We start from the raw sequence: 53,164 nt of genomic DNA, 5'->3' as shown, positions 1-53,164 counted from the left end.
CTGCCGCACCCCGAACCGGGTAATTTGCGCGCGCCGACCCTGGTTACTGTCGCTGTTGCAGCGCTGGCCGTGCTGATAGGTCTATGGACCGGGCAGGAACTGTTGGAACAGGTGCAGGCACCCGATCATGCCGATGTTATCGGCCATCGCGGCGCCGCTGCGCTAAGGCCGGAAAATACCATGGCAGCGGTGCTCAAAGCGATCGAGGATGGCGCAGATTGGGTTGAAATCGATGTTCAGGAAACAGCGGATGGAGTAGTCATCATCGCCCATGACAGCGATTTCATGAAATTGGCGGGCGTTCCGCTCAAGGTCTGGGACGCCACGATGGAGGACGTGGCAGAAATCGACATCGGCAGTTGGTTTGATCCCCAATATGCTTCGGAACGCGCGCCGACCTTGCATGACGTGCTGAGCGCGGCCAAGGGCAAGTCCAAGGTCATTATCGAATTGAAGTACTATGGCCACGACGTCGATCTGGAAAACCGGGTAGCAGCCATCGTCGAAGAGCTGGAGATGCAGGACGAGATCGCGACCATGTCGCTGAAATACCCCGCCGTCCAGAAGATGAAAGCCATTCGTCCCGACTGGCGCGCAGGCGTTCTGGCGGCGACGGCTGTGGGCGATCTGTCGGGGCTCGAGGGTGAATTCGTGGCCGTAAACGCAGCGACCGTGTCGCCCGGGCTGATCCGTCAGATCCACGATGCGGGCAAGGACATTTATGTCTGGACAGTAAATGACCCGCTGCAAATGTCAGCGATGGCTTCGATGGGGGTCGATGGCCTGATCACCGACCGTCCGGCAATGGCGAACGAGGTGCTGCGTGTGCGGGCCGAGATGGGCCCGGGTGAGCGCTTGTTGCTCTGGCTGGCGACCACGTTCGGATTGTCGATCGATACCGACGAGATGCGCGATGCCAGTCCGTAAGCTGGCCGCGATCCTTTTGTGCCTGGCTTCGCCGCTTGCAGCACAAGATCTGATGCGCGGGGTCGAGATGCCCGCCCATCGCGCGCTGATGGTGGTCCGCGACGCCGGTGACCTGTCAGAATTCGAAACCGACGGATGTTCGGGCGGGTTGTCATCAAGCTGGCGGCTGGTGGCGGACGCCTTCCCGAAATTCAGCGCGCTTTATGAGGCGCACCCGCCCTGGGAATATTGCTGCGTCACCCATGATCGCGCCTATCATAACGCGGGCGGTGCCGAAAATGCCGAAGACAGTTTCGAGGCGCGTCTAAGCGCAGATGACACGCTGCGCTCCTGCGTGAAGAACCACGGCGAAGACCACGCCAATGAATATGCGGCCAGATACGACATGACTTCGGACCAGATTCGCTCGGTTCATTCGATAACGGGTGAGGCAATGTACATGGCGGTCCGCTTTGGCGGAGGGCCATGCAGCGGCTTGCCGTGGCGGTGGGGCTTCGGTTACCCGGGATGTACGATCTTTACGTCGCCTGCGCGCGAATGACATCGTGACAGGCCGGGAAAATTCCAGTATCCACGCCTGAAACACGCGAATTGGGAATCTAGTTACATGGCTGAACACAAGCACGGCGAAATGGACATCACCGTACAAACCAAAACCTTTGATGGCTTCATCAAGTTTACCACATGGTGCGTTGTGGCCATCGCGTTCCTGTGCCTGTTCCTGGCGGTTTTTGCGTCGTAATTCACCCCGGGGGCGATCCGTGTTCAGGATTTTGATTGCGTGCCTGTTGGCAGCAACCGTGGCAGGATGTGTCGGATCGCAGCGGCCGCAGGCAGATCAGGCCGAGATTGTGGCCCGATCCTTTCGGGATCCCGGCCCCTCGACCCTGACGCTTTACACGATGATCAGCACCCGCACCGGGTCCGGGGCGCATACGTCTCTGATGATCGGCGGCAGCGAACGCGTGATTTTTGACCCGGCGGGATCGTTCCGGGCCGACGTCGTTCCGATCAGGGATGACGTTCTATACGGCATTACGCCTGCAGTTGAACGCGCCTATCGCAGCGCCCACGCGCGCGAGACGCATTATGCCCGCATTCAAACCATCGAAGTCAGCCCGCAGCAGGCCGAGATCGCGCTGCAACTGGCCAAGCAGTCGGGGCCTGTGGCCGGGGCCTATTGTGCCAACTCAACTGCGCGGCTGCTGCAACAGGTTCCGGGATTCGAGCAGATCGATGTGACCTTCTTTCCGGTGAAACTGTCCGAGCAATTCGGGCAAATTCCGGGGGTCGTCACCTCGGAATATCGCGAGAATGACGATGCCGACTTGCAAAAGGGGCTGGCGCAGAACAACGCGCGCCTCAATCAGTTGGATGCGACCTCAACCAACTAGGTAGAGCAGACCGTAAAGCGAGGCTGCGCCGCTGAAAATCGCGTAGAGCACGTTTTTGGTCAGAAGCCCGACTGCGAGTGTGACAGAGGCGGCTGCCATGCGCGGCAGATCCGGCTGTCCGTCAGTGGCGGTGGGCCAGACGACCAAAGGCGCGATCAGGGCAGGGATAATCGCGACTGCGGTATAGCGGAGATGGCGCAGCAGCCACGGCGGCATCGGACGGTCGCCCACCAGACCGATGAAGGTGAACCGCAACGCGTAGCTGCCCAGGGCCAGACCGACGATGATGATCCATATGGTGATTGGGTCCGTTTGTGTCATGTCTTTCTGCGCTCCAGCATCAGTTCGGCCTGGGCACCGGCGATCATGCCGACCGAACCTGCGATCAGAAGGCCAAGGTTGAACGGCACCGCAACGGTCAACAATGCGACGACGATGGCGACAAGCGCAGCGACCACATGGGCCAATGTCCGCATCATCGGGCCGATCATCGCCAGAAATGCAATCGGCAGCGCAAAATCCAGCGCCCAGCTGTTCGGAATCTGTGAACCCAGGACGGCCCCAAGAAAGGTGGTAAGCATCCACAGAGGCGTGACCGGAGTTGCCGACCCGAAGAAGTAAACCATCCGTTGGGGTACAGTCATCTGCGGCTCTTTCTCGAACCGCACGATGCCGCTGGCGTAGGTGTTATCGACAATCAGAAAGGCCGCACAGGCCCGTTGCCACAACGGCGCGGCTCCCAAATACGGCGTCAGTGAAGCCGAATACATCGCGACACGCAGATTTACCGCCAGAGCCGAGATCAGAATAATCAGGGTCGGCGTGTTTTCCTGCATCAATTGCAAGGCGGTAAACTGTGCCGCCCCAGCAAAGACGGTGGCCGAGAAAGCCATGGTTTGGACGATGTCCAGCCCGGCCTCGGCAGCAAAAACTCCGAACAACAGGCCGAACGGACCGGCGACGAAAATAAACGGGGTACCGTCCCGAACGCCTTTCCAGAAGTATGACTTGGATGTGGAGCTTGCCATGGCTAAATCCTATGGTGATCGCAGCAGCAGTAGCGGTCTTGGGAAAGGGTTGCAATTGGCCACGGAAATCGACTTGTCAGACTATCTCATCGCCCCGGAACCCGGGGCCGCGCGCCTGACGCGCGCGGTTGAAGGCGTGGATCAGAACGGCGAGGTCAGCCGGATCTCGGTGGTCGAGGAAAGACCGCTGACAATTTTCCTGAATGCGCAGGAAATCGTGACCGCAATGACCATCGGCGACTATCCCGAGTATCTGGCGTTGGGCTTCCTGCGCAATCAGGGCATGTTGCGCCCCGACGACACCATTACGCGCGTCGACTACGACGATGATCTTGAAACCGTTGTCGTTCGCACCGAGCGTGAAACGTCTTATGAGGACAAGCTGAAGAAAAAGACCCGCACCAGCGGCTGCGCTGTCGGCACCGTGTTCGGAGACATGATGGAGGGGCTTGAGGATGTGCGCCTGCCGCAGACCCCTGTCCGCACGTCGTGGCTGTACGAACTGGCGTCCAAGATCAACCGCACACCCTCGCTGTATCTTGAGGCAGGGGCCATTCATGGCACGGTCCTGTGCCGCGAGAACCGCCCGCTGGCCTATATGGAGGATGTCGGTCGCCACAATGCCGTCGACAAGATTGCGGGCTGGATGTTGTCCGAGGGCGAAGAGGCCGCTGACAAGATCCTGTACACTACGGGCCGCTTGACCTCTGAGATGGTGATCAAGACGGCGATGATGGGTATCCCGGTTCTGGCCTCGCGATCAGGGTTCACAGCCTGGGGGGTCGAGATCGCGCGCGAAGTTGGATTGACCCTGATCGGACGCATGCGCGGGCAACGGTTCGTCTGTCTTGCAGGCGAAGATCGCCTAATGCGCGATGTCGACCCGTCCAGTGTGCCGCAGGAAGACAAAAAGCACCGCCGCAAGAGCGCCGGATCCTGACAGATCTTTTCCGCGGGCTGCGCAAGTCGCGAAAAACTCTGCAAAATCCGTGTGATATGTCGTAAGGTGGCATATGGAACTCGTGAACCTCATCGCACCTGTTTTTACGGTCATCCTCACCGGCTATGTATTTTCATGGACAAACCTTCTGGGCAAAGACACCTCGGAGGCGCTGGTCCAGTTCGCCGTCTATGTGCTGATTCCGGCGATCATGTTCTATCTGATCGGGCAGGAAGAATTTGCGAACCTGCTGAATATTGGCTTCTACCTCGCCTATGGCGGCACGCTGCTGCTTTTGTTTGCAGCTTTGTTTGTCGGGCTCAGGGTTATTCTGAACATGCAGGTCGGGTCCGCCACGGTTGCGGCGTTTGCGGCGGTCGCCTCGAACACCGCGCTGGTGGCGCTGCCGATCCTGCATGCGATTTTCGGGTCCAGCGGTGCGTTGCCTGCTGTTCTGGCAAACCTCGTGGTTGCGATTTTGTTTCTGATCCTGACGTCGATCCTGGAAAGCAGCGCGGGGCATAGCGCTGACAAGAAGACTCCGATCCTGAAAATCATTCTGAACGTCCTGAAGAACCCGATCATCGCCGCGACCCTGTTGGGGGTGGCCTATTCCTTTACCGGGATCGGGTTTGCAAGCGCCGTGTCGGACTATCTGGAACTGCTCAGCCAGGCGCTTGCAGCTGTGGCGCTGTTTGCCATTGGATTTACCACAAGTGTGCGAACGATCGTGCAGACGGGGCCGCTGATTCTGTTCCTGTCCGTGACCAAGCTGATCGTTGCACCTGGCCTCGTTCTGTTGGCTGCGCACCTGATCGGGCTGGACCCGTTGTGGACGATCGCTGCGGTGGTCTCCTCTGCGGTGCCGACGGCGAAGAACATCTTTTTGCTCGCCAAACATTATGATCAAGAGCCCAAGCTTGCCGCACATACGGTTTCGGCGACCTCATTCCTGTCGATCGCGACGCTGATCGTGTGGCTGTTCGTCCTGCATCATATCTACCCAACCGCGTTTCAATTGAATTGATCCTTGGCGTAAATGCTGGGAATGTGCCGCGTGCATTTCGAACACGAGAGGACGGGGATGAATCGCCCAATTGGTGTCATTCTGGCCGGGGGTCTGGCCACTCGCATGGGTGGTGGCGACAAAGGCCGGTTGCAGCTTGGAGGGCAAAGCCTGTTGTCCCATGTGATTGATCGCCTGACCCCGCAGGTTGCGGGGCTGGTGCTGAACGCCAATGGGGACCCGAGCCGGTTCTCGGATCTTGGCCTGCCCATCGTTGCGGATTCGGTCGATGGGTTTGCCGGTCCGCTTGCAGGCGTTCTGGCGGGTCTGGACTGGGCGGCGGAACAGGGCGCAGAGGCCATCGTGACAGCCGCAGCCGACACGCCGTTTTTCCCGCGCGATCTGGTGGACCGTCTGATGCAGGCCGCCGAGGGGCAAGCGCACCCTCTGGTACTGGCCACCACCCCGCGATCCGGGGATGAAGCGTTAAAGTCCGGCGGCGGCAAACGGGTCAATCGGCATCCGACATTTGGCCTCTGGCCCGTGGCGTTGCGCGACGATCTGCGCGAGGCGCTGGGTGACGGCTTGCGCAAGGTTGTGCTGTGGACCGACAGACATCACGGGCGCGAGGCATTGTTTTCTGCCGAGCCGTTTGATCCCTTTTTCAACGTCAACACACCCGAAGATCTTGCAAAGGCGCAGGACATGCTGGAGCAGCAATGAGACTCTATGGTGTCACCGGATGGAAAAACGCCGGAAAAACCGGGTTGATGGAGCGTTTGGTCACCGAGATCACCGGGCGCGGTTATTCTGTTTCGACGATCAAACACGCGCATCACGCAGTTGACGTGGATCAGCCGGGCACGGACAGCTACCGGCATCGAACCGCCGGTGCGTCCGAGGTTTTGCTGGCATCGGCCCACCGCGTCGCGCTGATGCAGGAGTTGCGCGGCGCGTCGGAGCCGTCCCTGAGCAGCCTTCTGGCCCGCTTGTCCAAAGTCGATCTGGTGTTGATCGAAGGCTACAAGCGCGAACCGCATCCAAAGATCGAAGCGTACCGGGCAGTGGCGGGAAATCCACTGATGGCCGAGGAAAATGACTCGATCCGCGCCGTCGCCACTGACACGCCCCTTTCACTGGACCGGCCTGTGTTTGATCTGGACGATACATCCGCTATTGCAAACTTCATTCTGCAACAGGTCGGGCTGGACCCGGCGCGAAGCTGAAGGATTGTGGAATTGAGGACATCTGAGCCCAAACCGGATATTGCGCCTCCGCCGCTGCGGAACGACTGTTTTGCCTTGCCCGCAGGTGTGAACTGGACGCCGGTGGACAGCGCGCTGGGCCTGTTGCGTGAGCGGTTGCGTCCTGTTGTGTCGAACAGCTCGGTCGGACTTGCGCAGGCATCGGGTCGGATTCTGGCACAGGACGTGCAAGCGCTGCGGTCCAACCCGCCGCTCGCCAATAGTGCGGTGGATGGTTACGGCTTTGCAGGCGCGATACCCGAGGGAGAGCATGTGATGCCACTGGCCGACGGCCGCGCGGCGGCGGGTGTCCCCTTTGACGGTATTCTGCCCGCTGGTCACGCCTTGCGGGTGCTGACCGGGGCCGCGATCCCCGAGGGCGTGGACACGGTCATTCTGGAAGAGGACGTGACAGCCCGCGAAAGGCACATTGCGTTTCGCGGCCCGCTGAAACGTGGGGCCAACACACGACGGGCGGGCGAAGATGCGGCTGCGGGGGAGCTTGCTTTGCCCGCTGGCCGTCATCTTACCCCGGCGGATCTGGCGCTTTTGTCAGCGGTCGGCGTGTCCGAGGTTCCGGTATATAACCGCTTGCGGGTCGCGGTTCTTTCGACCGGAGATGAACTGGTCGAGCCCGGTCAACCTGCAGGGCCGGGTCAGATTTTTGACGCGAACCGGCCCATGCTGCTGTCCCTGATCGACCGGATGGGATTTGACGCGGTCGACATGGGTCGCGTCGCCGATGACCCTGATGATTTGCATGCACGACTGACTCAGGCAGCGGACCAGGCGGATGTGATTCTAACCAGCGGCGGTGCTTCGGCAGGGGATGAGGATCACGTCTCGGCCCTGTTGCGCAAGGAGGGGGCGATGCAGGAATGGCGGATTGCGCTCAAGCCTGGAAGGCCTTTGGCTTTGGGCATATGGCAGGGCACACCGGTTTTTGGCCTGCCGGGCAACCCGGTCGCGGCGATGGTCTGCACCTTGATCTTTGCCCGCCCGGCGCTTGGCCTGATGGCGGGGGCGGGTTGGCAATTGCCGCAAGGGTTCGATTTGCCAGCCGCTTTTGAGAAACGCAAGAAACCCGGTCGCCGCGAGTACCTGCGTGCCCGCGTGCGGGATGGGCGGGTCGAGGTTTTTCGCTCGGAGGGGTCAGGCCGGATCAGTGGCCTGAGCTGGGCCGAAGGGCTGGTCGAGATCGGCGATGCCGAGTGCCATATTCAACCCGGTGACCCGGTTCGGTTCATCCCCTATGGCAGTTTTGGCATCTAGCTAGTCGAACGTCCCGGCCACGCGGCCCACCAGCATAAAGGCACGGGCAGTGCGTGTTTCGCCCAATGCGGTCAGGTCCGCATCGCTGGCATCTGGTTCAAAATCCGCGATCATGTGGTCGAAGCGGCGTAAAAAATGATGCGCGGCGTCGCGGAAAATCGGATCCTGCTTCATCCGTGCCGCTGTCAGCGCCAGTGAAGAGCGATCCCGAATACCGCCAAGCGTCGCCACCGACCGACCACGCGCGCCCTGGGCAAATTGACGCCAGACTTCGGGCCGGGCCATGTCGGGGCGCAGGTCGTCCATATAGATCCCTTCTTGACTGAGAAGGGTCAGGACATCCTGCGACGCCTGCACCAGTTTCGATGCCTTCCGATCTTTCAGCGCCAGTCGCAAAGCCTCAAACCCTTGCTTGTCGCTTTGCGTTTCGGGGAAATTCAGCGCGCGGATGAAGATATCCGTCGTCAACGGCGGTGCAATGTCTTCGGCCTGCGTGCCGAGGGCCAAACTGGTCTGATCCTCGGGTTCGGAACTGCCACGTGTGGGCTCGTTTCGGGCCGACGAAAAGGTTGCGGCGGCAGGTGCCGCCTGTTTGGGGGTTTGGGCGATTTCGTCCAGCTTTTTGGCTGACGCAGGTTCATAAGTGCTGGCGGCGCGCTGTTGCTGTGTTACATAGGCGTGCCGGATGGCGTCGATCGCAGTCTGCAAACGCTCGCTTTCTTCGCGCATGACCCGGCTGGCCCGCATCGCGGTGGCCGCAACCCAGATCATAGCGACCGGAAGAAAAACGGCCAGCAGCGTGACGATGAACCCGCCGCCCTGTTCTGCGCCCGGCAGCACCAAAAACACCACCGAAACCACCAACCAGATGACGCTGAGCGCAAGCGCTGCGATCTCGATCCCGGTCACGGATGGCCGCGCTGGACGGTCATAGACGCCCAGCGATGTTGGCCGTTCGCTCTCTTGCTCTGAATTCTGCCCCGACATGGCACCGGCTCCGGTCAGGCGTATTGGATACTCAGAATTTCATAGGACCGCACGCCACCGGGGGTGCGCACTTCGACACTGTCGCCCTCGTCCTTGCCGATCAGTGCGCGCGCGATGGGGGATTTGATGTTCAACAGACCGTTTTCGATATTGGCTTCGTATTCGCCAACAATCTGCCAGGTCTTCTCCTCGTCGGTATCTTCGTCCACCAGCGTGACCTTGGCACCGAATTTGACCGCCCCGGCCAGTTTGGCGGGGTCGATCACATCGGCCAGCGACAGGATGCCCTCAAGCTCTTTGATGCGGCCTTCGATGAATCCCTGCTTTTCGCGCGCCGAGTGGTATTCGGCATTTTCCTTCAGGTCGCCCAATTCCCGAGCCGAGGCAATAGCCTCGATGATCGCCGGACGTTCGACGGATTTCAGGTTTTTCAGCTCCGCTTCAAGCGCGGCATTGCCCGCGGGCGTCATGGGGATTTTTTCCATTTTGTCTTGGTCCACGCATAAATTGTTACGCCCCGTCGCATGAAAACAGCGCCGGGGCGAGTGATGGGTCGCTGAATACCTGACCCAAATGCCGCGTGAAATGCAAGAGGGGTCAGCGGTTCCGGCGTTTTATTCGCGAACTCGCGCCGTCAGGATGTGGCAGGGCGTGTTTGTTTGCCCGCCCCAACAGATCGCCCCGGCGCCAGCGATGCGCTTCGGATCCTAGCCATAACAGCTCAATCATACTGCACGACCTCGAATTCGATGCCATTTTCGTCGCGGAAATAGAACCGTCGTCCTGGCTCGTAATCAGCGTGGTTATGCGGTTCGAACCCGGCCTTTTTGACCTTTGCTTCTGTTGCGTTCAGATCTTCGACCAACACCCCCACATGATTCAGCCCGCCGACGACATCGTAGCTGCTGTTGTTCAGGGGTTTTGGGTCCTCAGGCGCATAGAGTGCCAGATAGGTATGCTGGCTGCCCACATGCACCGTGTAGCCACCAGCGATGGCCGGACCTTCCCAGCGGGTTTTCCAGTCAAAGACTTTCTCCATCCACGCGGCCGAGGCCTTTGGGTCGCGGACAGTGAAATTGGTGTGTTCAAGCGTCGCCATCATGGGATCTCCTTTGCGAATTCAGGCTTGTCACGACTCACTGTAATTTCTAAACCTAACTTTAGGTCAAGAGATTTTTTGAGGATAAAATGACAGCGTCCGAAGGGTTGGCAATTGGTGCTTTGGCACGGCGTACCGGGTTGGCGGTTTCGGCCATCCGGTATTATGAGGCTCAGGGGCTGATCGCCCCCTGGCGCAATGCGGGCGGGCAGCGCCGCTATCAGCGGGCTGATATTCGGCGCCTGAGTTTCGTGATGATCGCGCAGCAGTTCGGTTTGACCCTGCCCGAGATTCGCGAGGTTCTGTCGGGCCTGCCCGGAAATCGCACGCCAACGCCGCAGGATTGGAAAAAGATCAGCCGGTCCCTGCGCGCGCGCCTGGATCAGCGAATCGATACTTTGGTGCGGCTGCGCGACAATCTGGACGGCTGCATCGGTTGCGGATGCCTGAGCCTGCCGAAATGCGCGCTTTACAACCCCGACGACCGCGCAAAATCACATGGTAGCGGTCCCAGGTACCTGATGGGGGACGCTCCGGACGCATAACTGCCGCATTGCAGCAATGTTACGCCGTGTTTTGATTGACCAATGACTTTCTGAGCATGTAATCAGCCGTGAAACAATATTGCGCAGACCACGCAGTGAAAGCGCCAATTCGGAAAGTTAGCTAAGGAGCCCGCGATGGCCGAGATTGAACGCGAAGCGATGGAATACGATGTGGTGATCGTAGGCGCAGGTCCTGCGGGCCTGTCGGCGGCCATCCGTCTGAAACAGCTGGATGCCGATCTGAACGTTGTCGTTCTTGAAAAGGGCTCGGAAGTGGGTGCGCATATCCTGTCGGGCGCTGTTCTGGATCCGTGCGGTCTGGACGCTCTGATCCCCGACTGGAAGGAAAAAGGCGCTCCGCTGAATGTGCCGGTGCAAGAAGACAACTTTTATATGCTGGGTGAGGCAGGCAAGATCCGCATTCCCAACGCGCCGATGCCGCCGCTGATGAACAACCACGGCAACTACATCGTGTCGATGGGCAATGTCTGTCGCTGGATGGCGGAACAGGCCGAAGAACTGGGTGTCGAGATATTCCCCGGCATGGCTTGTTCCGAGCTGGTCTACGGCGACAATGGCGAGGTTAAAGGCGTGGTTGCCGGTGTCTTTGGGCTTGAGCCCGATGGATCCTATGGTCCGGGTACCGAGCCGGGCATGGAACTGCACGGCAAGTACGTCTTCCTGTCGGAAGGTGTCCGCGGTTCGCTGTCCAAGGAAGTCATCGCCAAGTATGACCTGCAAGCTGGCAAAGAGGTGCAGAAATACGGCGTTGGCATGAAAGAGATCTGGGAGGTCGACCCGGCGAAGCACAAGGAAGGCACCGTTACGCACACTATGGGCTGGCCGCTAGGCAGCAACGCAGGCGGTGGATCTTTCATCTATCACCTTGAAAACAATCAGGTCTATGTCGGCTTTGTGGTGCACCTGAACTACAAGAACCCGCATCTGTACCCCTATATGGAGTTCCAGCGCTTCAAGCACCACCCGATGGTTGCCGAACTGCTGAAGGGCGGCAAGCGCGTGGCATATGGTGCGCGTGCAATCACCGAGGGCGGCTATCAGTCGATGCCGAAACTGGTGGCTCCGGGTGTGGCGCTGCTGGGCTGCTCGGCCGGTATGGTCAACGTGCCGCGCATCAAGGGCAACCACAATGCAATGCTGTCGGGCAAGGCGGCCGCCGAGGCCGCTTATGATGCCATCAAGGCCGAGCGTTCAGGCGACGAGCTGACCGCGTATGAAACCGACGTGCGCGACGGTGCGATTGGTGCTGACCTGAAAAAGGTCCGTAACGTCAAGCCGATGTGGTCGAAATGGGGACTTGTGCCTTCGCTGGCGCTGGGCGGTCTGGACATGTGGACTAACACGCTGGGCTTTTCGTTTTTCGGCACACTGGGCCACGGCAAGAACGATGCGGAGTCGACCGAAGACGCCAGCAAGCACAAGCCGATCGACTATCCGAAACCTGATGGCACGTTGTCTTTCGACCGCCTGACCAACGTCTCGTTTGCGATGACCAATCACGAGGAAAGCCAGCCCTGCCACCTGCATCTGACTGATCCGGATATCCCGGTAAAGGTCAATCTGCCCAAGTTCGACGAACCGGCGCAGCGCTATTGCCCGGCGGGTGTTTACGAAATGGTGCAGGACGACGACGGGCCGCGATTCGTCATCAATTTCCAGAACTGCGTCCATTGCAAAACCTGCGATATCAAGGATCCCAGCCAGAATATCACCTGGACCACGCCGCAAGGTGGGGACGGGCCAAACTACCCCAACATGTAAGCAAAAAACCGGGCAATGGCGGCGTCGTGAAGGCTCTGCCATTGCCTCTTTGGGGGCAAAGCCCTAGCTTGTTGCCAGACAACGACAACAAGGCAGTTTTTTGGTGTTTTCCCAGGTTCGTCGCGCGGTGATTGCCGCGTTTCTCAGCTCATCGGTTGCTTGGCCGGTTTTTGCGGATACGGGTTCGGGCTCTTATCTGGCGGGACGTCAGGCGATCTATCAAAGCGACTACGTCGCTGCCGAGCGGTACTACAGCCGGGCGCTGAACTTTGATCCGAAAAACGCAAAGCTGTTGGAAAGCGTGCTGCTGGCGCGCATCGCGCTGGGCGATATCGAAGGCGCATTGCCGGTCGCCGAAGCCACCGATGCAGGCGACGGTCCAAATCAGGCCGGGCGCATGGTGATCTACGCCAACCTGATCGCACAGGACAAGCTGGACGAGCTGCTGGCGCGCGACCCGGAAACGCAAGGTGTTGGTCCGCTGGTCGACGGGCTGGTGATCGCCTGGACCCATATCGGTCAGGGTGCCGTGACCCAGGCGATGGAGCAGTTTGACACCGTCGCGATGCAGGAAGGGCTGCGCGAGTTTGCGCTATACCACAAGGCAATGGCGCTGGCGTCCATTGGCGATTTCGAAGGTGCCGAAGAGGTCCTGGTCGCCGACAATGGCGCGGTCTCACGTATCTCGCGCCGGGCGGCGCTGGCCCGGGCCGAGATCCTGTCTCAACTGGATCGCAACGATGACGCGTTGCAGTTTCTCGAAGATGTGTTTGCTGCCGGGAACGATCCCTTTATCGAGAACTACACCGCACGTCTGGCGGCGGGCGAAACGCTGCCGTTTACCCATGTGCGCACCGCGCGCGATGGCATGGCCGAGGTGTTCTTCTCGGTCGGATCGGCGTTGAATTCGGATGCGGCGGATGACTATGTGCTGCTGTACACGCGCATTGCCAACTTTTTGCGCGCTGACCACATCGATGCAATCCTGCTGACGGCGGAGCTTCTGGAAGAGTTGCGGCAATACGACCTTGCGGTCGACGCCTATCGCGCCGTGCCGCCGGACAGTTTCGACTATCACGCGGCGGAACTGGGCCGGGCCGAAGTGCTGCGCCAATCCGGCAAGACCGACGCGGCCATCGAAGTGTTGCAGAACCTGGCGGTGCAACAGCCTGATTTGCCAGGCGTGCATGTCGCTCTGGCAGACCTGCTGCGCCAGCAAGAGGACTACGCGGCTGCCGTCGCCTCTTACGACACCGCCATCAACTTGACCGAGGCTGGAGCCGGAGCCAACTGGTTCTTGCATTACGCCCGCGGCATATCGCATGAGCGGCTCAAGAACTGGCAAAAGGCCGAGGCGGACTTCCGCAAGGCATTGGAATTGAACCCCGATCAGCCGCAGGTGCTGAACTATCTGGGTTATTCGCTGGTGGAACGGCGCGAAAAGCTGGACGAGGCACTGGACATGATCGAGCGCGCTGTCGCGGCGCGCCCCGACAGCGGCTATATCGTCGACAGCCTGGGCTGGGTCCTCTTCCGTCTTGGCCGTTACGACGAAGCGGTCGATCACATGGAACGTGCGGTCGAGCTGATGCCGGTCGATCCAGTGGTCAATGACCACCTAGGGGATGTGTACTGGGCCGTGGGCCGCGCGCGTGAGGCGCAGTTTCAGTGGAAGCGCGCGCTGTCCTTTGTCGATCCCGAAGATACCGACGGTGAGGCCGACCCCGACCGTATCCGCCGCAAGATCGAGGTCGGTCTGGACGTGGTGTTGGACGAGGAAGGCGCTGACCCTTTGAAGGTCGCCAATGACGGCTAAGGCTTTTGCGCCCGCCAAAATCAACCTGACCCTGCATGTGACCGGCCAGCGCGCAGATGGCTATCACCTTCTGGATTCGCTGGTCGTCTTTGCAGATATCGGGGACGATCTGACGCTGTCGCCGGGGCCCGAACTGTCGATGACGATCAGTGGCGAACATGCCGAAGGTGTGCCCGCCGATCAACGCAATCTGGCCTGGAAAGCGGCAGAGGCTGTGGGCTGGACCGGGCATATCGATCTGCACAAAGTGCTGCCTCATGGTGGTGGCGTCGGAGGTGGTTCGTCAGACGCTGCCGCCGTGCTTTCGGCGCTGTCAGGGCAGGGGATCGATGTTCCGACCAATGTGCCCTTGTCCCTGGGGGCGGATGTTCCAGTGTGCCTGACGGGTCAGGCCACTCGAATGCAGGGCATTGGCGAGAACTTATCGCCCCTATCCTTGCCGCAGCTTCCGGCTGTTCTGGTCAACCCTGGTATTTCCGTGCCCACCGGGGCGGTGTTCAAGGCGCTCGCATTGCGGGACAATCCCCCGATGCCCGAGGTGATCCCCGATCTTTCGACGCCCGAGGGCTGCGCCGACTGGTTGCGCGGGCAGCGGAACGATCTGGAAATCCCGGCAATGGATGTGGCCCCGGCGATCGAGGGGGTTCTGGACGCGCTTGAAGCATCCCGGCACACCCTGTTGGCCCGCATGTCTGGCTCGGGCTCGACCTGTTTTGCGCTCTATCCCACGATGAAGGACGCACATTTCGCGGCCTACGAAATCGGCGCGGCCCATCCCGATTGGTGGTGCCGTGCAACGAAGCTTAATTAAGGCGGGACACCACATAATCGGCCAGATCGCGCAGCAGGGTGCGAAGCTCATGATCCGGCAGTCCGGTCAATGCCGCCTTGGCCTTGGATGCCCAGCCACGCGCGTCCGCGCGCGTCGCCTCTAAGGTTCCGTACTTGTTCATCAGGGTCAGAGCATGATCCAGATCGCCTTCTTCCTGGCGGCCCTTGCTGATCGTACGCTCCCAGAAGGCATATTCCTCGGGGGTGGCTTGCGCCACGGCTTTAATCACCGGAAGCGTCAGTTTTCGTTCGCGGAAATCGTCGCCGACATTCTTGCCGGTTGCCTTGCTGTCCCCCTGATAATCCAGCAGATCATCCGCAATCTGAAACGCGATGCCCAGCGCATCACCATATTCGAACAGCGCCCGGACCTGCGGTTCCGACGCTCCGGCGATGACGCCACCAACCTCGGTTGCGGCGGAAAACAGCGCCGCGGTCTTGCCGCGTACGACCTGAAGGTAGACGCTTTCATCCGTACCCAGATCGGTCGCTGCGGTCATTTGCAGCACCTCACCTTCAGCAATCGTCGCCGAGGCATTGGCGAGAATATCCAGAACCCGCAGCGATCCGGTTTCAACCATCAACTGAAAGCTGCGCGAGAACAGGTAATCACCAACCAGAACGCTGGATTTGTTGTCCCACAGCAGGTTCGCCGTAGGCCGCCCGCGCCGCTGGGCGCTTTCATCAACCACGTCATCATGCAACAGCGTGGCGGTATGGATAAACTCCACCGTCGCAGCCAGCCGCACGTGGTGGTCGCCGGAATAGCCAAATAGACGCGCCGCTGCCAGCGTCAACATGGGACGCAGGCGCTTGCCGCCAGCCTCGACCAGATGCGCGGTGACCTCGGGAATACGCGGCGCGTGCTCAGAGGCCATACGCGTCTGGATCAGCGTGTTTACCGCCGCCATTTCGGGGGCAAGAATTTCGGCCAGCCGCTCGTGAGGCTTTGAAATTGCGCTGACTGTCATCACACTCCTGATACAAGGCTCGACTTCCGGCTCACCTTGCCCTTACATCCATCCCCATGAAAGAACTTCTGCGCAGCACCGATCCGACGATCCTGGCCTTTGCATCCGCCCTTCTTAAGGGCGAGGATATAGACTGCTTTCAGATGGACGTAAATATGAGCATCCTCGAAGGCGGTATCGGAATCTTCCCTCGGCGCCTGATGGTACGTGCCGATGACCTGATCCGCGCGGAACGGGTCATGCGCGACAATGAGATCCCGTTGGGGCGATGACGCGTTTTGCCGACAGCGAATTGACCTGCAATGATTTTCTGGGTGGCCGGGTGCGTCTATGGCAACCCCGGTCTGGCTATCGCGCTGGCGTGGATCCGGTTCTGCTGGCCGCGTCGGTCCAGGCCCACGCTGATCAAACAGTGCTGGAATTGGGATGCGGCGCGGGGGCTGCGATCCTGTGCCTGATGGCGCGCGTGCCGGGGTTGCAGGCAACGGGCGTGGAATTGCAGGCAGAATATGCGGATCTGGCGCGCCGAAATGCCGCCGAAAACCGCGCAGCACTGACCGTTGTCGAGGCGGATTTGACCGCGTTGCCGCCCGAATTGAAACAGCAACAGTTCGACCATGTTCTGGCCAACCCGCCTTACTATCGGCCCGGGGCGCACAGCCCCGCAGCAGATTCGGGGCGACGGATCGCCTTGGGTGAGGAAACCGGCCTGAAGGACTGGGTGGATGTGGCTGCCAGACGGTTGGCGCCGCGCGGTTATGTACACATGATCCAAAAGGCCGACCGCTTGCCCGATTTGTTGGCGGCCTGTTCAGTGCGGTTGGGCTCGATCGAGGTTTTGCCGCTTGCACCGCGAGCCCATCGCGCCGCCGAACTGGTGATCGTTCGGGCGCGCAAAGGCGGGCGCGCGGCGTTTCGCCTGTTGGCACCGGTCATCTTGCACGATGGCGCGCGGCATGAGCGCGACGGGGAAAGCTATACTCCCGTGGTCTCGACCGTGTTGCGCCAGGCTGCGCCGTTGGCCGGGTTTTCCGAAGTTTAGGCAAAGACTGGCCCAATTTGTCGGATTTGTAACAGATTCTGTGCGTCAGAGGCGTGACAGGCTGGAAACGATGTGATCAACTTCTTACGTAATACATGCAACCAGAAAAGGAGGATCGCCATGAGCGTGAGCGCACATCTGACGGAACTGAAGAAGAAGCATGAAAATCTCGGTCTCCAAGTGGAAGAAGCCCAACGCTCGCCAGGCATCGACGATCTCCATATCGCCCAGCTGAAAAAACAGAAGCTGAAGCTCAAGGAAGAAATTGAGCGCCTTTCAAACTAGGACTTCAGACTGGCGCGTGCGGCAATCGCCGCACCGCCGGTCACCAACAGGGCCGCGATCGCAAGACCCCAGGTCGGGGCGGCGAACCCGGCCAGTACCAACGCCAGTGTAGACAGCAATGGGGCCGCATAGGATGCCGTGCCCAAAATCTGAATGTCGCCGCGTTTCACCCCGATATCCCAGACATAGAAGGCCAATCCGACGGGCCCAAGCCCCAGGGCCAGCACCGACGCCCAGCCAAGCGCGCTGCTGGGCAAAACGGTTTCCTCGACCGCAAAGTGTAACCCCCATGATGCGATGGCCGTAACCACGCAAAACACAGCGACCGAGCTGGTCGGTACATCCCCCAAGCGTCGCGACAGAACCGAATAACCTGACCACGTCAACGCACATAGCAGGGCTAGCCCGTAGCCAGGCAAGTGCTGGGCCTGGAATCCTGCGCTGCCGCCGCCGCCGATGATCACGGCGGCCCCGGCAAAGCCCAGGCATGCACCCAAAAGATGCCCAACGCGCAGAGTCTCACCCGGCAACAGGCCCGAAAACAGCACGATCAACAAAGGCCAGAGATAAGCGATCAGCCCGGCTTCGGCCGCTGGGGCCATGCGCAGAGCAGAGAAATACAACGCGTGGTAACCAAACAAACCAATCGCGCCGAACAGATAGGTTACCCATGAAACCTGACGAAGCTGCGTGAGCCCGCCAGTTGCGACAACCCAAATCAACCCCAACGAACCTCCGATCGAAAAACAGATCGCGTTCAGCAACAAGGGCGGTGTCGGCACGGACCCGACCGTGAACAGGGCCAGCAGCGACCACAGCAAGACCGCGACGAATCCAACGGCAGTTGCGCCCATCCTTGTCATTGGGAATCAATCCTCATTGGTGAGAGTAGCCCTGAATTCATCCGAGATTTGCGGGGCGGTTTCAATCGCGGTCCGCAATCGCGCCTCGAATTCCCCGGTTTGAGGCAGGGTTTTGGTATTGGCTGGATGCCGCAAAAAAAGGCCGATCCCAAGGGACCGGCCTTTCCACTATTTTAGTTGCTCTGGCTCAGACGAAGAACTGCGCACCGTTGGCCGAGATGGTCGAGCCATTGATGAACTGCGAATCGTCCGAAGCAAGGAACGCCACGCAGCGCGCGATTTCTTCCGGTTCACCCAGACGACCGGCCGGAATCTGGCCGATGATGGATTCGCGCACCTTTTCCGGCACTGCCATGACCATCTCGGTTGCGATATAGCCGGGGCAGATTGCATTGGCGGTGATACCCGCGCGCGCGCCTTCCTGCGCCAGCGACTTGACGATACCCAGATCGCCCGCCTTGGTCGCGGCATAGTTCACCTGAGCGAACTGGCCCTTCTGTCCGTTGATCGAGCTGATGACGATGACGCGGCCAAACTTGCGCTCGCGCATGCCGGGCCAGACAGGATGAACGGTGTTGAAAACACCGGTCAGGTTGGTGTCGATCACCTGATGCCATTGTTCCGGCGTCATCTTGTGGAAGGGTGCGTCGCGGGTAATGCCTGCGTTTGCAACCACGATATCAATCGGGCCAACTTCGGCCTCAACCTTTTCAATGCCCGCCTTGGATTCGTCATAGTCGCCGACGTTCCACTTGTAAGTGGCGATGCCGGTTTCTTCGGTGAACTTAGCCGCCGCTTCATCATTTCCCGCATACGTGGCCGCAACATTGTAACCTTCGGCCTTGAGCGCCTTGGAAATTGCTGCGCCGATGCCGCGAGAGCCGCCGGTGACGAGTGCTGTACGTGCCATTTAGGAATCCTCCAAATTTAGTCGGCTTGGTAATGCTGTTACTCTGAGAGAAAGCGATGCGCAATATTGTTTCGTGGTCAAATTTGCATTTCCAGTCATCAATATCGTCGCATCACAGTATTAGGGTCGAATTGTAACAAAAAAGGGCGCCAGTCGGGCGCCCTTTTCTATTGAATTATCAAAGCACTTAGTCGCGCTCCACGCAAAGGGCAACGCCCATGCCGCCGCCGATGCACAAGGTCGCCAGACCTTTCTTTGCGTCGCGGCGTTTCATTTCGAACAGCAGCGTGTTCAGAACCCGGCAGCCCGAGGCACCGATCGGGTGACCGATGGCGATCGCACCGCCGTTGACGTTCACGATCGACGGATCCCAGCCCATGTCCTTGTTCACTGCGCAGGCCTGTGCCGCGAAGGCTTCGTTGGCTTCGACCAGATCCAGATCGTCAACCGACCAGCCCGCTTTTTCCAGCGCCTTGCGCGAAGCATAGATCGGGCCAACGCCCATGATCGACGGGTCCAGACCAGCGGTTGCGTAAGATGCAATTCGGGCCAGAGGCTCGATCCCGCGCTTTTCGGCGTTTTCTGCCGACATCAGCAGCGTTGCCGCCGCGCCGTCATTCAGGCCCGAGGCGTTGGCCGCCGTGACCGAGCCATCCTTGGTGAAGGCGGGGCGCAGCTTGGCCATGGCCTCCATGGTCGCGCCGTGACGGATGTATTCGTCGCTGTCCATCACGATGTCGCCCTTGCGGGTCTTGATGGTGAACGGCGTGATCTCATCCGCGAATTTGCCGGCTTTTTGCGCGGCCTCGGCCTTGTTTTGCGACGCGACGGCGAATTCGTCCTGCATGTCGCGGCTGATCTGCCACTTTTCCGCGACGTTTTCCGCAGTCTGGCCCATGTGGTAGCCATTGAAAGCGTCCCACAGGCCGTCACGGATCATTGTGTCGATGTATTTCAAGTCGCCCATTTTCTGACCGGCGCGCAATGCGGCGGCATGGGGCGAAAGGGTCATGTTTTCCTGACCACCGGCGGCAACAATTTCGGCATCGCCCAACTGGATGTGCTGTGCGCCCAGCGCAACGGCGCGCAGGCCCGAGCCGCAGACCTGGTTGATGCCCCAGGCTGCGCTTTCCTGCGGCAGACCGGCATTGATATGCGCCTGGCGCGCGGGGTTCTGACCCTGGGCGGCAGTCAGGACCTGACCCATGATGGTTTCGCTTACCTCGGCCTTTTCGACCCCGGCGCGGTCCACAACCGCTTCGAGAACGGCGGTGCCCAGATCATGTGCGGGGGTGTTCGCAAAAGAACCGCCAAAACTGCCGACACCCGTGCGTGCAGCGGATGCGATTACTACGTTGGTCATATAGTCAATCCTTTACCGTCATGGTCCAGCCGAAGACCCAGCGGCGTGCATGAGAGAACATCCCTGATGCAACATAAGCGCCCCGTGATCCCCGCTTGTGTGCGTTCTGGAATACCCCAACGCTGCACGTGCAGCAATGGACAGCTTGTCTCACAGCCCCAAGTGGCAAAGTGTCGCGTTGGCAAACAGTGTGCTAACTGGCGGTTTTGGCGTTGTTTTCCTGGACCCAAGGCCGTGTGACCGAAGGCGCGCCGAACAGGTAACCCTGCAGACAGTCAACGCCGTTGGCGACAAGAAATTCGGCATCTTCTTTTGTTTCGACCGATTCGGCGGTGACAAGAATTTCGAATTCTCGTGCAACCGCGATCAGGGCGCGGACCAGTGCCTGATTGTCAGGGTTCTCGCTGACTCCGCGTACAAACTGCCCATCGATCTTGGCGACATCGAAAAGAAACTCGCGGAAGTGGCGAAAACTGAAATTGCTGGCCCCGAAATCATCCAGCGCAAAGGCGATGCCGCGCGCCTGCTGCCGGTCCATGAAATCGGTGACGAGTTCCGGGACCTGCATGGCCGAACTTTCCGAGATTTCCAGAATCAGCCGTTCGCCCAACGTCTGGTCCTTTCTAAGAAACCGGTCCAGCACGCGCGACCACCGGGCATATCCGATAGAGCGGGCGGACATGTTGATCGACAGCCGGATATCGGGATTGTGCCGCAAGGTTCGCAGGCCTTTTTCCAATGCGACGCAGTCCAGATCCCGCCCGATCGGAGAGTTCTCGACCTGCGGCATGAATTCGCGCGCGGGGATCACCCGCCCGGTTTCGTCCAGAACGCGAATGAAAGCTTCGTAGAAGGCGACGTTGTGCGGCGCGCGCGCCTGCATCACAGGCTGAAACGCCAGCTTGCATTGTTTGTGTTTGACCGCGTCGGTCGCCATAAGCACCGCCGAGCGATCCCGGGCCGTGACCGCCGCGTTCAAAGGGCTGTCTGATCCTTCGGGCAGATCTTGGATGTTCTTGTCCCGCATGGACGCACCGTCTGTTGAGCCTATTTTGCCTCAGTGTCAGCTCAAACAGGTGAATCTGCGGTTAAAAATTGCGAAAAAAGCGCGGCAACGCCGTTCGGGGTCAGCGTGTCGATTGCCACGCGCGCCCAAGCGCCGATGCGGCTCCGAACAGCGCGCCCACCAGGCCGAGCACCATAAGACCAAAACCGAGGGCCAGAAGGGCCGCAGGGGCCTCGGGGTTCAGCGCAGTCAGCATGGCGAGGATCAGACCAGATAGGCCGGTTGCGGTCGAAAATGTCGTTAAGCGTGTCATCTCAATGCGATACTCAGAAATAGGAACATTCGCCCGATATGGCGCATCGGGCAGGAATTTCAACACTTGTCCGAAAATTGGGGCGTTATTTAGACCCGTTTCGCCCGTGAAGAAGGCGCAGTGGCGTCAAATTGCTCAAATCCGGGCGTTCCGCGATCTCGTGGATTTCGGGCGAGGTGCTTGGCCTTGATCTGGGCCGAATTATCGCGGCTGCCGTCATGGCTATACCCCGGCGGCGCAAAGCAATAGGCCAGCCGCTGCCGCAGGCGGAGGCCCGGTTGCGTAGCATCACGCCAGATGCCGACCCACTCGTGAAAGGCGACGCGCAGCGGGTTGAAGGTGCCGATATTGTGCACCAGACCATAATCGACGCGGTCATCTTCCTGTTCGGGCACGAAGGTACCGAACAGTTTGTCCCAGATGATGAACACACCCGCATAATTGCAATCCAGATAGCGCGCGTTGCGCCCATGATGGGCACGGTGATGGCTGGGTGTGTTCATCACTGCCTCGAACCAGCGAGGCATCTTGCCGATGGCCTCGGTGTGAATCCAGAATTGATAGATCAGGTTCAAGCCACCGACAAACAGCACCATCGCCGGATGAAAGCCCAGCAGGATCAGAGGCGCGCGCACCACCATCATGAAGGTGAACGTATAGGTCCAGGTCTGCCGCAACGCTGTTGTCAGGTTGTAGTGCTGCGAGCTGTGGTGGTTCACATGGCTGGCCCAGACCCAACGAATGCGATGGCCAAAGCGGTGCACCCAGTAGTAGCGCAGGTCGTCCAACACAAAGCACAGGATTATGACCGGGATCGATGTGCCGAGGTTCAACGGCGTGATCTGCCACAGCCACATGAAGAATGCCCAAGCGATGAAGCCCAGCAGAAAACCTGACGCGATATTCCCGGCCCCCATGATCAGCGAGGTCACGGCGTCGCGGGTCTCATACCGACCGCCTTTGCCCTTGAGTGCGATCCACAGGAACTCGGCCAGAATCGCGGCAATGAAGAAGGGGACGGCCCATTGCACGGCGTCGGGGAAACTTACGGCGTCGGTCATGCGGGCTCCAATAGGTGGCGCCAATGACGGCGCTCGGTCTCATCAAGGCGGATAATGGCGCGGGGTGTTCCGAACTCGTGAAACTGAACCTCGAATCCGTCGGGATGTTCGATCCAGTCGAAATCCAGCAGGTGGCGGGCTACAGTGTCTGCCCCCAAGGCCCACAAAAGCCCGGCACCGGTGTTGGTGCGGACCAGAGCTGTATGACCGTCATGCGAGATGGTCAGGTCGATCACATCATCATCTGGGAAATGCCGCACCCATTCGGTCCGGGCGTCTTCGGGCGTCAGAACGCGAATCCGCGACCGACCGGTCAGATGCAATAGCACCGTGACGCCGGCTATGCCGCCGACCACCAGAACCAAGAGTATCTCAAGCGGCATCGCGACCTCCCCATGCGCAGAGTGCAAAGCGGGCGGGAGGCTGTCAAAGGTGGCGTGGCGTCAGGTGCTTTCGATCCGTTCGACAATCTCGTGTTGCACCACCCGTTGTACGAACGGGCCAAGGCCCGCGGGTCCCGAGGCGCGATCCTTAAGATGGATGCAGATATCCGGCCGACGGGCAGCTATGATACCCACCATCTCGCCCCGGACCGAGTCATCAAGACCAGCACCCATTATGGCGCAGGCGATGCGCGGTTCGGCGTCCAGTTGACGCCGGACCTCGTCGGGATCATGCGCTCCCAGCCATTGAATCGGCATATGGTCAAGCTGTTGCGCGACGTCGCCGATCACGTTGGGCAGTTTTCCAATCAGCAAAACAACCGGTTTCATAGCCGTCTTCCCTTCTGATGTCGCAAAGAAAAAACCGGCCCAATCGGGGCCGGTCTCAGCATAGCACATTTTTGTCCTGACCGCCTGGAGCGTCAGCTGTTGGCGTCGACCAGGGTCGACACAATCGCCTTGGCACTGTCCGAGTTCCATTCGGCGTCACCGATCAGACGAGCGATTTCGTTGCCATCAGGGTCGATGATGACAGTGATCGGCAGGCCGATGACACCCATTTCCCGCGCAACCGCCTGTTTAGGGTCCTGATGCCGCGGCAGGTTGGTGATGCCGTTTTCGTCAAAGAACTTCTTGATCCCGGCGGGTGAATTGCGTCCGGTGGCCAATGTCAGTACCTCGAACTTGTCGCCGCCGAATTCTTCCTGCAATTCGGAAATCTGCGGCATTTCCTTGCGGCACGGCGCACACCATGTGGCCCAGAAGTTCAGCAGGACGTATTTTCCCTTATAGTCCGCCAACGTTGCGGTGCCGCCATCATCCTCCAGTTCGAAGGCTACCGGTTCGACGGGCTTGGGCTCTTTGTGCAGGATCAACCGTTTCAGGCTGCCGTCACGCAGCGGTCCAAGTGTTTCCGCGTCGGTGGCCAAAGCCGCGTTTGCACCCAGCGCAAGGGCCATATAAAGGGGGATCAGACGAAATAGGCGCATATCAACTCCGGGTTTTTGCAACATGACCGATCAATCCTCGAACCAGATGTGGGGCGGCCGCTTTGCCGCCGGTCCAGACGCGATCATGGAGGCGATCAACGCCTCGATCGGGTTCGATCAGCGGATGGCAGCCCAGGACATTGCAGGCTCGCGCGCCCATGCCGCCATGCTGGCTGCCACAGGCGTTATTACTGATAGTGATGCGCAGGCTATTCGGGAAGGGCTGCTCACCGTTTTGTCAGAAATCCAGAACGGCGCGTTTCAGTTCTCGACCGCGCTGGAAGATATTCACATGAATGTCGAAGCGCGCCTGAAAGAGGTCATTGGTGAGCCTGCAGGTCGTCTGCACACGGGCCGCAGCCGAAATGATCAGGTTGCGACCGATTTCAAACTCTGGGTTCGTGATCAGCTGGACGCGGCTGAGAACGGCTTGCTGGCGCTGATCCGCGCGCTTTTGGCGCAGGCCGAGGCGGGTGCCGATTGGGTCATGCCGGGCTTTACTCATTTGCAGACTGCGCAGCCGGTGACATGGGGCCACCACATGATGGCTTATGTCGAGATGTTTGGCCGCGATCTGTCCCGCGTGCGCGACGCGCGTGCCCGGATGAACGAATCCCCCTTGGGCGCTGCTGCGCTGGCGGGTACCTCTTTCCCCATCGACCGTCAGATGACAGCCGAGGCGCTGGGCTTTTACCGCCCCGCCGCGAACTCTCTGGATGCGGTTAGCGACCGCGACTTCGCGCTTGAATTCCTGTCCACCGCATCGATCTGCGCCGTGCACCTGTCGCGCTTTGCCGAGGAACTGGTGATCTGGTCCTCGGCCCAGTTCCGCTTTGTCACGCTGTCAGATCGTTTCTCGACAGGCTCGTCGATCATGCCGCAGAAGAAGAACCCCGACGCGGCCGAGCTGATCCGGGCCAAGGTCGGGCGCATTTATGGGGCCAACACGGCCCTGATGATGGTGATGAAGGGCCTGCCGCTGGCCTATTCCAAGGACATGCAGGAAGACAAGGAACAGGTCTTTGACGCCGCCGACAACTGGATGCTGGCGCTGGCGGCGATGGAGGGCATGGTTAAGGACATGACCGCCAACCGCGACAGCCTCGCCGCAGCAGCAGGTTCGGGGTTCTCGACCGCGACCGATCTGGCCGACTGGCTGGTGCGGGTGCTGGGTCTGCCGTTCCGCGATGCGCATCACGTCACCGGATCGCTGGTTGCGATGGCTGAAAGCAAAGGCTGCGACCTGCCTGATCTGACGCTTGAGGATATGCAAACGGTCCATGCAGATATCACCGACGACGTCTTTTCTGTCCTAACCGTGCAAAATTCGGTAAACTCGCGCCAGTCCTATGGCGGTACTGCACCAGATCAGGTGCGGGCCCAAGTCAAGCGATGGAAGGCGCTGGTGTAATGCAGATACAACGCGTGCTGCTGTTGATTGCGGCTGCAGCGGCTCTGGCCGGTTGCGGCGCAGACGGCGAACCCATTCAACCGACGATGAGCGCCAATGTTGGGATTGGCACAAGCGGCTCTTACGGTGGTGTTGGCCTTGGGCTGAGCCGTGGCGGGCTGGGCGTCTATTTGGGTTTGTGAACGCAGAATGAAGTTCATCGGCGCAGCCTTGGTGCTTGCTCTGCTCGCAGCCTGTGAACCGGCCGGCAATCCCCGCCCGGAACCCGAGGCCAGATCCAGCGGCTCAGGCGTTTCGATCTCAGGCTATGGCCGGGTTGGCGTGTCTACTGGCGGGTGAGGCGCGGAATCATTTGATCCGTATGCCTCTTTTGGTCTAAGCGCGCTGCTATGGATCACTTTCTCTACCGCGACGGCGCGCTTTACGCCGAAGATGTCCCAATCTCCGAAATCGCCGCTGCGGTCGGAACCCCGTTCTATGTCTATTCGACGGCCACTCTGCTGCGGCATTTTCAGCTTTTTGATGACGCTTTGGAAGGTACCGATCATCTCGTCTGCTATGCGATGAAAGCGGCCAGCAATCAGGCAATCCTGAAGACGCTGGCGCAGGCCGGTGCAGGGATGGATGTTGTCTCGGGCGGGGAATATTTGCGTGCCAAGGCTGCGGGTGTTCCGGGCGACAAGATCGTGTTTTCGGGCGTCGGCAAGACAGCGGACGAAATCCGTGCCGCGCTGACCGGCGGCATCCGTCAGTTCAACGTCGAATCCGAACCAGAGATGGAAGTGATCAATGCGGTGGCTTTGGAATTGGGAAAGGTCGCGCCGATCACCGTGCGGGTGAACCCGGATGTGGACGCAAAGACACATGCCAAGATTGCCACCGGCAAATCCGAAAACAAGTTTGGTATCCCGATTTCGCGCGCCTCAGAAGTCTATGCGCTTGCCGCCCGCCTGCCGGGGTTGGAAGTGATCGGGATCGACGTTCATATCGGTTCGCAACTGACCGAGTTGGAGCCGTTTGAACTGGCCTACTCCAAGGTCGCTGAACTGACCGAGCAACTGCGTGCCGAAGGGCACAATATTCGCCGTCTGGATCTGGGCGGTGGCTTGGGCATCCCCTATACCCGCGCGAACGATGCGCCGCCGCTGCCGGTGGAATATGGTGCCCTGATCAAGAAGACCCTGGGCCATCTGGATTGCGAGATCGAAATCGAACCAGGCCGCCTGATCGCGGGCAATGCGGGTCTGATGGTCAGCAAGGTGATCTATGTGAAATCAGGCGAAGGCCGCGATTTCCTGATTCTGGACGGGGCGATGAACGACCTGATCCGCCCTGCAATGTACGAGGCACACCACGACATTGTTGCCGTCAAGGAACCCGAACCGGGTGTCGAACAACAGCCCTATGACATCGTCGGTCCAGTTTGCGAGTCGGGCGACACCTTTGCCAAGCAACGCAATATGCCCCCGTTGGCACCGGGCGATCTGGTGGCGTTTCGCAGTGCCGGTGCTTATGGCGCGGTGATGTCCAGCGAATACAACACCCGACCGCTGATCCCAGAGGTGCTGGTGCATGGGGATCAATTTGCAGTTATTCGTGAACGGCCAAGCTTTGACGAAATCATAAACCGCGATACCATACCCTCGTGGCTCTGACGCGATAGGCGCGCGGGCCCGACCCGGAGGCTTGCCTTGACCGACAAACCGAACCTGCCCATTCCGCGACTTTCCGTGTGGCTTACCCATGCGGGAATGTTGGCCGAACAGGTTTTGCGCGCGTTCTGGCCCTTCTTTTCGATTATGATGGTAGTTCTGGCGGCGCTGATGCTGGGACTGCAAGACGCGGTTGGTGTCGAAACCGTCTGGGTTACGGGCGCGCTTGCTGTGTCGTCAGCGCTGGGCGCTTTGGTTTTTGGTGTGCGTCGATTCCGTCTGCCCAGCCGGGCCGAGGCCCTTGTACGGCTGGATGAAACCCTTCCCGGGCGCCCGATTCAGGCCCTGATGGACGATCAGGCCATTGGCGCGATGGACGCGGATTCGGTGGCCCTGTGGCGGACGCATCAGGCGCGTATGGCAACCCGGGCAGCGCAGGCCGGGCCGGTCCGGCCTGATCTGCGGCTGGCGTCTCGCGACCCATATGCGTTGCGCTATGCGGCGATGCTGGCGCTGGTGGTTGCGACGCTCTTCGGGTCATTCTGGCGGATCGGGTCGGTCGCAGACATGACGCCCGGTGCTGCAGTTGCCGGTCAGGGGCCCACTTGGGAAGGCTGGGTCGAGCCGCCGCGCTATACCGGCCTGCCGACATTGTATCTTGCAGATCAGCAAGACCCGTCGCTGTCTGTGCCGCAGGGCAGCCGTATTACCTTGCGATTCTATGGCGAGGTTGGGGCGCATACGTTGACCGAGACAGCTTCGACCACCGGCGCCGAGGCGGCTGCCGAGCCCGAGCAGGAATTCATCGCCGAGCGCTCAGGCCAGATGCGCATCGAAGGCCCGGCAGGGCGCGACTGGGTCTTGAGCGTCGTGGAAGACGAAGCCCCCCAGATCGCCGTGGCGGGTATGGCCGAGGCCGAGGCGGGCGGGCAAATGAAGCTGCCGTTTGCGGCCAACGACGACTATGGCGTCGTGTCAGGTTCCGCAGAGATCACGCTGGATCTGGATGCGGTCGAAAGGCGTTTTGGGCTGAAAGTCGACCCCGAACCGCGTGAGGTGATTGAGGTTCAGTTGCCGATGCCCATCACGGGAGACCGGTCAGATTTCACCGAAGACCTGATCGAAGATTTCTCGCAGCACCCCTGGGCGCACCTGCCGGTCACGATCACGCTGCAGGTGGTGGACGATGCCGATCAGACCGCGTCGTCGGAGCCTTACAAGACGGCTTTGCCCGCGCGACGTTTCTTTGATCCGCTGGCAGCGGCAGTCATCGAACAGCGCCGCGACCTGCTGTGGTCCAAGACAAATGCCGCTCGGGTGGCGCAATTGCTGCGGGCAGTCTCGCACCGGCCCGAAGGCCTGTTCCGCTCGGATACGGCCTATCTGCGCCTACGCGTGCTGTTGCGCCGCTTGGAAACATTTACGCGATACGATCTGAAGCCAAAGCAGCAGGAAGAAATTGCGCAAGCGCTTTGGGATCTCGCGGTGCTGATCGAGGATGGCACCCTGGCCGACGCTCTGGAACGGATGCGCCGGGCGCAGGAACGTCTGACCGAGGCGATGCAGAACGGGGCCAGCGACGAAGAGATCGCCGAACTGATGCAGGAACTGCGCGAAGCCACGCAGGACTATATGCGCCAATTGCAGCGTCTGGCGCAGGAAAACGGTGAAATGCAGGACGGTCAGCAAGGCCCGAACGGCGAAACCATGCAGATGACGCAGGACGATCTGCAACGGATGATGGACCGTATTCAGGAACTGATGGAACAGGGCCGCATGGCCGAGGCGCAGCAGGCGTTGGAAGAGTTCCAGCAGATGATGGAAAACATGCGCGTCACGCAAGGACAGGGTCAGGGTGGCCAGTCCGAAGGACAGCAGGCCATGGAAGGATTGGCCGAAACGCTGCGTGAACAGCAGGGCCTCAGCGATCAGGCATTCCGCGACCTGCAGGAACAGTTCAACCCCGGCGCGCAAGCTGGTGAGAGTCAGGGCAACGAGGGGCAGTCCGGCGGTCAGGGCCGCGGGCAGAGCCACGAAGGCCAAGGTGGTCAAGGCCAGGGTCAGGATCAGGCTGGCGAAGGACAGCAGGGCCAGGGATCGCTGGCAGACCGACAACAGGCCCTGCGTGACGAACTCAACCGTCAGCAACAAGGCCTGCCGGGTGCCGGAACGCCCGAAGGCGATGCTGCGCGCGAGGCGCTGGGGCGCGCGGGCCGCGCCATGGACGAAGCCGAGGACGCCTTGCGCGGTGACGATCTGGCCGAAGCAATCGACCGCCAGTCCGAGGCGATGGAGGCCCTGCGCGAAGGCATGCGGTCTCTGGGCGAGGCCTTGGCGCAGAACCAACAGAACCAACCGGGACAGGGCACGCAGGACGGCGACATGCAGGCCAACAGCCGTGACCCGCTGGGCCGCAATCCGGGGTCTGCCGGGTCGATCTCAACCGAAGAGGACCTTCTGCAAGGCGAAGATGTCTATCGCCGTGCGCGCGAGTTGCTGGACGAAATTCGCCGCCGGACCGGAGAATCCGACCGGCCGCAAATTGAACTGGACTACCTCAAACGGTTGTTGGAGCGGTTCTGACGCGTAACGCCACCTTAGTTCTCGGCCGCGCCCCCGGTCTGGGCTTCAAGCCACAGGCGCGCCTGATCGACAAATGAGACATACGATTTCAGCACCGGGTCGGCCTGCGGAACGGTTTCGCTGATCTGGGTGGCGTTGCTGTAGACCAGCAGCAAAATGACCCCGATGATCACGATCAACGCAAACCCGCGCAGGAAGCCGCCCGATTTGCGCGGGGCTGCTGTTGCTTCGTCGCCCTTTGCGCTGTCGTCGCTTTTCAGACCAGTGTTGATGGTCTCGACATCGGGCAATTCATCCTTTTGTCCGGCATCGGCGGCGGTCGCGCTTGCCGCTGGCCGCTTGGGTTTGACCTTTGCCTCAGCGGGCTGATCCAGCGCCAGATCCGGTTGGCTTTCCAGGCTGGTTGTGCCTTCCTTAGCGCGCAATTCAGCCTCGCGCGCGGCCTCTTCCTTGAGGATGCTGGCAACGGCCGGGTCAACATTGCCCGAGCCGGCTGGGGCTTTTTCGGCCTCCGGCGCGGGTTCTGGCGCAGCGGGTGGTGCCTCGGCGGGTTTTTCCTCATCCTTGGCTTGCGGCGGTTTCGGTTCCGCCTGATCGTCCTTGGCTTCGGGGTGTTTGGGCTGAAACCAGGTCTGTTCGCAATTGGAACATTGGACATCCCGTCCGCTTTCGGGGATTACGTCGTCCGGCACTTCGTACTGAGCGCTGCAATTCGGACATGTGAGTCGCATACTGCCTCCTGGCCTGACTGCCGGCCTGATAGTTTTCTTGCGATGATATTCCGTTAAGCCCCAACAGCAAAGCGTGTTTTCGGCCTCACGGGCCAAGTGTCGCCAATTGGTCCCTTTGCGGGCATTGAAACTGAGGCCGCGCTCGGGCAAGAGAGGCTGTATAACAAAGGGGACAGGCGTGATCGAGCTGGAAAGTGTCAGCTACAGCTATGGCGGCGGCGAACTGCTGAGCGATGTGTCGCTGCAATTGCAGTCGGGATCGTTCCATTTTCTGACTGGCCCATCAGGGGCAGGCAAAACCACCTTTCTGAAACTCTGCTATGGCGCGTTGCTGCCGACCTCAGGACGGCTGAGCGCCTTTGGCGAGGATGTCGCAGGCTTGGATCGGGACCAGATGGCGGTTCTGCGCCGCCGGATCGGTATGGTCCATCAGGATTGCCGCTTTCTGGATCACATGACGCTGGCGGAAAACGTGGCTTTGCCGCTGATGGTGTCTGGCCGCGCTGCCGAAGCGGAACAGGACAATCTGACCGAGCTGTTGAATTGGGTTGGTCTGGGCGCGCGGCTTGGGGCGCATCCACCCGAACTGTCGGGCGGCGAACGGCAACGGGCGGCATTGGCGCGGGCGGTGATCTTGTCACCGGATATCGTTTTGGCAGATGAACCCACCGGCAATGTCGATTGGGAGATGTCACAGCGTCTGCTGCGCCTGCTGATCGAACTGAACCGAATGGGCAAGACCGTGCTGATCGCAACGCATGATCTGAGCTTGATCCGCGCCGCCAAAAGCCAGGTCCAGGCGCGGGTGCTGCGCATTTCACAACGCAAGCTGCAATTGGCAGGAGCAGATCTATGAGCGGCGACGATTTCCGCAATCTGCTGCGCCGCGACCGTCGCGCGGATCGCGTTGTGCCGCCCACTGGGTTCACCGCGCAACTGACACTATTTGTATCCGGGGCCATGGCGTTTCTGGCCGTCTTTGCGCTGGCGCTGTCGCTGGCGTCGGGCCGATTGGCAGAGCGTTGGGCTTCGGAACTTGCTGGGGCAGCAACGTTGCGCATCAACGCACCAGCGGATCAACTTGCAGCGCAGACCGAGGCGGCGCTGAACGTATTGAAACAAACGCCGGGCGTGGCCTCGGCCCGGGCTTTGACGACCGAGGAGCAGGCGGCCCTGCTGGCCCCCTGGTTCGGGCTGGACCTGCCGCTGGACACGCTGCCGATCCCGCAACTGATCGAGATTACCGAGGGTGATCCCGGTCTGGACGCGGCAGGGCTGCGCCTGCGGCTGGGGGCCGAGGTGCCCGGTGCGGTGCTGGACGATCATTCGCGCTGGCGTGAGCCGCTGGTTGCGGCAGCCAATTCGTTGCGGCGGCTGGGCGTGATCTCGATCCTGTTGATCGGCGGGGCCACGGCGGCAATGATAACCCTCGCGGCCAACGCCTCTCTTGCTGCCAATGCGCAGATCATCGAGGTATTGCGTCAGGTTGGGGCCAAGGACCGTTTTATCGCCGGAGCCTTTGTCCGACGTTTTACCTTTCGCGCCTTGTTCGGTGCGGCGGTTGGAACCCTGCTCGGCATGAGCGGCGTATTGCTGTTGCCCGAAGCGTCGGCAGAGGGCGGTTTTCTGACCGGTCTGGGCTTTCAGGGCGTCGGATGGCTGCTACCGGCTCTGATCCCCGTTTTGGGGGCATGTGTTGCGTTTGTCGCCACATGGTCTGCCGCGCGGCGTAAGTTGAAGGAGCTTTCGTGATGTCCAAAGCGATCCAATGGGTGCGGTCCTTGATCTTCATGATCACGATCTATGCCTGGATGCTGATTCTTGGCGTCGTCTTTGCGCCTTATGCGCTGTTTTCGAAACGCGGAGCCCTGCAAGCGTGCAAGACCTATGCCCGTACAACCAAATGGTTGGCTGGCTGGATGGTCGGCATCAGGTGCGAAGTGCGTGGATCGGTGCCGACGGGCGAGGTCGTGGTCGGCGCCAAACACCAATCCTTTCTCGACATCATAATGATTTTCGACGCCGTCCCGCACGGCAAGTTCATCATGAAGCGCGAGCTGCTGTGGACTCCGGTTATCGGAATGTACGCCCGGCGTTTGGGTTGCATTCCTGTTAATCGCGGAAGAAAGGGAGCGGCTGTGGCCAAGATGGTCAAAGACGTGGCAAAGGAGTTCAGCGAACCCGGTCAGTTGGTGATCTATCCGCAAGGCACGCGCGTCGCTCCTGGGGTACAAAAACCCTACAAGGTCGGTACGGCCGTTCTGTATGAGGGTCTGGGTTTTCCCTGTGTGCCGGTGGCCACAAATGCGGGTGTGTTCTGGCCACGGACCGGGATTTTGCGCAAACCCGGTCTGGCGATCGTCGACTTTCTCGACCCAATTGAACCGGGTGTGGCGCGAAACGCGTTTTTGGGGCGACTGGAAGACGTGATCGAGACGCGCTCAAATGAATTGATGCGAGAAGTGGGGTTTGATCCGGATGCGGTTCATTGACGACATCGAGGCGCTTGAGGCGCTCTATGGAACTCCTGGCGCGCCGTCGATCCGAAAGGTCGCGCATCAGCTGACGCCGCTCTATCGGAAATGGATCATGGCCTCGCGCCTCTGTGTCCTCAGCACCGTTGGACCCGAAGGTGTCGATGGCAGCCCGCGCGGCGATGACGGACCGGTTGTGCTGGAGCTGAACCCAAAGACCCTGGCGTTGCCCGACTGGCGGGGCAATAACCGCTTGGATTCGCTGCGCAACATCGTGCGTGATCCGCGTGTCTCGCTGATGTTCATGGTGCCGGGGTCCAACAACGTCATCCGGGTCAATGGACGGGCACGCCTGACCGACGATGCGGACTTGCGCAGCCGGTTCGAAAAACACGGCAAACGACCGGCAACTGTTGCCGTGATCGAAATCTCAGAGATTTACACCCAATGCGCCCGCGCGCTGATCCGGGCGAAGACATGGACGAGCGGCGACGAAAGCGCCGAACTGCCAAGCGTCGGCCAGATTTTGGCCGAGGTGAGCGCGGGCGAAGAAGGCGGCGCGCTGTATGACGAGGAATGGGCCCCGCGCGCCGCTAAGACGATGTGGTAGTGACCTGTCGGCGCTGGCTTCAATGCACAGCCGCACCCATTTTGGCGACATTGTCGATCCAGCGTTCGACGCTTCCGGGCTTTGGGTGGCTCGCTGCGGAAAAATAGGTAAAGCGCGTGGGTTTAAATCCGACAAAGCCCAGAATCTGGTCGCGAAGTTGGCGCAAAAGCGCTTGCCGATAGACCAGACGCATGAACCAACCTGGCGTATCTGATGTCATGATCACCCGCGCGGTACGCCCCGTCAGCATCGGTGCCGGAAATCCGATCTTCGTGGTTGTGCGCGTATCAAAGGTTCGGCCAGGAATGAATGTCCGGTCGATCAGGCCTTTCAATTTGGCGGGCAGACCTCCCCACCACATTGGGGTGGTCAGAACCAGGTGATCGCTCCACTCGAGATTCTGCAAAACCTGTTCGAGCACTGGTTCAAGTGGTTTGTAATCCTCGTAACTGCTCTGACCATAGTCGTGATCGAATTGCAGATCGCTCAGATGAGCCATTCGAACCTCGTGACCCTCGGCAAGTGCAGCGTCCGCATAGGTTTGCGCAAAAGTGCGCGACAGGCTGGTTCTGGCGGGGTGTCCATCCAGAACGAATATCTTCTTAGCAGGCATAACGATTCTCCATAAATTGACCACGGTCACTTTCTAAAACGAAAAAATGACCACGGTCAATTAAAAATTTGACCACGGTCAAAAATTGTGCCACCAAGCACTATGCCAAAGCCGATTCAAAAACGAACTCTCAAAACACGCGCGCGCCTGATCTCTGCCGCCGAAAACGTGATTCAGAAGGGTGGATACGAAGCCTTGCGGGTCGAAGAAGTGGTTCAGGCTGCTGGCGTGGCCAAGGGAACATTCTTTGCGCATTTCCGGGACAAAGATGCGCTAATGGAAATCCTGCTGGCGGAGAAACTGAATGCCTGTCTCGATCAGGCCGAGGCGGGATCGCCGCCAAAATCCGTGCCCGAGATCATCGCGGCGCTTGGCCCGGTGCACAGTTTCATGACGGTTGAACGCTATGTTTTCGACCTGCTCATCAGGTATTCGGGCGCAACAGCGATCGCCGAAATCGGACCGATTGCCTATTTCTTCGAACGGTATTTCAGGGTCGTCATGATGTGGCTCGAAGACGCCAACATGCGCAAAGACGTCCCCTCTGAGCTGTTGGCGGAAGGGGTGCAGGCGTTCGCCATTCAGTCCATGTCGCTTAGATTTTGTGCCCTGCACGCATCGACCAGTTTCGATGACAGGTTGAACACCTATCTCGAGGCGTGGTTGACCCCGACGAGGTAATCGCCGGGGTCTTTCAATTAGCTGTGGATCGGTCCGTCGCCGCAGGCCAGCGCGGCCTCGCGCACGGCTTCGGAATAGGTCGGGTGGGCATGGCAGGTCAGGGCCAGATCCTCGGCCGAAGCGCCGAATTCCATGGCGACGCAGACCTCATGGATAAGATCACCTGCGGCAGGGCCGATGATATGCGCGCCCAGAATGCGGTCGGTTTCCTTGTCGGCGAGGATTTTCACAAACCCGTCGGCGGCAAAATTGGCCTTGGCGCGACCGTTGCCCATGAACATGAACTTGCCAACCTTGTAGGCGCGACCTTGTTCCTTGAGCGTCGCTTCGGTTTCGCCGACATTGGCGACCTCGGGCCAGGTATAGATCACACCGGGAATGACGCCGTAATTCACGTGTCCGTGCTTGCCTGCGACCTGTTCGGCGGCGGCCATGCCTTCATCCTCGGCCTTGTGCGCCAGCATCGGGCCTTCGGTGACATCGCCGATCGCATAGATGCCAGGCACATTGGTCTGCCAGTCCGCCCCGACCTTGATCTGGCCACGCGGCGTCATCTCGACACCCAGAGCGTCCAGCCCCAGCCCGTCGGAATACGGCTTGCGCCCTGTGGCAACCAGCACCGTGTCCGCGTCGATCACATGTTCGCTGTCATCTTTGAGCAGCTTGTAGGTGACCTTGGCCTTGGTCTTGGTCGCTTCGGTCTTTTGCACCGCCGCGCCCATGACAAATTTCAGGCCCTGCTTCTTGAGGATGCGCTGGAAGGTTTTCTGCACCTCGGGGTCCATACCGGGCGTGATTTCCTTGAGGAATTCGATCACCGTCACCTCAGCCCCCAGACGACTGTAGACCGAGCCGAGTTCTAGTCCGATCACACCCGCGCCGATCACCACCATCTTCTTGGGGATCTTGCCCAGCGCCAGCGCACCGGTTGAGGTGACGACAACCTTTTCATCGACCTCGACGCCGGGCAGGGACGAAGGCTCGGACCCGGACGCGATGATGATGTTCTTGGCCTCGTGAACTTCGTCCCCCACCTTGACCTGACCGGCGGCGGGGATCGAGCCCCAACCCTTCAGCCAGTCGATCTTGTTCTTCTTGAACAGGAATTCGATGCCTTTGGTGTTGCCGTCGATGACCTCATCCTTGTAGGCCTGCATTTGCTTCCAATCGACCGAAGGCGATTTGCCCTTCAGACCCATCTTGGCAAAGTTGTGCTCGGCCTCGTGCAGTTGATGGCTGGCATGCAACAGCGCCTTGGACGGGATGCAGCCCACGTTCAGGCAGGTGCCGCCCAGCGTGTCGCGCCCTTCGACCACGGCGGTTTTCAGACCCAGTTGAGCGCAGCGGATGGCGCAGACATAGCCGCCGGGACCCGCTCCGATTACGATGACGTCATAATTTGACATTTTGTTCTCCTAAACCCCGTAGAGTTTACTAGTGAAAGCGATGCCCTGCCGATGGAAGGGCGAAATTTCTGAGTTCAAACCGGTTCCAGCACTTTGACCTGGATATGCGCCACGCCACCCCGTTCGTGGTGCATGGCCAACTCCTCGGAGTCAAAGAACTCGCGCGCGCGCGTCAGGTCGGCCACCTCGAACATTGCGACCGCGTGGTCGGCCTGATCGGGATCTTTCCAGACATGGAGGTCGTGGATACCCGCGGCCTCTCGCATGGGTTTGTCTTCCCGAAAAACCTTCAACCAGGCATCGAAGTCGGCCACATCGGCCTGCCAGAGTACATGTGCTGCCATGATTACAGATCCATCAACAGGCGGCGTGGGTCTTCCAGTGCCTCTTTTACGCGAACAAGGAAAGTTACAGCGCCTTTACCGTCGACGATCCGGTGATCGTAAGACAGGGCAAGATACATCATCGGGCGAATCTTGATCTCACCATTGATGACCATCGGACGGTCCTGGATCTTGTGCATGCCCAGAATGCCGGATTGCGGCGGGTTCAGGATCGGCGAGGACATCAGCGAGCCGTAGACACCGCCGTTCGAGATGGTGAACGTGCCGCCCTGCATTTCCGCCATGCTCAGCTTGCCGTCACGGGCGCGGCGGCCTTTTTCGGCAATCGCCTTTTCGATCGCGGCAAAGGACATGCTGTCAGCGTCCCGGATCACAGGAACGACCAAGCCCTGCGGCGTACCGGCCGCCACGCCCATGTGCACAAAGTTCTTGTAGACGATGTCGGTGCCATCGATCTCGGCATTGACCTCGGGCACTTCTTTCAGCGCGTGACAGCAGGCCTTGGTGAAGAAGGACATAAAGCCAAGCCGGACACCATGCTTCTTTTCGAACTGCTCCTTGTACTGATTGCGCAGGGCCATCACCTCGGTCATATCCACCTCGTTGTAGGTGGTCAGGATCGCGGCGGTGTTCTGCGCATCTTTCAGACGTTTGGCAATGGTTTGGCGCAGGCGCGTCATGCGGACACGTTCCTCGCGCGATGCATCCTGCGCTGCGACGGGCGCGCGTGGCGCCTGAGCTGCCGGGGCGGGCGCAGACGGAGCGGACGCCGGGGCCGAGGCGGTTGCAACCGCTTTGGCCACATCTTCCTTCATGATGCGACCATCGCGACCCGTGCCGGTTACCTGATCGGCGGACAGGCCAGCCTCGGCCATCGCTTTCTCTGCCGATGGTGCGTTTGCCACATCTTTGCCGGTGCTTGCCGCTGCTGCCGGGGCTGCCGCCGCTGCTGCGGGGGCTGCTGCTGCACCAGCCGCGGCACCCGAGATCACCGCCAGTTTCGCACTTGCATCCACCGTTGCACCTTCCGGAGCGACGATTTCGGCCAGCACGCCGGCCGCCGGGGCCGGAACCTCGACCGAGACTTTATCGGTTTCCAATTCACACAGCATTTCATCCTGCGCGACACTGTCGCCAACCTGTTTGAACCATGTGGACACCGTCGCTTCGGTCACGGATTCACCCAGCGTCGGCACCATCACATCAACGCTGCCAGCCGATGCCGCCGCCGGGGCCGCTGCGGGTGCCGGGGCTGCCGCAGCCGCAGGGGCTGCAGCCGCACCTTCACCGGCTGTGATGGTCGCGAGCAAGGCATCGACACCGACTGTTTCACCTTCGGCGGCTACAACCTCGCCCATCACACCAGCAGCTGGGGCAGGGACTTCGACCGTGACCTTGTCGGTTTCAAGCTCACAGAGCATTTCATCCACGGCGACCGCGTCGCCGGGTTTTTTGAACCATGTCGCAACCGTGGCTTCGGTTACCGATTCGCCAAGCGTGGGAACACGAACTTCAATTGACATCGTTTACTTTCCTTCAATGCTCAGCGCTTCGTTCACCAGCGCTTCTTGTTGGGCTTTGTGTTGGCTGGCCAGGCCCGTTGCGGGCGAAGCCGATGTGGCGCGACCGACATATCGCGGTCGCGTATGTGTGGCCTTGATGCGGGTCAGCACCCATTCGATATTGGGTTCGATAAAGGTCCAGGCCCCCTGGTTCTTGGGCTCTTCCTGACACCAGATCATCTCGGCACCTTTAAAGCGCTCAAGCTCGTTGATCAGCGAATGCGCGGGGAAGGGATAGAACTGCTCGATCCGCATCAGATAGACGTCGTCGATCCCGCGCGCGTCCCGCTCTTCCAGTAGGTCGTAATAGACCTTCCCGGAACACATCACCACGCGCTTGATCTTGTCATCCTTGACCAGCTTGGTGTCCGAGTTTCCGTGCTGCGCGTCGTCCCACAGCACCCGGTGGAAGCTGGAACCCGTGGTGAATTCCTCGGCCCTGCTGACCGCCAGTTTGTGGCGCAGCAGCGATTTTGGCGTGACCAAGATCAGCGGCTTGCGGAAGGTCCGGTGCAACTGACGGCGCAGGATGTGGAAATAGTTCGCAGGCGTCGTGCAGTTCGCCACGATCCAGTTGTCCTGACCGCACATCTGCAGGAACCGCTCCAGACGTGCCGACGAGTGTTCGGGGCCCTGCCCTTCGAAGCCGTGGGGCAGCAGGCAGACCAACCCGGACATCCGCAGCCATTTGCTTTCGCCCGAGCTGATGAACTGGTCGAACATGATCTGCGCACCATTGGCGAAATCGCCGAACTGCGCTTCCCACAGGGTCAGCGCATTGGGTTCGGCTAGCGAATAACCGTATTCGAAGCCAAGCACCGCATATTCCGACAGCATCGAGTCGATCACTTCGTAATGCGATTGCCCGGGCCGGATATTGTTGAGCGGATAGTATCGTTCCTCGTTCTCCTGATGCACAAAGCCGGAATGGCGCTGACTGAACGTACCGCGCGTTGCGTCCTGACCGGACAACCGTACCGGGTACCCTTCGGTCAGCAACGAGCCAAAGGCCAGTGCTTCACCCGTGGCCCAGTCGAAGCCGGTGCCGGATCCGAACATCTGTTTCTTGTGCTCAAGAAGTCGGGCAACTGTCTTGTGTACTGCGATATCCGTCGGCGCATGGGTCAGGGACTTGCCGATCTCGGCCAGCGTGTCCGGGGTGATGGCGGTGTCGCCGCGCACATATTCTTCTTTGTTCTTGTCCAGATGCGACCAGCGCCCGTCCAGCCAGTCGGCTTTGTTGGGCTTATAGTCCTTGCCGGCCTCGAACTCATCATTCAGATGAGCCTGGAAGGCGGCCTTCATATCTTCGATCTCGCCTTCGGGGATCAGGCCGTCCTTGACCAGACGTTCAGTGTACAGAGACAGCGTGGTCTTATGCGTCTTGATCTTTTTGTACATGATCGGGTTGGTGAACATGGGCTCGTCGCCCTCGTTATGACCGAACCGGCGATAGCAGAAGATGTCGATGACCACGTCTTTGTGGAACTTCTGGCGGAACTCGGTCGCGACCTTGGCGGCGTGGACCACGGCCTCGGGGTCGTCGCCGTTCACGTGGAAGATCGGCGCCTCGACCATTAGCGCGATATCCGTGGGATAGGGGCTGGAGCGGCTGAAATGAGGCGCAGTGGTAAATCCGATCTGGTTGTTCACCACGATATGCATGGTGCCACCGGTTTTGTGGCCGCGCAGACCGGACAGGCCAAACCCTTCGGCCACCACACCCTGACCGGCAAAGGCTGCATCACCATGAAGCAGAATGCCCATTACCGCGGTGCGGTCATCATCCTTCAACTGATCCTGCTTGGCCCGGACCTTGCCCAGAACCACCGGGTTTACCGCCTCAAGGTGCGAGGGGTTGGCCGTCAGCGACAGGTGTACGCTGTTGCCGTCAAACTCGCGATCGCTAGAGGCACCGAGGTGGTATTTCACGTCACCCGAGCCATCCACATCTTCGGGCTTGAAACTGCCGCCCTGGAATTCGTTGAAGATGGCGCGATATGGCTTGCGCATCACGTTGGCGAGGATGTTCAGGCGACCCCGGTGCGGCATCCCGATAACGATGTCGCGCACACCCAGCGCGCCACCGCGTTTGATGATCTGCTCCATCGCCGGGATCAGGCTTTCGCCACCATCCAGACCAAAGCGCTTGGTGCCCATGTATTTGACATGCAGGAATTTCTCAAAGCCTTCAGCCTCGACCATCTTGTTCAGGATGGCTTTGCGGCCTTCCTTGGTGAACTGGATTTCCTTGCCGTACCCTTCGATCCGCTCCTTCAGCCAAGCGGCCTCTTCCGGGTTCGAAATATGCATGTATTGCAGCGCGAAGGTGCCGCAATAGGTCCGCTTCACGATCTCGACGATCTGCCGCATGCTGGCCATCTGCAGTCCCAGCACGTTGTCGATAAAGATCGGCCGATCCATGTCGGCATCGGTAAAGCCATAGGTCTTGGGGTCAAGTTCGGGATGCGTGCTGGCAGCGCGCATGCCCAGCGGATCAAGATTGGCGGCCAGGTGACCCCGGATGCGATAGGCCCGGATCAGCATCAGCGCCCGCAGACTGTCCAGCACCGCGCGCTTGATCTGGTCTTCGCTGACAACGACCCCTTTGTCGGCGGCCTTATCCTTGATCTTCTTGCCCGCCGCCTTGGCGTCGATCTCGGCCCATTCGCCGGTAAGGGCACCCGTCAGATCGTCCGTCGGCATCGGCGGCCAGTCGGTTCGCGCCCAGGACGGCCCCTCGGCCTCACGTTGTACATCCGGAGTGGCGTCACCCATCTGCCGGAAGAATTCGACCCAGGCGGCATCCACCGCGCCAGGATCCCTGGTGTACTGGGCGTATAACTGCTCCAGATATTCGGCATTATGCCCCTGCATAAAGCTTGAGGCATGAAAGGCAGTGTTGGGCGTATGTTCGGTCATTGAGTTACCTCTGTTGGGTTGGGACCGTATTTGTTGGTGCCTGGTTCACTGGGGCGGGTCAGCCACCAGAGCACCAGAAGGGGCGACACAAACAGGACGATGAGTGTCGGAATGACGATCAGCAAAGTGGCGCGGGTGAACAGGATGTCCAGATTGCCGCCATGCTGGAAGCTGGACGCAAGGCCGATGCCAAAGATCAGCACCGCAAAGGCCCCGAGGATCAGCAGGATCGGCAGCAAAGCGTAAAGCCCGCTGCGCCCGGTATCATGCATCCGTCGCCACGCGACCGCGAGGTGCGGGATAAAAACGATCAGGCCGACGATGCTCTGCACCGGCGCCGAGGAAGTCGCGGTCGTGGTCGTGACACCGTCCGCCTCGGTTGTGGTGACCTGTGTGAAGAATTGCCAGTCGATGATCCCGGCGATGATATTCCAGATCACGATGAACAGGAAAAAGAACCAGTATTCGGGCCGCGAGGCACGCCCTGAGAAGGTGAAGAATTTGGAGAAACAGGTGCGGATGGCGTCGGAGAAGGTCATCTTTATAACCCGCAAACTATGCTAGCGCGTTGATGGTCGCGCAACCTGTCGAGGAACGTCGGCGTCAACTCTGAAATAACCGGAGGATCGCCACAAAGCTGTCTTCCGAACGCGAACAATTCATCCGAAGAAATCAGAACCGGATCAAAGGACACGATGTTTGGGTCACTTGGGAAATCGACCAAGACCACTCTAATTCCGTCTGGTGCTTTTTCTTGAGCCAGGCGCTCCGGATACGACAAACCCCAATAGGACAAGGCCAGAAATCCGCCGATAAGACAGCATAGAAAGCCTATGGTCTTGAGAATAGTCATCTTGGACATCTCACGCGGCGGCTACAGTCGGGCAGCGCCCGACCCACCCCCGAGGGCAGGCGCTTCTCGCCCACCCTCGGGTCGGGTGCCGCGCTCGGTTCTGAGATCAGCGCGTGTTGCATCTTACCCAATCGCTTCCAGCACAGCCTCACCCAGCTGCGCCGGGCTTTCGGCCACGACGATACCGGCACTGCGCATGGCTTCGATCTTGTCCTCGGCACCGCCCTTGCCGCCGGCGACAATCGCGCCCGCGTGGCCCATGCGGCGGCCCGGAGGGGCTGTGCGGCCTGCAATAAAGCCGGCGGTCGGTTTTTTGCGGCCCTTCTTGGCCTCATCCGCCAAGAACTGAGCGGCTTCTTCTTCGGCCGAGCCGCCGATCTCACCGATCATGATGATCGACTCGGTCTCGTCATCGGCCAGGAACCATTCAAGCACGTCGATATGCTCAGTCCCTTTGATCGGGTCGCCGCCGATGCCCACACAAGTGGACTGGCCCAGACCCACATCGGTGGTCTGTTTCACGGCCTCATACGTCAGGGTGCCCGAGCGGGACACAACGCCGACCGAGCCGCGCTTGTGGATGTGGCCGGGCATGATGCCGATCTTGCAAGCATCAGGCGTGATGACACCGGGGCAGTTCGGCCCGATCAGGCGCGAGCTTGAACCTTCCAGCGCGCGCTTGACCTTCATCATGTCCAGAACCGGGATGCCTTCGGTGATGCAGACGATCACTTCCATCTCGGCATCAATCGCTTCGAGGATCGAGTCGGCTGCGAAAGGCGGCGGAACATAGATCACGCTGGCATTGGCTTCAGTCACATGCTTGGCCTCGTGGACCGAGTTGAAAACGGGCAGGTCAAGATGTGTCATCCCGCCTTTGCCGGGGGTCACGCCGCCGACCATCTTGGTGCCATAAGCAATGGCCTGTTCGCTGTGGAATGTGCCCTGCGAGCCGGTAAAGCCCTGACAGATCACTTTGGTATTTTCGTCGATGAGGACTGCCATCTGGCGTTCTCCTTTGTAGGGCGGGCTTCAGCCCGCCGAAATCTTGGGAAAGGTGGGCTAAAGCCCACCCTACGGGATGACACTCAGCCTTTGACGGCCTTCACGATCTTCTCGGCACCGTCTTTCAGGTTGTCCGCCGCGATCACGTCCAGGCCCGAGGTGTTAATGATCTCTTTGCCTTTCTCGACGTTCGTGCCTTCCAGACGCACGACCAGCGGAACCTGCAGGCCGACCTCTTTCACCGCGGCGACTACGCCTTCGGCGATGACGTCACAGCGCATGATGCCGCCGAAGATGTTGACCAGGATGCCTTTGACCTGCGGGTCCGAGGTGATGATCTTGAACGCCTCAGTGACTTTCTCTTTGGTGGCACCGCCGCCAACGTCGAGGAAGTTGGCAGGCTCGGCCCCATACAGCTTGATGATATCCATGGTGGCCATCGCCAGACCGGCGCCGTTCACCATACAGCCGATCTCACCATCCAGCGCGATGTAGTTCAGGTCGTATTTGCTGGCTTCCAGTTCCTTGGGGTCTTCCTCGGTTGTGTCGCGCAGCTCGGCAATGTCCGGGTGGCGATAAACCGCGTTGCCGTCAAAGCCAACCTTGGCGTCCAGCACCTTGAGGTCGCCGCTGTCGGAGACGATCAGCGGGTTGATCTCCAGCATCTCCATGTCCTTCTCGACGAAGGCGGAATAAAGCTGGCTCATCAGCTTGACGCATTGCTTGACCTGCGCGCCTTGCAGACCCAGCGAAAACGCGATGCGACGACCATGATAGGGCTGATATCCAGTGGCAGGATCGACCGAGAAGGACAGGATTTTCTCGGGCGTGGCTGCGGCCACCTCTTCGATGTCCATACCGCCCTCGGTCGAGCAGACAAAGGAAATGCGGCTGGTCTGACGATCCACCAACAGGGCCAGATACATCTCGGTCTCGATGCCGGAACCAGCCTCGATATAGATGCGGTTCACCTGCTTGCCCGCCGGGCCGGTCTGGTGTGTGACCAGCGTGCGACCTAGCATCTTCTTGGCTTCCTCGGCAGCCTCTTCGACGGATTTGGTCAGACGGACGCCGCCCTTTTCCCCGGCGTCAGCTTCTTTGAAAGACCCCTTGCCGCGGCCACCTGCGTGGATCTGAGCCTTGACGACCCACAGAGGACCATCCAGTTCGCCCGCTGCGGTTTTGGCTTCCTCGGAGCGCAGAACTGCGCGACCGTCAGAAACCGGCGCGCCATAGCTGCGCAAAAGAGCTTTGGCCTGATATTCGTGAATGTTCATCGAAACTGTCCCGTTTGACTACGATTGAACCGTTATAGGCGTGTCTAGGGGATATGTTTAAAGGGTTTTTTGATGTCAGGTGGGTTTTTACCGAAGATTTTCTCTTTTTGTGATCACAGGTTTTTGGGGTGTGATCACAAAGTTGGGCGCGCCGCAAATTTGATTCGAAATATCTTTTGCGCGTCGGGAAAACACATTCAAAAAGGGTGCTTGCGTCGTTTGCGCCAACATTTGCGACGGTTCACGTTGCAAGCTGCGTGGCGGTCCAAATAGAAAACCGGCCCGCTTTCGGGGCCGGTTTGAATGCAAGACCGAAGGGTGCTTACGCCAGCGAGCTGTCGATACCCTTGCAGGCTTCAATCAGGCCCTTCACAGCGTTGACCGAGTTGTCAAAACCGGCCTGCTCTTCTTCGTTGAGCTTGATGTTGACGACACGTTCGATGCCACCTGCGCCGATCACGGTGGGGACACCGACATACATGCCTTTGACGCCCAGTTCGCCGTCGCAATAGGCCGCACATGGCAGAACGCGTTTTTGGTCCTTCAGATAGGCTTCGGCCATTTCGATTGCCGAGGTTGCAGGTGCGTAGAAGGCCGAGCCGGTCTTCAGCAGGCCAACGATTTCAGCGCCGCCGTCACGGGTGCGTTGGACGATGGCGTCCAGCTTGTCCTGCGTGGTCCAGCCCATCTCGACCAGATCGGGCAACGGGATGCCGGCAACGGTCGAATAGCGCACCGATGGCACCATGGTGTCGCCATGGCCGCCCAGAACAAAGGCGGTCACGTCGCGCATGGAGACGTTGAACTCTTCCGACAGGAAATGCGCGAAACGGCCAGAGTCCAGAACGCCTGCCATGCCGCAGACCTTGTTGTGCGGCAGGCCCGAGAATTCACGCAGGGCCCAGACCATCGCGTCCAGCGGGTTGGTGATGCAGATGACGAACGCGTCGGGTGCGTTGGCGGCGATGCCTTCACCAACCGACTTCATGACCTTCAGGTTGATGCCCAGCAGGTCGTCGCGGCTCATGCCAGGTTTGCGCGGGACACCAGCGGTGACGATGCAGACATCCGCGCCTGCGATATCCTCATAAGACTGGGTGCCCTTCAACTTGGCGTCAAAGCCCTCCGAGGGGCCGGATTCGGCAATGTCCAGCGCCTTGCCTTCCGGGGTGCCTTCGGCGATGTCGAACAGGACGACGTCGCCAAGTTCCTTCATTGCTGCGAGGTGGGCGAGCGTGCCGCCGATCTGACCTGCGCCGATCAGCGCGATCTTGGGTCTGGCCATTTGGAATATCTCCGGTCGGATTAAAATCGCGGTTGTGCTAGTCGGTAAATGGCATTCGCGCAAGGGTTATGGGGCGCGGCATGCAACCGCATACCGATTGCAGACGACCCGGTGGTTGCGCTAAACGACCTGTTAGATAAGTCAATTCACGGATCGCCACATGTTCGATTTGAACCTGATGTTTTTTGCTGTGGCGATCCCTGCGGTGGTCTTTGCCGGTATCTCGAAAGGTGGATTCGGGTCCGGCGTGGCCTTCGCCTCATCGTCGATTCTGGCTTTGATCCTGACGCCCGGTCAGGCGCTGGCGCTGATGCTGCCGATCCTGATGGTGATCGACGTGGCCACGCTGGGACCCTACTGGAAACGCTGGAACTGGCCGGATTCGCGCCTGCTGATTCTGGGCGCGGTTCCAGGCGTCGCACTGGGCGCATGGCTGTACCGTGCCACAAATGACGACTTGTTGCGCTTGCTTATCGGCGGAATATCAGTTGGTTTCGTGATCTGGCACATCGCCCAAAGCCGAGGTCTGATCCGGGGCTTTGCCAATCGGTTGCCACCGCCCGCCGGGATGATCGCAGGGCTTGTTGCCGGTTTTACCAGTTTTGTCAGCCACGCGGGCGGCCCGCCAGCGGCGGTCTACCTGCTATCGCAAAGGCTGACGAAAACCGAGTTTCAAGCCAGCACAGTGCTGGTCTTCTGGGTCATCAATACGACCAAATTTGTTCCCTACGCCTATCTGGGCCTGTTCACCTGGCACACGGCGCTGGCCGATCTTCTGTTGGCACCCTTTGCCATTCTTGGGGCCTGGCTGGGCGTTCGGGCGCACTTCATGCTGTCCGAGCGCCTGTTTTTTGCCATAGCCTATGTGCTGTTGACCCTCACCGGCAGCAAATTGATCTGGGACGCGCTGACCTAGACGTTCGGTGGCAAGGCCTCGGCCATGTCCTCGTAAGCATGGCCAGATGCGATCAGGCAGGTCATCCCGTCTGGGAGCGTAACCGTAACGGTCCAACTGCCGGTCTTCTCAGAAGCATAGACCTCCATCACCGCGCCTTGCCGGGCGATACCGATGCTGCGGCGCGTTTCGCCATAGGATTCGGTCAGCCGCTTAACCACGTCATCGCGTGGCGCGCAGGTGCGCGCCTGCAATTGCTGCGCGGCCAGAACCATGATCCCAAGGCCCATTGTCATCTTGATAAGCGTCTTTTTCATGCGTCACCCCATATGCTTCCATCTGTCGTCAGGCTGCAGGTAACGCACAGAAATTTGGTTAAATCGCCGCACGTTGCATTGCGAATGCTGCGTTGCGGCAAATTTCTCCTTGAACTTTCCGGCAAAAAATGCCCCATTCCGCGCAACATTCTTTCAAAGGGAGAGGCCAATGGACCTCCGTCAGCGCCCCTATCGTTCCGTTCTTTACATCCCCGGGTCCCGCGATCGGGCCATGGAGAAAGCGCGCACCTTGCCGGTGGACGCGATCATTTTCGACCTCGAGGATGCGGTCTCGGCAGATGAAAAGGACAATGCGCGCGAAACGCTAAGGGCCGCTTTGACAGCCGGAGGGTATGGTTCGCGGGTCAAGATCGTTCGCATCAACGGCCTGGATACGGAATGGGGCCGTGCCGATGCCGAAGCCGTGCGCCAGATGGATGCGGACTATGTTCTTTTGCCCAAGGTCAGTTCGGCTGCCGATGTGGACGCGCTGGCCGCGATCACGGGCGACATGCCGATTTGGGCGATGATGGAAACGCCGCGCGGGATGCTGAATGCAGCGGAAATTGCCGCCCACCCGCTGATGGCCGGGTTCGTCATGGGGACCAACGATCTTGCCAAGGAATTGCAGACCCGCTTTCGGCCGGATCGGTTGCCAATGATGACCTCGCTTGGGTTGTGCCTGCTGGCGGCGAAGGCCGAGGGGCTGATCATCGTCGATGGCGTTTATAACGCCTTCAAAGACGGCGAGGGTCTGGCCGCCGAATGTGAACAAGGCCGGGATATGGGTTTTGACGGCAAAACACTGATCCACCCGGCGCAGGTTGAGATTGCCAATACAGCCTTTGCCCCGTCGGACGCCGAGATCGATTTGGCCCGCCGCCAGATCGCCGCATTTGAGCAGACCGAGTCACAGGGGCAAGGCGTTGCAGTTGTCGACGGTAAGATTGTTGAAAACCTACACGTTGTAACTGCCCGCGAAACTCTGGCAAAAGCGGAGGCGATAGTAGCTTTGCAAACGGGGTAAGCCAGCATGGGCTTTGTTCTTCTGATCCTTGGTGTCGCGCTTTGGTGGGCGGCACATCTGTTCAAACGCGTGATGCCGGAGCGTCGTGCCGCCATGGGCGACGCGGGCAAAGGCGTCGTGGCGCTGGCCTTGGTGGCCTCGATATTGTTGATGATCTTCGGCTATCGCATGACAGACTTCATCCATGTCTGGGCTCCGCCAACCTTCCTGATCCACGTCAACAACTTGTTGGTGTTGATTGCCTTCTACATGGCGAGCCCGGCCGGAACCAAAGGCCGCCTGTTGAACAAAGTACGTCACCCGATGCTGGGTGGTTTCAAGCTATGGGCATTCGCGCATCTTCTGGTGAATGGCGATCTGGCGTCGATCGTCCTGTTTGGCGGGTTGCTGGCTTGGGCGGTGGTTGAGGTGATCGTGATCAACAAGTCCGAACCCGATTGGACCCCTGGCGAGCCTGGCACCTATGGCAAGGATGCGATGTTCTTTGTGGCTTCGATCGTGCTGCTTGGCGTTGTCGGCTATGTTCACGGGCTGGTCGGCCCGTCCCCGTTCGGATCATAAGGAGCAGACATTATGGCAAAACTCTATCGGTTGCTGACCGAGGAAGACACCTCGGCCTTTTGCCACAAGGTCTCGGACGCGTTGGCGAAAGGGTGGGACCTGTATGGCGATCCTTCTTACGCCTTTGACGCCGCAAACAATGTGATGCGCTGCGCGCAGGCGGTGATCAAAGAGGTTGCGGCTGATTATTCCTCCGACATGAAACTTGGACAGCAATGATGGCAAAGACCAATCCGGGCAATTTCTTCGAAGATTATTCAATAGGGCAAGTGCTGCATCACGCGGTTCCCCGCACGGTGACGGATGGCGAACGGGCGCTTTACCACGCGCTTTACCCGGCGCGGCACGCGCTCTACTCCTCGGATGAATTCGCCCGAAAAAGCGGCCTGCCACAAAGCCCGATTGATGACCTCGCCGCCTTCCATGTGGTTTTTGGCAAAACCGTTCCCGATATATCGCTGAACGCGGTGGCCAATCTGGGCTATGCCGAAGGACGCTGGTTAAAGCCGGTCTATCCCGGTGACACGCTGCGGTCAGAATCCGAAGTGATTGGACTCAAGCAGAACTCGAACGGCAAGACCGGGGTCGTTTATGTGCGCACACGTGGCCTCAACCAGCACGACGAGGCCGTCCTCGAATATGTTCGTTGGGTGATGGTGCGCAAATCGAATTTGGACGCGCCCGCGCCCGAGACGCTGATACCCGAGCTGAAAAAGGTGCTGAACCCGCAGGATTTGGTCGTGCCCGAAGGGCTGGATTTTTCGTCCTATGACGACGCGCAGGCGGGCGAGACCCATCGCTGGGGCGATTATGAGGTGGGTGAGACAATCGATCACGTCGATGGCGTCACCGTGGAGGAGGCCGAGCATATGCTGGCTACCCGCCTGTGGCAGAACACGGCCAAGGTGCATTTCGACCTGACTTTCCGCCCCGAAGGGCGGTTGATCTATGGCGGTCATGTAATCTCGATGGCACGGGCCTTGTCATTCAACGGTCTGGCCAACGCGCAGATGATTGTTGGCCTCAATGGTGGGGCCCATGCCAACCCCTGTTTTGCGGGCCAGACGATCAAGGCCTGGTCTGAAGTGTTGGACAAGGCGGACACGGATGCGCCCGGCGTGGGCGCCATCCGTCTGCGACTGGTGGCTACAAATGACGGTGAACCCTTTGCGTTGAAAGGTGATGACGGGCGGTATTTGTCCGACGTATTGCTGGATCTGGACGTCTGGGCGCTGATGCCCAAGTAGCCGCCGTGAAAGGGGTCGCGATGTTAAAGCAACTCGCAGCTTGCGCCTTTGCTGCGGCTTCCCCGGTCGCCGCAAGCACCGACGAGTTCGTCGAGGCAAACCTGCTGTCCATCTTCTATCACGAGCTTGGACACGCGATCATCGACATCCTACAGCTGCCCGTTTTTGGCCAGGAAGAGGACGCGGCCGATGTGGCCTCGGTACTTCTCATCGACGCGCTGTTCGACGAGACAACCGCGACCAGTATCGCTTATGACGCCGCTTTCGGCTTTCTGGGCGAGGCGAATGCTGCTGGTGATGACATCCTGTATTGGGGGGTGCACGGCCCCGATCTTCAGCGTTACTACAATCTTGTGTGCCTGTTCGCGGGGGCGGACATGGACAGCCGCGCAGCTATGGCCGATGACTTGGGCCTGCCCGAAAAACGTCAGGAAACCTGCGAAGACGAGTTCCAGCTTGCCAATGACAGTTGGGGGCCGGTCTTTGATGAAATCGCCGGCAGCGGACGTTCGATCCGATACCAGGGCGACGCGTCGACGTTTGCCGGGGTGATAATGGCTGACGAAGTCGCGGCCTTGAACGAGGTTTTCAACCTGCCGCTCCGCTTGGATGTTCGGGTCGAACAATGCGGTGAGGCAAACGCATTTTACAACCTCGAGGACAAAGACATCGTGATCTGTACGGAATTCGAGAACTGGCTGCGCGAGATTGCGCCCTGACGCGAAATTGAGAGTCAAACTGCGCATTTGTGTTAGGCTCGCCCTATGCAATTCCTGCGCGCAGCTCCTCTGGCTTGTTTGCTTGCGACACCTGCCGTCGCCTGTGATCTGGCATTGGCGCTGGCCGTCGATGTATCCGGGTCGGTCGATTCCAGCGAGTTCCGAATTCAGATGGATGGTCTGGCCGCAGGGCTGCGCGACCCCGTAGTGTCCGAAGCATTGGTTCAGGGGCAAGCCCGTCTGATGTTGGTCCAATGGACGGGTAGTTCACGCCAGCGCATCACCATTCCCTGGACACGCATCGACAGCTTTGCTGCGCTGGACGCCTTTGCAGATCAGGTCGCCGTTGATCCCCGTGTGTGGCGAAACTTCTCGACCGCGATAGGCGAAGCGCTTGAGATGACGGTGGCAAGCTTTGACGCTGTCGCCGATTGCGGGCGGCATTTGATTGACCTGTCCGGGGACGGGGTCTCGAACGAAGGCGTTGAGCCATCCGAAATGCGCGGTCTGCTGAACGCCCGGGGCATCACGGTTAACGCCATCGCCATCGAGGAAAGCGAGCCGGACCTGACCGCCTATTTTTTTGAAAATGTCATTGTTGGCGAGGGTGCCTTCGTAGTCTCGGCCGCCGGGTTTGCGGACTACCCCGAACGCATAAGAAAGAAGCTGCTGCGCGAAGTGACTCAACAAACGGCGGGTCTGGAATGACGCCGCAGCAGATTCGTGATCACAATAGCTTCCCCTTGAAAACGCTAACATTGCGCGAGGTGAATGCAATTTGTGATCACAAGATAATTTTGCGTGATCACATACCCGATTTATCTGGGATTTAATGCAAGATTCGATGTTTTTTGCACCCGCAGCACGTGACAGAGTCGCAAAAAACGGTAAAACCTTCGGTAGCCAACCGAAAAGGAGCCAACATGGCCGATGTAAATCGGGGCAATCGCCCTCTTTCACCACACCTCACCATTTATCGTCCGCAGATGACGTCGATATCCTCGATCATGGTGCGGATTACGGGTCTTGCCGCGTTGGCGGTTTCCTTTTTTGTTGTCTGGTGGCTTTTGGCGGCTGCAACCTCTGAGAGTGCGTTCAACGTCATCGATGGGCTGATGCGAAGCTGGTTGGGTGATCTGGTGATGTTCCTCGCGGCCTGGGCGATTTTCTATCACATGCTGGGCCGGTTGCGTCACGTGATCTGGGATCTTGGCTACTGCGTCGAGGTTGCCGTATCCGAGAAGATGGGCATCGGCATGTTCGTCCTCGCCACCATTCTGGCGTTCATCACGGCGATTGCGGTTTAAGGAGACGGACCATGCAGAACTATCTGACAGACCGTAAACGCGCACAGGGCATGGGTGCCGGTGGGCAGGGTACGCATCATCACTGGCAGATGATGGCAAGCTCGACCGCGCTGGTGTTTTTGGTGCCCCTGTTTGTCTTCACCTTCGCTGCCGGTCTGGGCGGAACCTACGAAGAGGTTCTGGCCTATTACAGCCGTCCATTCCCGGCGATCATCACGGCGCTGACGCTGGTTGTCGTCATTCTGCACCTAGTGCGCGAGGCACAGGCCGCCATCGAAGACTACGTTCACGGCGTCGCAGAAAAGCTGAGCCTGATGGCCGTTGCTGCTTTCGGATACACTCTGATCGCTGCCGGGCTGTTCGCCCTCGTCAAGCTCGCCCTGTGATTTGCGCGGTAAGGAATTCAAACGATGACTGCATATGAATATGAAACCCACGAATATGACGTGGTGGTTGTTGGGGCAGGCGGAGCTGGCCTTCGCGCAACGCTGGGTATGGCCGAGCAGGGGCTGCGCACGGCCTGTGTAACCAAGGTTTTCCCGACCCGTTCGCACACTGTTGCTGCCCAAGGCGGTATCGCTGCGTCACTATCGAACATGGGGCCGGACCACTGGCAGTGGCACATGTACGATACGGTCAAGGGCTCGGACTGGCTGGGCGATACCGACGCGATGGAATATCTGGCGCGTGAGGCGCCCAAGGCCGTCTATGAACTGGAACATTATGGCGTTCCGTTCAGCCGGACCGAAGAGGGCAAGATCTATCAGCGCCCGTTCGGCGGTCACACCACCGAGTTCGGCGAAGGCCCTGCGGTGCAGCGTACCTGTGCAGCCGCTGACCGGACCGGCCACGCGATCCTGCACACGCTTTATGGTCAGTCGCTGAAGAACAACGCCGAGTTCTATATCGAATATTTTGCCATCGACCTGATCATGTCCGATGACGGGCAATGTCAGGGCGTCGTCTGCTGGAAGCTGGACGACGGCACGATGCATGTCTTCAACGCCAAGATGGTGGTGCTGGCGACCGGCGGCTATGGCCGCGCCTATTTCAGCGCAACCTCGGCCCATACCTGTACCGGTGATGGTGGCGGCATGGTCGCCCGCGCGGGGCTCGCCCTGCAGGATATGGAGTTCGTGCAGTTCCACCCCACCGGCATCTACGGTTCAGGCTGTCTGATCACTGAAGGCGCACGGGGCGAGGGCGGATATCTGACCAACTCGGAAGGCGAGCGGTTCATGGAGCGCTACGCGCCCCAGTACAAGGACCTCGCGCCGCGCGACTACGTCTCACGTTCGATGACCATGGAAATCCGCGAAGGCCGCGGTCACGGTGATAATGGAGATCACATTCACCTGAACCTCAGCCACCTGCCCGCAGAAGCACTGGCTGAGCGTCTGCCGGGCATTTCGGAATCCGCGCGCGTGTTTGCCGGGGTGGATGTCACCAAGGAACCGATCCCGGTTCTGCCAACGGTTCACTACAACATGGGCGGTATCCCGACCAACTATTGGGGTGAGGTTCTGAACCCCACCGCCGACAATCCAACTGCCGTTGTGCCCGGC

At 59.7% G+C, this 53,164-nt stretch carries 63 protein-coding genes (2 of these 63 running past the window's edge); 36 read left to right on the top strand and 27 right to left on the bottom strand.

Going from position 1 to position 53,164, the window contains the following annotated elements; all coding sequences use genetic code 11:
• From ACR0LX_RS06670 to ACR0LX_RS06655, 4 genes are all read left to right on the top strand, one after another.
• Positions 1 to 927: the 3' portion of a glycerophosphodiester phosphodiesterase family protein gene (locus tag ACR0LX_RS06670; protein ID WP_480783046.1), read on the top strand. 912 nt of this gene lie to the left of the window's left edge; only the last 927 of its 1,839 coding nucleotides appear in the window; its start codon lies beyond the left edge, outside the window; its stop codon occupies positions 925 to 927.
• On the top strand, positions 914 to 1,468 hold the full coding sequence (locus tag ACR0LX_RS06665; RefSeq protein WP_480783045.1) for a hypothetical protein: 555 nt from the start codon (positions 914 to 916) through the stop codon (positions 1,466 to 1,468). Before ACR0LX_RS06670 ends, ACR0LX_RS06665 begins: the two co-directional genes overlap by 14 nt.
• Positions 1,469 to 1,534: 66 nt before the next feature.
• Positions 1,535 to 1,669 (top strand): aa3-type cytochrome c oxidase subunit IV, encoded by a 135-nt coding sequence (locus tag ACR0LX_RS06660; protein ID WP_039522971.1) that lies wholly within the window; start codon positions 1,535 to 1,537, stop codon positions 1,667 to 1,669.
• Between the two features lie 19 nt (positions 1,670 to 1,688).
• Positions 1,689 to 2,321: a hypothetical protein gene (locus ACR0LX_RS06655; protein ID WP_480574645.1), complete on the top strand. Its 633-nt coding sequence runs from the start codon at positions 1,689 to 1,691 to the stop codon at positions 2,319 to 2,321.
• Here the strand turns inward: ACR0LX_RS06655 and ACR0LX_RS06650 are convergent.
• Together ACR0LX_RS06650 and ACR0LX_RS06645 are read right to left on the bottom strand one after the other, a co-directional pair.
• On the bottom strand, positions 2,310 to 2,642 hold the full coding sequence (locus ACR0LX_RS06650) for an AzlD domain-containing protein (protein WP_480783044.1): 333 nt from the start codon (positions 2,640 to 2,642) through the stop codon (positions 2,310 to 2,312). The two genes, ACR0LX_RS06655 and ACR0LX_RS06650, sit on opposite strands and share 12 nt — an antisense overlap.
• Positions 2,639 to 3,349: an AzlC family ABC transporter permease gene (locus tag ACR0LX_RS06645; protein WP_480783043.1), complete on the bottom strand. Its 711-nt coding sequence runs from the start codon at positions 3,347 to 3,349 to the stop codon at positions 2,639 to 2,641. The genes ACR0LX_RS06650 and ACR0LX_RS06645 overlap by 4 nt, the downstream gene beginning before the upstream one ends.
• Here ACR0LX_RS06645 and ACR0LX_RS06640 point away from each other — a divergent pair.
• The 5 genes from ACR0LX_RS06640 (at position 3,348) to ACR0LX_RS06620 (ending at position 7,811) form a co-directional block, all read left to right on the top strand.
• Entirely contained in the window at positions 3,348 to 4,289 is a 942-nt protein-coding gene (locus ACR0LX_RS06640) for a formate dehydrogenase accessory sulfurtransferase FdhD (protein WP_480783042.1), read from the top strand. The two genes, ACR0LX_RS06645 and ACR0LX_RS06640, sit on opposite strands and share 2 nt — an antisense overlap.
• Before the next feature lie 73 nt (positions 4,290 to 4,362).
• On the top strand, positions 4,363 to 5,316 hold the full coding sequence (locus ACR0LX_RS06635; RefSeq protein WP_480783041.1) for an AEC family transporter: 954 nt from the start codon (positions 4,363 to 4,365) through the stop codon (positions 5,314 to 5,316).
• Between the two features lie 57 nt (positions 5,317 to 5,373).
• Positions 5,374 to 6,018: a molybdenum cofactor guanylyltransferase MobA gene (mobA, locus tag ACR0LX_RS06630; protein WP_480783040.1), complete on the top strand. Its 645-nt coding sequence runs from the start codon at positions 5,374 to 5,376 to the stop codon at positions 6,016 to 6,018.
• Entirely contained in the window at positions 6,015 to 6,521 is a 507-nt protein-coding gene (mobB, locus tag ACR0LX_RS06625) for a molybdopterin-guanine dinucleotide biosynthesis protein B (protein WP_480783039.1), read from the top strand. The genes mobA and mobB overlap by 4 nt, the downstream gene beginning before the upstream one ends.
• A 12-nt stretch (positions 6,522 to 6,533) precedes the next feature.
• A complete protein-coding gene (locus tag ACR0LX_RS06620; RefSeq protein WP_480783038.1) occupies positions 6,534 to 7,811 on the top strand; it encodes a molybdopterin-binding protein in 1,278 nt (425 codons plus the stop codon).
• On the opposite strand, the gene ACR0LX_RS06615 is transcribed toward ACR0LX_RS06620, so the two are convergent.
• From ACR0LX_RS06615 to ACR0LX_RS06605, 3 genes are all read right to left on the bottom strand, one after another.
• Positions 7,812 to 8,798 carry a hypothetical protein gene (locus ACR0LX_RS06615; RefSeq protein WP_480783037.1) on the bottom strand — a complete coding sequence of 329 codons (987 nt, stop codon included), beginning with the start codon at positions 8,796 to 8,798 and terminating at the stop codon, positions 7,812 to 7,814.
• Positions 8,799 to 8,812: 14 nt separating this feature from the next.
• Complete coding sequence (gene greA / locus ACR0LX_RS06610; protein ID WP_480574670.1) at positions 8,813 to 9,283, bottom strand: transcription elongation factor GreA; 471 nt, start codon at positions 9,281 to 9,283, stop codon at positions 8,813 to 8,815.
• Between the two features lie 236 nt (positions 9,284 to 9,519).
• Positions 9,520 to 9,900 (bottom strand): VOC family protein, encoded by a 381-nt coding sequence (locus tag ACR0LX_RS06605; protein ID WP_480574672.1) that lies wholly within the window; start codon positions 9,898 to 9,900, stop codon positions 9,520 to 9,522.
• A gap of 86 nt (positions 9,901 to 9,986) precedes the next feature.
• On the opposite strand from ACR0LX_RS06605, the gene soxR reads away from it, so the two are divergent.
• From soxR to ACR0LX_RS06585, 4 genes are all read left to right on the top strand, one after another.
• Positions 9,987 to 10,442, top strand: a complete 456-nt coding sequence (gene soxR, locus ACR0LX_RS06600; protein ID WP_480783036.1) for a redox-sensitive transcriptional activator SoxR — start codon at positions 9,987 to 9,989, stop codon at positions 10,440 to 10,442.
• Between the two features lie 135 nt (positions 10,443 to 10,577).
• Positions 10,578 to 12,224, top strand: a complete 1,647-nt coding sequence (locus tag ACR0LX_RS06595; protein WP_480574677.1) for an electron transfer flavoprotein-ubiquinone oxidoreductase — start codon at positions 10,578 to 10,580, stop codon at positions 12,222 to 12,224.
• A 100-nt stretch (positions 12,225 to 12,324) separates the two neighbouring features.
• Entirely contained in the window at positions 12,325 to 14,040 is a 1,716-nt protein-coding gene (locus tag ACR0LX_RS06590) for a tetratricopeptide repeat protein (protein WP_480783035.1), read from the top strand.
• Complete coding sequence (locus ACR0LX_RS06585) at positions 14,030 to 14,851, top strand: 4-(cytidine 5'-diphospho)-2-C-methyl-D-erythritol kinase (RefSeq protein ID WP_480783034.1); 822 nt, start codon at positions 14,030 to 14,032, stop codon at positions 14,849 to 14,851. The genes ACR0LX_RS06590 and ACR0LX_RS06585 overlap by 11 nt, the downstream gene beginning before the upstream one ends.
• On the opposite strand, the gene ACR0LX_RS06580 is transcribed toward ACR0LX_RS06585, so the two are convergent.
• Entirely contained in the window at positions 14,844 to 15,842 is a 999-nt protein-coding gene (locus ACR0LX_RS06580; protein ID WP_480783033.1) for a polyprenyl synthetase family protein, read from the bottom strand. The two genes, ACR0LX_RS06585 and ACR0LX_RS06580, sit on opposite strands and share 8 nt — an antisense overlap.
• Positions 15,843 to 15,898: 56 nt before the next feature.
• Between ACR0LX_RS06580 and ACR0LX_RS06575 the strand changes: the two genes are divergently transcribed.
• The 3 genes from ACR0LX_RS06575 to ACR0LX_RS06565 all read left to right on the top strand — a co-directional run bounded on the left by ACR0LX_RS06575 (position 15,899) and on the right by ACR0LX_RS06565 (position 17,169).
• The gene (locus tag ACR0LX_RS06575; RefSeq protein WP_170712606.1) at positions 15,899 to 16,114 is read left to right on the top strand and encodes a putative signal transducing protein; all 216 of its coding nucleotides are present in this window, start codon (positions 15,899 to 15,901) and stop codon (positions 16,112 to 16,114) included.
• Positions 16,111 to 16,884 (top strand): tRNA1(Val) (adenine(37)-N6)-methyltransferase, encoded by a 774-nt coding sequence (locus tag ACR0LX_RS06570; protein WP_480783032.1) that lies wholly within the window; start codon positions 16,111 to 16,113, stop codon positions 16,882 to 16,884. The genes ACR0LX_RS06575 and ACR0LX_RS06570 overlap by 4 nt, the downstream gene beginning before the upstream one ends.
• Positions 16,885 to 17,004: 120 nt before the next feature.
• On the top strand, positions 17,005 to 17,169 hold the full coding sequence (locus ACR0LX_RS06565) for a YdcH family protein (RefSeq protein ID WP_480574691.1): 165 nt from the start codon (positions 17,005 to 17,007) through the stop codon (positions 17,167 to 17,169).
• Here ACR0LX_RS06565 and yddG read toward each other — a convergent pair.
• The 9 genes from yddG to ACR0LX_RS06520 all read right to left on the bottom strand — a co-directional run bounded on the left by yddG (position 17,166) and on the right by ACR0LX_RS06520 (position 24,117).
• On the bottom strand, positions 17,166 to 18,032 hold the full coding sequence (yddG, locus tag ACR0LX_RS06560) for an aromatic amino acid exporter YddG (protein ID WP_480574693.1): 867 nt from the start codon (positions 18,030 to 18,032) through the stop codon (positions 17,166 to 17,168). The genes ACR0LX_RS06565 and yddG overlap by 4 nt on opposite strands.
• 187 nt (positions 18,033 to 18,219) lie before the next feature.
• A complete protein-coding gene (gene phbB / locus ACR0LX_RS06555; protein ID WP_480574696.1) occupies positions 18,220 to 18,942 on the bottom strand; it encodes an acetoacetyl-CoA reductase in 723 nt (240 codons plus the stop codon).
• 187 nt (positions 18,943 to 19,129) lie between these two features.
• Positions 19,130 to 20,305, bottom strand: coding sequence for an acetyl-CoA C-acetyltransferase (locus tag ACR0LX_RS06550; protein WP_480783031.1), 1,176 nt, complete (start codon positions 20,303 to 20,305; stop codon positions 19,130 to 19,132).
• A gap of 193 nt (positions 20,306 to 20,498) precedes the next feature.
• Positions 20,499 to 21,332, bottom strand: a complete 834-nt coding sequence (locus ACR0LX_RS06545; protein WP_480783030.1) for an EAL domain-containing protein — start codon at positions 21,330 to 21,332, stop codon at positions 20,499 to 20,501.
• A 100-nt stretch (positions 21,333 to 21,432) separates the two neighbouring features.
• On the bottom strand, positions 21,433 to 21,624 hold the full coding sequence (locus ACR0LX_RS06540; protein WP_480574705.1) for a hypothetical protein: 192 nt from the start codon (positions 21,622 to 21,624) through the stop codon (positions 21,433 to 21,435).
• An 89-nt stretch (positions 21,625 to 21,713) separates the two neighbouring features.
• Positions 21,714 to 22,685: a sterol desaturase family protein gene (locus tag ACR0LX_RS06535; protein ID WP_480783029.1), complete on the bottom strand. Its 972-nt coding sequence runs from the start codon at positions 22,683 to 22,685 to the stop codon at positions 21,714 to 21,716.
• Entirely contained in the window at positions 22,682 to 23,068 is a 387-nt protein-coding gene (locus ACR0LX_RS06530) for a hypothetical protein (RefSeq protein WP_480783028.1), read from the bottom strand. The genes ACR0LX_RS06535 and ACR0LX_RS06530 overlap by 4 nt, the downstream gene beginning before the upstream one ends.
• 60 nt (positions 23,069 to 23,128) lie before the next feature.
• Positions 23,129 to 23,458, bottom strand: coding sequence for a hypothetical protein (locus ACR0LX_RS06525; protein WP_480783027.1), 330 nt, complete (start codon positions 23,456 to 23,458; stop codon positions 23,129 to 23,131).
• A 92-nt stretch (positions 23,459 to 23,550) separates the two neighbouring features.
• A complete protein-coding gene (locus ACR0LX_RS06520) occupies positions 23,551 to 24,117 on the bottom strand; it encodes a TlpA disulfide reductase family protein (protein ID WP_480783026.1) in 567 nt (188 codons plus the stop codon).
• A 22-nt stretch (positions 24,118 to 24,139) separates the two neighbouring features.
• Here ACR0LX_RS06520 and argH point away from each other — a divergent pair, with 22 nt between their 5' ends.
• Genes argH through ACR0LX_RS06495 form a run of 5 tightly spaced genes read left to right on the top strand, consistent with a single transcriptional unit; the run spans position 24,140 to position 29,763 of the window.
• On the top strand, positions 24,140 to 25,528 hold the full coding sequence (gene argH / locus ACR0LX_RS06515) for an argininosuccinate lyase (protein WP_480783025.1): 1,389 nt from the start codon (positions 24,140 to 24,142) through the stop codon (positions 25,526 to 25,528).
• Positions 25,528 to 25,710 carry an argininosuccinate lyase gene (locus ACR0LX_RS06510; protein ID WP_480783024.1) on the top strand — a complete coding sequence of 61 codons (183 nt, stop codon included), beginning with the start codon at positions 25,528 to 25,530 and terminating at the stop codon, positions 25,708 to 25,710. Before argH ends, ACR0LX_RS06510 begins: the two co-directional genes overlap by 1 nt.
• A gap of 7 nt (positions 25,711 to 25,717) precedes the next feature.
• The gene (locus ACR0LX_RS06505) at positions 25,718 to 25,867 is read left to right on the top strand and encodes a hypothetical protein (protein WP_480783023.1); all 150 of its coding nucleotides are present in this window, start codon (positions 25,718 to 25,720) and stop codon (positions 25,865 to 25,867) included.
• 50 nt (positions 25,868 to 25,917) lie between these two features.
• A complete protein-coding gene (gene lysA, locus ACR0LX_RS06500) occupies positions 25,918 to 27,183 on the top strand; it encodes a diaminopimelate decarboxylase (protein WP_480783022.1) in 1,266 nt (421 codons plus the stop codon).
• Between the two features lie 36 nt (positions 27,184 to 27,219).
• Entirely contained in the window at positions 27,220 to 29,763 is a 2,544-nt protein-coding gene (locus ACR0LX_RS06495) for a TIGR02302 family protein (protein WP_480783021.1), read from the top strand.
• 14 nt (positions 29,764 to 29,777) lie between these two features.
• Here the strand turns inward: ACR0LX_RS06495 and ACR0LX_RS06490 are convergent, their stop codons facing one another.
• Positions 29,778 to 30,494: a zinc-ribbon domain-containing protein gene (locus ACR0LX_RS06490; RefSeq protein ID WP_480783020.1), complete on the bottom strand. Its 717-nt coding sequence runs from the start codon at positions 30,492 to 30,494 to the stop codon at positions 29,778 to 29,780.
• Between the two features lie 178 nt (positions 30,495 to 30,672).
• Here ACR0LX_RS06490 and ACR0LX_RS06485 point away from each other — a divergent pair, with 178 nt between their 5' ends.
• From ACR0LX_RS06485 to ACR0LX_RS06470, 4 genes are read left to right on the top strand one after another with little or no spacing between them, the layout of a single operon-like run.
• Positions 30,673 to 31,350, top strand: coding sequence for a cell division ATP-binding protein FtsE (locus ACR0LX_RS06485; RefSeq protein WP_480574736.1), 678 nt, complete (start codon positions 30,673 to 30,675; stop codon positions 31,348 to 31,350).
• Positions 31,347 to 32,246 (top strand): cell division protein FtsX, encoded by a 900-nt coding sequence (locus ACR0LX_RS06480; RefSeq protein WP_480783019.1) that lies wholly within the window; start codon positions 31,347 to 31,349, stop codon positions 32,244 to 32,246. The genes ACR0LX_RS06485 and ACR0LX_RS06480 overlap by 4 nt, the downstream gene beginning before the upstream one ends.
• Complete coding sequence (locus ACR0LX_RS06475; protein ID WP_480574742.1) at positions 32,246 to 32,986, top strand: lysophospholipid acyltransferase family protein; 741 nt, start codon at positions 32,246 to 32,248, stop codon at positions 32,984 to 32,986. Before ACR0LX_RS06480 ends, ACR0LX_RS06475 begins: the two co-directional genes overlap by 1 nt.
• Entirely contained in the window at positions 32,973 to 33,578 is a 606-nt protein-coding gene (locus ACR0LX_RS06470; protein WP_480783018.1) for a pyridoxamine 5'-phosphate oxidase family protein, read from the top strand. Before ACR0LX_RS06475 ends, ACR0LX_RS06470 begins: the two co-directional genes overlap by 14 nt.
• Positions 33,579 to 33,597: 19 nt before the next feature.
• Here ACR0LX_RS06470 and ACR0LX_RS06465 read toward each other — a convergent pair whose 3' ends face one another.
• Positions 33,598 to 34,191 carry an NAD(P)H-dependent oxidoreductase gene (locus tag ACR0LX_RS06465; RefSeq protein WP_480783017.1) on the bottom strand — a complete coding sequence of 198 codons (594 nt, stop codon included), beginning with the start codon at positions 34,189 to 34,191 and terminating at the stop codon, positions 33,598 to 33,600.
• A 102-nt stretch (positions 34,192 to 34,293) separates the two neighbouring features.
• Here ACR0LX_RS06465 and ACR0LX_RS06460 point away from each other — a divergent pair, with 102 nt between their 5' ends.
• A complete protein-coding gene (locus ACR0LX_RS06460; protein WP_480783016.1) occupies positions 34,294 to 34,872 on the top strand; it encodes a TetR/AcrR family transcriptional regulator in 579 nt (192 codons plus the stop codon).
• 17 nt (positions 34,873 to 34,889) lie between these two features.
• Here the strand turns inward: ACR0LX_RS06460 and lpdA are convergent, their stop codons facing one another.
• The 9 genes from lpdA to mdh form a co-directional block, all read right to left on the bottom strand.
• Positions 34,890 to 36,278, bottom strand: a complete 1,389-nt coding sequence (gene lpdA, locus ACR0LX_RS06455; RefSeq protein WP_480783015.1) for a dihydrolipoyl dehydrogenase — start codon at positions 36,276 to 36,278, stop codon at positions 34,890 to 34,892.
• Positions 36,279 to 36,352: 74 nt separating this feature from the next.
• The gene (locus ACR0LX_RS06450; protein ID WP_480574757.1) at positions 36,353 to 36,622 is read right to left on the bottom strand and encodes a hypothetical protein; all 270 of its coding nucleotides are present in this window, start codon (positions 36,620 to 36,622) and stop codon (positions 36,353 to 36,355) included.
• 2 nt (positions 36,623 to 36,624) lie between these two features.
• Positions 36,625 to 38,145: a 2-oxoglutarate dehydrogenase complex dihydrolipoyllysine-residue succinyltransferase gene (odhB, locus tag ACR0LX_RS06445; RefSeq protein WP_480783014.1), complete on the bottom strand. Its 1,521-nt coding sequence runs from the start codon at positions 38,143 to 38,145 to the stop codon at positions 36,625 to 36,627.
• 3 nt (positions 38,146 to 38,148) lie between these two features.
• Entirely contained in the window at positions 38,149 to 41,106 is a 2,958-nt protein-coding gene (locus ACR0LX_RS06440; protein WP_480783013.1) for a 2-oxoglutarate dehydrogenase E1 component, read from the bottom strand.
• The gene (locus ACR0LX_RS06435) at positions 41,103 to 41,645 is read right to left on the bottom strand and encodes a DUF805 domain-containing protein (RefSeq protein ID WP_480783012.1); all 543 of its coding nucleotides are present in this window, start codon (positions 41,643 to 41,645) and stop codon (positions 41,103 to 41,105) included. Before ACR0LX_RS06435 ends, ACR0LX_RS06440 begins: the two co-directional genes overlap by 4 nt.
• Positions 41,646 to 41,647: 2 nt before the next feature.
• A complete protein-coding gene (locus tag ACR0LX_RS06430; RefSeq protein ID WP_480783011.1) occupies positions 41,648 to 41,959 on the bottom strand; it encodes a hypothetical protein in 312 nt (103 codons plus the stop codon).
• Between the two features lie 123 nt (positions 41,960 to 42,082).
• The gene (sucD, locus tag ACR0LX_RS06425; RefSeq protein ID WP_170350627.1) at positions 42,083 to 42,964 is read right to left on the bottom strand and encodes a succinate--CoA ligase subunit alpha; all 882 of its coding nucleotides are present in this window, start codon (positions 42,962 to 42,964) and stop codon (positions 42,083 to 42,085) included.
• 83 nt (positions 42,965 to 43,047) lie between these two features.
• The gene (sucC, locus tag ACR0LX_RS06420) at positions 43,048 to 44,241 is read right to left on the bottom strand and encodes an ADP-forming succinate--CoA ligase subunit beta (RefSeq protein WP_480574771.1); all 1,194 of its coding nucleotides are present in this window, start codon (positions 44,239 to 44,241) and stop codon (positions 43,048 to 43,050) included.
• 322 nt (positions 44,242 to 44,563) lie between these two features.
• The gene (gene mdh / locus ACR0LX_RS06415) at positions 44,564 to 45,526 is read right to left on the bottom strand and encodes a malate dehydrogenase (protein ID WP_480574774.1); all 963 of its coding nucleotides are present in this window, start codon (positions 45,524 to 45,526) and stop codon (positions 44,564 to 44,566) included.
• Positions 45,527 to 45,686: 160 nt separating this feature from the next.
• On the opposite strand from mdh, the gene ACR0LX_RS06410 reads away from it, so the two are divergent.
• On the top strand, positions 45,687 to 46,442 hold the full coding sequence (locus ACR0LX_RS06410; RefSeq protein ID WP_480783010.1) for a sulfite exporter TauE/SafE family protein: 756 nt from the start codon (positions 45,687 to 45,689) through the stop codon (positions 46,440 to 46,442).
• On the opposite strand, the gene ACR0LX_RS06405 is transcribed toward ACR0LX_RS06410, so the two are convergent.
• Entirely contained in the window at positions 46,439 to 46,738 is a 300-nt protein-coding gene (locus ACR0LX_RS06405; protein WP_480783009.1) for a hypothetical protein, read from the bottom strand. The two genes, ACR0LX_RS06410 and ACR0LX_RS06405, sit on opposite strands and share 4 nt — an antisense overlap.
• A 169-nt stretch (positions 46,739 to 46,907) precedes the next feature.
• On the opposite strand from ACR0LX_RS06405, the gene ACR0LX_RS06400 reads away from it, so the two are divergent.
• From ACR0LX_RS06400 to sdhA, 9 genes are all read left to right on the top strand, one after another.
• Complete coding sequence (locus tag ACR0LX_RS06400) at positions 46,908 to 47,765, top strand: HpcH/HpaI aldolase/citrate lyase family protein (RefSeq protein WP_480783008.1); 858 nt, start codon at positions 46,908 to 46,910, stop codon at positions 47,763 to 47,765.
• A 6-nt stretch (positions 47,766 to 47,771) separates the two neighbouring features.
• Positions 47,772 to 48,326 (top strand): NnrU family protein, encoded by a 555-nt coding sequence (locus ACR0LX_RS06395; protein ID WP_480783007.1) that lies wholly within the window; start codon positions 47,772 to 47,774, stop codon positions 48,324 to 48,326.
• A gap of 12 nt (positions 48,327 to 48,338) precedes the next feature.
• Entirely contained in the window at positions 48,339 to 48,545 is a 207-nt protein-coding gene (locus ACR0LX_RS06390; RefSeq protein WP_480783006.1) for a DUF1737 domain-containing protein, read from the top strand.
• On the top strand, positions 48,545 to 49,573 hold the full coding sequence (locus ACR0LX_RS06385) for a MaoC family dehydratase (protein ID WP_480783005.1): 1,029 nt from the start codon (positions 48,545 to 48,547) through the stop codon (positions 49,571 to 49,573). Before ACR0LX_RS06390 ends, ACR0LX_RS06385 begins: the two co-directional genes overlap by 1 nt.
• 20 nt (positions 49,574 to 49,593) lie before the next feature.
• Entirely contained in the window at positions 49,594 to 50,292 is a 699-nt protein-coding gene (locus ACR0LX_RS06380; protein ID WP_480783004.1) for a DUF4344 domain-containing metallopeptidase, read from the top strand.
• A 45-nt stretch (positions 50,293 to 50,337) separates the two neighbouring features.
• On the top strand, positions 50,338 to 51,000 hold the full coding sequence (locus ACR0LX_RS06375) for a DUF1194 domain-containing protein (protein WP_480783003.1): 663 nt from the start codon (positions 50,338 to 50,340) through the stop codon (positions 50,998 to 51,000).
• A 215-nt stretch (positions 51,001 to 51,215) separates the two neighbouring features.
• A complete protein-coding gene (gene sdhC, locus ACR0LX_RS06370; protein WP_480574802.1) occupies positions 51,216 to 51,599 on the top strand; it encodes a succinate dehydrogenase, cytochrome b556 subunit in 384 nt (127 codons plus the stop codon).
• An 11-nt stretch (positions 51,600 to 51,610) separates the two neighbouring features.
• On the top strand, positions 51,611 to 51,985 hold the full coding sequence (sdhD, locus tag ACR0LX_RS06365; RefSeq protein ID WP_480574805.1) for a succinate dehydrogenase, hydrophobic membrane anchor protein: 375 nt from the start codon (positions 51,611 to 51,613) through the stop codon (positions 51,983 to 51,985).
• A gap of 24 nt (positions 51,986 to 52,009) precedes the next feature.
• Positions 52,010 to 53,164 carry the 5' portion of a succinate dehydrogenase flavoprotein subunit gene (gene sdhA, locus ACR0LX_RS06360; RefSeq protein WP_480783002.1) on the top strand. It continues 651 nt past the right edge of the window, so the window shows 1,155 of its 1,806 coding nt (coding positions 1-1,155); its start codon is at positions 52,010 to 52,012; its stop codon lies off the right edge, out of view.

The organism is Ruegeria sp. CH11 (assembly GCF_056537105.1).
Note: the sequence above shows the minus strand (reverse complement) of the source record. Positions and strands in the feature narration are given on the sequence as shown.

What these genes read in the sequence shown, in the direction of transcription:
- ACR0LX_RS06405 (WP_480783009.1), bottom strand. Translation starts at nt 46,738, where the DNA reads ATGAAAAAGACGCTTATCAAGATGACAATGGGCCTTGGGATCATGGTT.
- ACR0LX_RS06385 (WP_480783005.1), top strand. Translation starts at nt 48,545, where the DNA reads ATGGCAAAGACCAATCCGGGCAATTTCTTCGAAGATTATTCAATAGGG.
- ACR0LX_RS06470 (WP_480783018.1), top strand. Translation starts at nt 32,973, where the DNA reads ATGCGGTTCATTGACGACATCGAGGCGCTTGAGGCGCTCTATGGAACT.
- ACR0LX_RS06635 (WP_480783041.1), top strand. Translation starts at nt 4,363, where the DNA reads ATGGAACTCGTGAACCTCATCGCACCTGTTTTTACGGTCATCCTCACC.
- ACR0LX_RS06525 (WP_480783027.1), bottom strand. Translation starts at nt 23,458, where the DNA reads ATGAAACCGGTTGTTTTGCTGATTGGAAAACTGCCCAACGTGATCGGC.
- ACR0LX_RS06460 (WP_480783016.1), top strand. Translation starts at nt 34,294, where the DNA reads ATGCCAAAGCCGATTCAAAAACGAACTCTCAAAACACGCGCGCGCCTG.
- ACR0LX_RS06490 (WP_480783020.1), bottom strand. Translation starts at nt 30,494, where the DNA reads ATGCGACTCACATGTCCGAATTGCAGCGCTCAGTACGAAGTGCCGGAC.
- ACR0LX_RS06430 (WP_480783011.1), bottom strand. Translation starts at nt 41,959, where the DNA reads ATGACTATTCTCAAGACCATAGGCTTTCTATGCTGTCTTATCGGCGGA.
- ACR0LX_RS06535 (WP_480783029.1), bottom strand. Translation starts at nt 22,685, where the DNA reads ATGACCGACGCCGTAAGTTTCCCCGACGCCGTGCAATGGGCCGTCCCC.
- ACR0LX_RS06605 (WP_480574672.1), bottom strand. Translation starts at nt 9,900, where the DNA reads ATGATGGCGACGCTTGAACACACCAATTTCACTGTCCGCGACCCAAAG.
- sucC (WP_480574771.1), bottom strand. Translation starts at nt 44,241, where the DNA reads ATGAACATTCACGAATATCAGGCCAAAGCTCTTTTGCGCAGCTATGGC.
- ACR0LX_RS06545 (WP_480783030.1), bottom strand. Translation starts at nt 21,332, where the DNA reads ATGCGGGACAAGAACATCCAAGATCTGCCCGAAGGATCAGACAGCCCT.
- ACR0LX_RS06650 (WP_480783044.1), bottom strand. Translation starts at nt 2,642, where the DNA reads ATGACACAAACGGACCCAATCACCATATGGATCATCATCGTCGGTCTG.
- ACR0LX_RS06520 (WP_480783026.1), bottom strand. Translation starts at nt 24,117, where the DNA reads ATGCGCCTATTTCGTCTGATCCCCCTTTATATGGCCCTTGCGCTGGGT.
- ACR0LX_RS06390 (WP_480783006.1), top strand. Translation starts at nt 48,339, where the DNA reads ATGGCAAAACTCTATCGGTTGCTGACCGAGGAAGACACCTCGGCCTTT.
- phbB (WP_480574696.1), bottom strand. Translation starts at nt 18,942, where the DNA reads ATGGCACGTACAGCACTCGTCACCGGCGGCTCTCGCGGCATCGGCGCA.
- greA (WP_480574670.1), bottom strand. Translation starts at nt 9,283, where the DNA reads ATGGAAAAAATCCCCATGACGCCCGCGGGCAATGCCGCGCTTGAAGCG.
- ACR0LX_RS06435 (WP_480783012.1), bottom strand. Translation starts at nt 41,645, where the DNA reads ATGACCTTCTCCGACGCCATCCGCACCTGTTTCTCCAAATTCTTCACC.
- ACR0LX_RS06475 (WP_480574742.1), top strand. Translation starts at nt 32,246, where the DNA reads ATGTCCAAAGCGATCCAATGGGTGCGGTCCTTGATCTTCATGATCACG.
- ACR0LX_RS06565 (WP_480574691.1), top strand. Translation starts at nt 17,005, where the DNA reads ATGAGCGTGAGCGCACATCTGACGGAACTGAAGAAGAAGCATGAAAAT.
- ACR0LX_RS06505 (WP_480783023.1), top strand. Translation starts at nt 25,718, where the DNA reads ATGAAGTTCATCGGCGCAGCCTTGGTGCTTGCTCTGCTCGCAGCCTGT.
- argH (WP_480783025.1), top strand. Translation starts at nt 24,140, where the DNA reads ATGACCGATCAATCCTCGAACCAGATGTGGGGCGGCCGCTTTGCCGCC.
- yddG (WP_480574693.1), bottom strand. Translation starts at nt 18,032, where the DNA reads ATGACAAGGATGGGCGCAACTGCCGTTGGATTCGTCGCGGTCTTGCTG.
- ACR0LX_RS06665 (WP_480783045.1), top strand. Translation starts at nt 914, where the DNA reads ATGCCAGTCCGTAAGCTGGCCGCGATCCTTTTGTGCCTGGCTTCGCCG.
- ACR0LX_RS06410 (WP_480783010.1), top strand. Translation starts at nt 45,687, where the DNA reads ATGTTCGATTTGAACCTGATGTTTTTTGCTGTGGCGATCCCTGCGGTG.
- lysA (WP_480783022.1), top strand. Translation starts at nt 25,918, where the DNA reads ATGGATCACTTTCTCTACCGCGACGGCGCGCTTTACGCCGAAGATGTC.
- ACR0LX_RS06540 (WP_480574705.1), bottom strand. Translation starts at nt 21,624, where the DNA reads ATGACACGCTTAACGACATTTTCGACCGCAACCGGCCTATCTGGTCTG.
- ACR0LX_RS06400 (WP_480783008.1), top strand. Translation starts at nt 46,908, where the DNA reads ATGGACCTCCGTCAGCGCCCCTATCGTTCCGTTCTTTACATCCCCGGG.
- mobA (WP_480783040.1), top strand. Translation starts at nt 5,374, where the DNA reads ATGAATCGCCCAATTGGTGTCATTCTGGCCGGGGGTCTGGCCACTCGC.
- ACR0LX_RS06660 (WP_039522971.1), top strand. Translation starts at nt 1,535, where the DNA reads ATGGCTGAACACAAGCACGGCGAAATGGACATCACCGTACAAACCAAA.
- ACR0LX_RS06595 (WP_480574677.1), top strand. Translation starts at nt 10,578, where the DNA reads ATGGCCGAGATTGAACGCGAAGCGATGGAATACGATGTGGTGATCGTA.
- sdhD (WP_480574805.1), top strand. Translation starts at nt 51,611, where the DNA reads ATGCAGAACTATCTGACAGACCGTAAACGCGCACAGGGCATGGGTGCC.
- ACR0LX_RS06615 (WP_480783037.1), bottom strand. Translation starts at nt 8,798, where the DNA reads ATGTCGGGGCAGAATTCAGAGCAAGAGAGCGAACGGCCAACATCGCTG.
- sdhC (WP_480574802.1), top strand. Translation starts at nt 51,216, where the DNA reads ATGGCCGATGTAAATCGGGGCAATCGCCCTCTTTCACCACACCTCACC.
- ACR0LX_RS06575 (WP_170712606.1), top strand. Translation starts at nt 15,899, where the DNA reads ATGAAAGAACTTCTGCGCAGCACCGATCCGACGATCCTGGCCTTTGCA.
- ACR0LX_RS06645 (WP_480783043.1), bottom strand. Translation starts at nt 3,349, where the DNA reads ATGGCAAGCTCCACATCCAAGTCATACTTCTGGAAAGGCGTTCGGGAC.
- odhB (WP_480783014.1), bottom strand. Translation starts at nt 38,145, where the DNA reads ATGTCAATTGAAGTTCGTGTTCCCACGCTTGGCGAATCGGTAACCGAA.
- lpdA (WP_480783015.1), bottom strand. Translation starts at nt 36,278, where the DNA reads ATGTCAAATTATGACGTCATCGTAATCGGAGCGGGTCCCGGCGGCTAT.
- ACR0LX_RS06510 (WP_480783024.1), top strand. Translation starts at nt 25,528, where the DNA reads ATGCAGATACAACGCGTGCTGCTGTTGATTGCGGCTGCAGCGGCTCTG.
- ACR0LX_RS06380 (WP_480783004.1), top strand. Translation starts at nt 49,594, where the DNA reads ATGTTAAAGCAACTCGCAGCTTGCGCCTTTGCTGCGGCTTCCCCGGTC.
- ACR0LX_RS06440 (WP_480783013.1), bottom strand. Translation starts at nt 41,106, where the DNA reads ATGACCGAACATACGCCCAACACTGCCTTTCATGCCTCAAGCTTTATG.
- mobB (WP_480783039.1), top strand. Translation starts at nt 6,015, where the DNA reads ATGAGACTCTATGGTGTCACCGGATGGAAAAACGCCGGAAAAACCGGG.
- ACR0LX_RS06480 (WP_480783019.1), top strand. Translation starts at nt 31,347, where the DNA reads ATGAGCGGCGACGATTTCCGCAATCTGCTGCGCCGCGACCGTCGCGCG.
- ACR0LX_RS06450 (WP_480574757.1), bottom strand. Translation starts at nt 36,622, where the DNA reads ATGGCAGCACATGTACTCTGGCAGGCCGATGTGGCCGACTTCGATGCC.
- soxR (WP_480783036.1), top strand. Translation starts at nt 9,987, where the DNA reads ATGACAGCGTCCGAAGGGTTGGCAATTGGTGCTTTGGCACGGCGTACC.
- ACR0LX_RS06530 (WP_480783028.1), bottom strand. Translation starts at nt 23,068, where the DNA reads ATGCCGCTTGAGATACTCTTGGTTCTGGTGGTCGGCGGCATAGCCGGC.
- ACR0LX_RS06465 (WP_480783017.1), bottom strand. Translation starts at nt 34,191, where the DNA reads ATGCCTGCTAAGAAGATATTCGTTCTGGATGGACACCCCGCCAGAACC.
- ACR0LX_RS06640 (WP_480783042.1), top strand. Translation starts at nt 3,348, where the DNA reads ATGGCTAAATCCTATGGTGATCGCAGCAGCAGTAGCGGTCTTGGGAAA.
- mdh (WP_480574774.1), bottom strand. Translation starts at nt 45,526, where the DNA reads ATGGCCAGACCCAAGATCGCGCTGATCGGCGCAGGTCAGATCGGCGGC.
- ACR0LX_RS06375 (WP_480783003.1), top strand. Translation starts at nt 50,338, where the DNA reads ATGCAATTCCTGCGCGCAGCTCCTCTGGCTTGTTTGCTTGCGACACCT.
- ACR0LX_RS06570 (WP_480783032.1), top strand. Translation starts at nt 16,111, where the DNA reads ATGACGCGTTTTGCCGACAGCGAATTGACCTGCAATGATTTTCTGGGT.
- ACR0LX_RS06585 (WP_480783034.1), top strand. Translation starts at nt 14,030, where the DNA reads ATGACGGCTAAGGCTTTTGCGCCCGCCAAAATCAACCTGACCCTGCAT.
- ACR0LX_RS06580 (WP_480783033.1), bottom strand. Translation starts at nt 15,842, where the DNA reads ATGACAGTCAGCGCAATTTCAAAGCCTCACGAGCGGCTGGCCGAAATT.
- sucD (WP_170350627.1), bottom strand. Translation starts at nt 42,964, where the DNA reads ATGGCAGTCCTCATCGACGAAAATACCAAAGTGATCTGTCAGGGCTTT.
- ACR0LX_RS06395 (WP_480783007.1), top strand. Translation starts at nt 47,772, where the DNA reads ATGGGCTTTGTTCTTCTGATCCTTGGTGTCGCGCTTTGGTGGGCGGCA.
- ACR0LX_RS06550 (WP_480783031.1), bottom strand. Translation starts at nt 20,305, where the DNA reads ATGACCAACGTAGTAATCGCATCCGCTGCACGCACGGGTGTCGGCAGT.